Genomic DNA, 57,349 nt, shown 5'->3' on the forward strand with positions numbered 1-57,349 from the left:
CGGGAACGTCCCGCTTCGCGGGACGTTCCCGAAAACCAGGATCAACCCCTACAAGCCAACCCCACCAGGGTTGACGAAACAGATAGGGGCACCCCACCGGGCGTTCTGCTGGCGGGAGTTGAGCCGCGCGCCCGACCGCCCCCGCGGCGACCGGTCCGGTCGGCGCGGGGGCGGTGGTGTCCCCTGCCGGGCGCCACGGGTGGCGGACGCCCGGCAGGAGGTTCGGGGACGAGGCGGTGCCTCAGCAGGAGGGAGGAGCCGGTGCCTCAGTAGGAGAACTGCCGGATCTGCTGGTCGTAGGGCCCGTACGTCCAGCCGGTGCGGGTCGCCGGGTCCAGTTGCAGGGACGCCGCCTGGCCGCCGTACAGGAGCGGACCTCCGTGGCTCGTGACGGTGTACCCGTTCAGGACGGCGCTGGTCTTCTTGGCCGCCAGATCGACGATCTGCAACTGGCCCGTGGCGTTGTTGTCCGCCACGAATCCCGCCTGCGAGCCGAAGTACACGGTCCCTTCGGGCCGGGTGAACGAGACCACGGCGAGCTTGTTGGTCCCGTCGACCGCGAGTGCGCTCGGGGTGGCCTTGCGCAGCGTCACCGGGTCGCCCGAGCTGCCGTCCGCCTGGTTCACCGAGCTGATCACGCCGGTGGGTGCGATCTTGGTGCTGACCGCGGTGGCGGTGATGTCGTACAGCATGCCCGTCCCGTCCGCGGCCAGGCCGTGACCGCACCCGGGCAGCGACCCGCCGGCGGAGACCGTCCCGTGGTCCAGGTCCACCCGCGCGACCGTCACCCCGCCCAGGCACAGGAAGGGTGTGGCCTGCTTGGCGAGGAACACCTCGCCGCTGGACCGGTCGATCGTCATCAGGGAGTACGTGCCGGGCTGCACTCCGTCCGGGTCGGCCTTGAGGGGCTCTCCGGCGCTGCCGTCGGCCAGGTCGACACTCCGCACGATGTCGCTCTTGTCCGTGGCCGACCGCAGCAGCAGCGCGGCGCGGTCGTGGCCGGCGTCGACCTGCCCGGTGACGAACGTGTAGTCCGCCGTGGGCAGCGTGAACCGGCCGGCCAGGGAGTCGGTCGCCGTGTTCCAGGTCTCCACCTGCACGTCGCCGCCCGAGGTGATCCGGTGCACGAGCAGCACGCGGTGGGAGCCGGGGGCGCCGCCCAGTACCTCGTAGTCGGATCCGGTGCCCGGGTCCGAGGCGAGCACCGCCCCGTAGACGCCGGTCTTCGTCGAGTAGTGCCGTACCTCGGTGCCGCCGGCCGCCGTGCGCAGCGCCGCGATCGAGTCGTCGCCCGCGGCGGCGAAGCTCAGCACGGTGCTGCTGTCCGGGGCGAGCCCGTCGTCGACCTGGAGGGTCGAGACCGGTGACGCCTGGCCGACGACATGGCCCGAGCCGTCGAGGGCGAGGATCCGCACCCCGTAGGAGGCCGACGTGGCAAGTCCCAGGGTGAGGGCGTCGAGCCGCTCGGTGCCCTTCTTGCCGGTCAGGGCGGCCCGCGCGGTGGACGGGGTGTTCACGCCGTCGTCGTCGTAGGTCGTGCCGTTGGCGTTGGTGAACGTGTTGAGCGAGTTGTAGAGCGTCGGTCCGGGCGCCGAGAACTCCGCGACCGCCGACTTCGCCCCCGGGATGCCGGTGACGTCGTACGTCAGGCCGAACGAGGGTGTGCTGCGGGTCACTTCGGCGAAGTGGCCGGCGACACCGTCGGTGCCGGTCATGACGGGCGCGGCGGGCCGGTCGGCGGCGGAGCCGCCGGCGATGCGGATCGGGGCGAACTCCCCGTAGACCACCTTGGTCGGGTCACCGCCGTAGCCCGACTGTGCGATGCCGATGCCGTAGAGCCCGCCGCCCCCGGCGAAGGCGTCGGCGGGCACGGTGATCGTGCCCTGCTTCGCGGTCAGCGCCTGGTGCCAGCCCGCGGTGAAGATCTGTCCGAGGACGGGGTTCCAGTGGTCGACGGTGGACACCACCAGTTGCGGGTCGCCGGTCCGGGTGACGCCGGAGATGTCGTAGGAGACGGTGACGTCCTTGCCGGTCCCGGCCACGGCCGGGGCGGTCGGAGCGGTGGCCTCGACGTACGTACCGTCGCTGGGCCCCACGGTGATCGTGCGCCGGGCCTCGGCCCGTACCCTGCCGTCCGTCAGCACCCGGTAGGTGACCTTGAGGGTGCGGTCCGTGGTGGAGACCACCGGCAGGCCGGCCGCGTCGAGCAGTTGCTTCGGGGTGACCCGGATCGCGGGAGTACCGGAGCGGAAGACGGTGGCTCCGACGGTGAGGGCGTACTGCGTCTTCGCGTTCTTCGGCAAGCCGGTGACGTCGCCGGCGAAGGTGACGGGTCCGACCAGGCCCTCCCCGGTGCCGCCCGAGGCGCTGTCGCCGAGGTCGATGCGGTCCGGGTCGGTGGTCTCCAGGAACGAGCCGCCGAGGGCCCCTCGGGTGACGCGGTGCGCCATCGACAGGCGGACGAGGGAGGGTGACCCGGTGTCGCCGAGCGCGGCCTCGGCCGCGGCGGTGACGTCGATCTGCGGGCCGACGTGCAGCGGGCGGTCGATCTGGGGTGGCGTCGGCACGGCCCTGCCGGTCTTCTCCAGCAGCGAGCGCACCTGCGTGGGCGTCAGGTCGTGACCCGCGAGCCGCCCGGCCTGCAGGACGACCGCTGCGGCCGCGGCCACCTCCGGGGCGGACGCCGAGGTGCCGCCGTTGAGCACGGGGGTGACGGCCTGCGGACCCTGGCCCGTGGTGTGCTGGAAGGCGACGATGCCGTCGCTGGGCGCCGACAGGTCGACGCGGCTGCCGAAGCCGGACGAGAACGTGCCGGATCCGCTGATCCGGGTCTCGGCGACGGTGGCCCCGGCGGACTGGGCGGAGCCGGCGGGCGCGGCGAGGGTGTCGTCGAGGGTGGTGCCGCCCACGGCGATCGCACCGGAGTCCGGCACCACGGTGGGGGCGGTCGACTCGGCGTCGTCGTCGATGGACGTGGCGGCCGAGCCGTTCCCGGTGACCTCGGTGGGCGTGCTGCCGCCGTCGGGGCCGACGGAGGTCGGGGTGTAGAGGCGGGTGCCGTCGTTGGAAGAGATCGGCACGACGATGTGGTACTTGTGCACGATCGACGTGATGATCGACCGGATGTACGGGTCGTCCTCCAGGTAGCGGCCGGGGAAGCCGATCGAGTCGGTGCCGTAGCCGAGGCTGGCGGTGATGACGGAGGGCCGCGGTTTCTGCTGCGCGGCGGCGAGCAGGGCCACGGCGATCTGGTCCATCGTCGGCGTCTGCGGGACCACGAGCCGGTAATCCGCGCCGGGTGCGATGCCCAGCAGGTCGGTGTAGCCGCTGCCGGTACGGTCGGGTCGCTGCCGGTCGTGCGGCAGCGGCGCCATCACGCTGAAGTCCAGGAGGACTTCGTCGAGCACGGGGTCCTGCTGCTCGGTGGAGGCACTGTCGGACAGCGAGCCGTCCGCGGTCGCCACGTACGCCGGTATCAACGGCATGGACGGCAGGTCGAGATAGCGCCGGCCGTTCCGCAGCATCGTGGTGGGGCCGTACGACGCGACGTAGGAGTCACCGGCGTCGGCCATCGACTGGTCGGTCAGGTCGCCGACGGAGACGTTGGTGATCACCTCCCCCTGGCCGGGTATCTGCCCGTACTTCTTCTTCAGCAGCGAGAACGCCCCGGTCGCGTTGACGCCGCCCGCGTTGAGCATGGCCTGCGCGGAGTCGGTCAGGGCGTAGTTGGCGGGCACTCCGTCCGAGTCGGACGAGTCGGCCGGAGCGGACGGCGTGGCGGAGCCGGACGCCGCGGGCGAACCGGCGGGCGCAGCCTGGGAGGTGGCCGCCTTCGCGGCCTTGAGGTCGGCCGACGGCACCGGACGGGCGCCGGTGCTCATCGTGTTGACGTAGCGGTTGGGTTCGGCGTCGGCGACTCCCGGTGTCGCGGCGAGGCTGCGGGCGACGGCCGCGGAGTCCTTCTGCCGCGTCCTGACCACGTAGGTGTGCGGCAGGTCGGCGGCCGCCGCGCCGAGTTCCGCGCGGGCCGCGGCCGTCAGCTCGTTCGTGGTGGCGGTGCCGGCCGAGGGGAGCAGCGGGCGCAGGGACGTGGCGCCCGCCGCCTTGAGCCTGGCGTTGAGCTTCGAGTCGCTGGTCTGCGGGACACGGGCGGCGACGCGGCTGCCGGTGACCGGGCGCCCGGTCACGGAGGTGCCCGCGTCCAGGGTGAGCAGTACCTGGCCGGGTACGACGCCCTGCTTCTGGGCGGGCGGCTTCGTCAGGGTGCTGCCGCCGACGGCGGCCCTGCCCGACGCTGGTGGTGGTTCGTCGGTCCGCGGCGCGGACGGGACCGCGGACGGGACCGGGGACGCGGCGGTCGCCGGCACGGTGGACGCGCCGACGGTCAGGGCGGCTACGGCTGCGGCCACCGCGGCGAGACGCCGGCCGCTGGGACGGGCACGGGACATGACACCCCTTCGAAGGGAGACGAGTGCGTACAGATCAGGGGCGCCGTCGACCGGGCCCTGCCGAACCACGCCGCTTCCAAGAAAGGGAAGATGTCAATCGAAACAGCAGTGGCACAAGGTGACAGTGGTGGCTGACTTCCGCCAACTGGCGGGTGGCTGCCATGGACGGCGGTGGGAAGACGTGGCATTTAACGTGCTGGGACTGACAGATGAAACAGAGCGCGTCTACACCGTGCTGGTCGGCCTTCCGGGGTCCACGGCAGCGCAGTTGGCCGCTGCCTGCGAGCTGTCCGTCCCGGCCGCCGCGCGGCAGCTGGCCGGACTGGTCAGGGAGGGTCTGGCGACCCGGGCGACCGGCCGTCCGCCCCGGTTCGCCGCGGTGGCACCCGATGTCGCGGTGAACGGTCTGATCCGCCGGCGGGAGAAGCAGCTCGACGAAGCCCGGTCACAGGTGCACCGCTTGATGGAGCACCACCGCGAGGCGTCGCGCATCAGCCGCCCCGACCTCGGGGTGGAACTCCTCACCGACCGCACGGACATCAGCGACGCGGTGCAGCGGCTGACCACTCAGGCACAGCGGCAGGTACGCGCGTTCGACCGGCCTCCGTACGTCGACCGGCCTGGCAGCAACCTCGCCGACCAGCTCCAGCAGCAACGGCAGGGCATCTCCCACCGGGTGGTCTACGACCGGGCCGCGATCGCCTGGCCGGGCCGGCTCGCCGGGGACATCCTGGCCAGTGTCAGGGCCGGGGAACAGGCCCGCGTCCGCAGCGAGTTGCCGCTGAAGATGGTGATCTGCGACAGCCGGGCCGCGATCGTCCCGTTCAGTTCCGCGCCGGGGGGCCAGTCGGCCGCGTATCTGGTGCAGCGCTCCCCCATGCTGACCGCCCTGGAGAGGCTGTTCGAGGTGGAGTGGGAACGCGGTGTCCCGCTGCCCCTGGCGGACGGCGCCGCCGCCCCGGGGAGCTACGACGACGGCGCCGACGAACCCGACCAGGTGACCCGGTCGCTGCTGTCGCTGCTGGCGGCCGGTCTCACGGACGCCGCCATCGCCCGCGCCCAGGGCTGGAGCGAGCGCACCACCCAGCGGCGTATCCACCGCCTGATGAGCCAGTTGGGCGCGGACACCCGGTTCCAGGCAGGTCTGACCGCTGCCCGCCGCGGCTGGCTGTGACGCCCGGACGGGAGCGCCCGGCCCGCCGCGGCGGAAGCGGGTGCGGCCCGGACGGGTCGGGCCGACATGCACGGGAGCGGGTTCAGGTGTGCCGGCCCCAGTGCCCGCGGTGGACGACCTCGCCCGCGCCGCGGCGGCGTTCGCGGACCCGAGGCCCCTGCGCGGGGAGGTCGTCGGCGCGGTAGCCGACGGTGATCCCGCCGATGGGGTCGTACGCGTCGGGGATCCCGAACTCGGTGCGGAAGGGCCGCAGGTGCTCGGGCATGATGCCGAAGAAGCAGGCGCCGAGACCTTCGTCGACCGCCGTCAGCAGCATCAGGAGCGCGGCCATCCCGGTGTCGATGTGCCAGTACGGCGCGGGCCAGCGGGATTCGGCGCGGTCCTCCCAGCCCTTGTCCGGCTCGGCGTAGCGTTCGAGATAGGCCGCCTTGTGGGCGAGGGGCACGACCACCAGCGGTGCGTCCTGCATGGTCGGCGTCTGTTCCACGCGGGTGGGCACGAACGGCCAGAAACGGGCGCGGTCGGCGGGATCGGTCAGGGCGAGGAACGCCCAGCCCTGCGAGAAACCGGCCGACGGCGCTCGCAGCGCGGCGGCGAGGACCCGTTCGACGACCTCGGGGGCGAGCGGCTTGTCGGAATAGTGGCGGACCATACGCCGGCGTCGGATCACCTCGGAGAATTCCATGGGGGCAGATCCTGCCACGAACGCCCGGTGGGGCCACGGGGACTGCGGCGGCCTCCGTGCGGCCGGAGCGTACGTCCGTGCGCGTGACGCACCGGCTGCGCGTCGGGGCCTCGTCCCCTGGCCGGCTTCATCCGAGCAGGGCGAACATCACCGCCCGGCCCAGCGCCATCGCGGCATGGCAGGCGGGGGCCGGCACACCGACGGTGTCCGCGCCCGCCGGTCCGGACCCGCCCGCGGGCCCGGCAGGGGGCGGCCGGGCACGTGCCCGGTCGAAGGCGGCACGTGCCCGGTCGAAGGCGCGGGCCGGCCAGGCCGGACCGATCACCGCCAGGGCGACGGCGAGCAGCCCCGCCGCCGTCCTCGGTCCGTTCCCCGTCAGGCTCATGGCGGCGATCCCCGTGCCGCCGGACATGTCCGTCCCCGGCATGCCGCCGCCGGATCCCGAGTGGCCGGCCATCGCGCCGGAAAAGTCCATCGCCGCCGCCATCCAGGCCATGGCCCCCATCATCAGGGCGTGCGGGCAGGCGGCGAGTGCCGCGCGGTGCCGGGCGCGGTCACCGGAGCGGAACGGCGCGGCGGCCAGGAACCACAGCGCGCCCGCCGAGAAGAGCACGACCTGCGGCGCGGTCGACAGGTTCATGCCCCACGGCCAGGCCATCGGGCCGCAGCCCGCTCCACGGTCCGGGCGGGTCGGGAACCGGCCCGGCGGTCGTCACGGTCGGCCACGGTTCGCCGGTAAGAGCGGAGTCCGCCGCGGGGGTCGTCCCCCACGTCCCGGACGTTCTCACCGGCATCCGTCGGCCGAGCATGGGCCGGACGAGGTCAGTGGGCCGGACGAGGTCACTCGCCTCCCTGGTCCCGGCGCCGGGCGTCGAGGCGTTCACGTTGCGGCTTCACCACGTAGGCGGGGTCCTTCGCCGACGTCACGCCCGCCTCGAAGGTGCCGAAGCGTTGCAGGACACTGCCCGCCATCAGGGCGAGTCCGCCCACGGCGGCGGCCGCGCGGCTGCGGCGGGCCAGGGTGAGCGCGGCGACCGCTCCCGCCAGGGTCAGGCACTCGGAGGCTTTGCGCAGGCGGTGCGGCCGGCCGGTGGTGTACGCCTGGGTCACGAAGCCCGGGCGCCGGTCGATGAGCCGGGACGCGACGATCTCGGCCGCCGCGCCCACCGCGCCGAGCCGCCGAGCCGGGCCCGCCTCCGCCACCGGAGCGAGCACCATGCCGAGGCCGGCGGCGCTGGCCGCCGCCGAGCCGGTGAACACGAACGGCAGCTCGCGGTGGGCCTCGTGCCAGGCGGGCACCGCGGTCTGCGAGAGCAGCGCCGCCGTGTACGAGGCGACTCCGGGGGCGAACAGGGCCGCGGAGAGGCCGGCCGGGCGGGCGGCTCCGCGCAGCAGCCGGCCGGGCAGCGTGCCGCGCAGGCCGGCGGGCAGCAGCTCGGCCGTGGCCGCCAGCCCGCTGCCGGGGCCGTAGGCGACGAGGATCCAGGTGCCGACGGACATGGGCGAACTCGGCTTGGCGACCCTCAGCATGTGGTGGAACCGCTCGGGCCGGCCGAGGTCTGCCACCAGCAGGTACATGCTGACCACGAGCGCGGCGAAACCGCCCACGCGGCCGGCCCGCCTCAGTTCCGGGCGGTCCGTCAGGTCCGCGCCGGCCGCGAGCAGTGCGGCACCGGCCGACAGGCCGCCGGTGAAGAGGTACGCGGGGATCTTCCACTCCCACACCGTCGGCTTGAGCACCGGACGGCCGTAGTAGGAGCGGAACTCCGCCCGCGGCACCATGGACCGCTCCCGGCTCCCGTCGTCGTCCCGGGCCCGGCCGGTGCGATGCCGCCCGTCGGGCCGGATCGCGTCGTCCCCGCTCATCGCCGCCCCCCGCGCAGGAAGGCCGCGGCCGAGGCGGCCAGCAGCGCCGTCGCCGCCACCCCCACGTGCTTCCACATCGACATCAGGTCGCGGGTCGGCACGATCGGGTCCGGTGGCAGCCCGTACACCTCGGGATCGTCCAGCAGCAGGAAGAACGCGCCGTCGCCGCCGACGCCGTCGTCGGGGTCACGGCCGTAGAGCTGGGCCTCGGGCACCCCGGCCTCGTGCAGGGCGGCGAGCCGCCGGTCGGCGCGCTCGCGCAGTTCGTCGAGCGGGCCGAACTGGATGGAGTCGGTCGGGCACGCCTGGGCGCAGGCCGGTTCCAGGCCGCCGCGCAGCCGGTCGTAGCACAGCGTGCACTTCCAGGCCCGGCCGTCGTCCGGCCGCCGGTCGATGACACCGTAGGGGCAGCCGGACACGCAGTAGCCGCAGCCGTTGCAGATGTCGGGCTGTACCACCACGGAGCCGAACTCCGTGCGGAACAGGGCACCGGTGGGGCACACGTCGAGGCATCCCGCGTGGGTGCAGTGCTTGCACACGTCGGAGGACATCAGCCAGCGGAACTCGGTGCGGGTCTCCGCGCCCGTCCCGGTGCCGGGCAGGTCGAACGAGGGGAAGCCCAGGTCCACCGGGGCGGTGCCGAGGTCGGCGCCGCCGCGCTCGGTGTCCTCCAGGGCATCGGCCACGACCTCGGCCGTGCCCTCGGTGCTGGACGGGCCGACGGGCAGCTCGGCGAGGCCCGCGTCCTGCCGGCCGAGCGGGCGCTCCTGCTCGATGAAGGCGACGTGCCGCCACGAACTGGCGCCCAGCATGCCGGTGTTGTCGAAGGACATGCCCAGCAGGTCGATGCCGTCCTCCGGGACACCGTTCCACTCCTTGCAGGCCACCTCGCACGCCTTGCAGCCGATGCACACGGAGGTGTCCGTGAAGAAGCCCATCCGCGGCGGGTGGTCGGAGTGCCCGGCGTTCCCGGCGGGGTCCGCCAGCGGCCCGTAGAAGCTGTTCTGAGACGTCATGACGGCTCCTGCGGCAGATCGGGATCGTCTGGTTCGATGTGGGCGCGCTCGGCGCGGCCGCCGGCCGTCGCTATGCGGGTGCCGGTCTCCACGGTGATGCCGGCCCGCCGGCGGTAGTCCTGTACGTAATCGAGCAGGGCCGGCCCCCGCGGACGCCGGCCGGGCCGCACGTCGCAGGTCAGCACCTTGCTCTCCTGGATGAACACGTTCGGGTCGGCCACCACGCCGATCAGGTCGTTGACCACGTCACCCTTGGTGAGGCCCGCCGTGCCCCAGTGGTACGGCATCCAGACCTGGTGGACGACCCGGCCGTCGACGCGCAGCGGCGCCATGCGGTCGGTGATGACGACGCGCGCGTCGACGGCCGTCCGGCTGGTGACGACATGGGCCCAGTCGAGGTGGTGCAGACCGCGCTCCCGCGCCAGTTCGGGCGACACCTCGACGAACAGTTCGGGCTGGAGTTCCGCCAGGTACGGCAGTTGCCGGCTCATGGCGCCCGCCGTGTGGTGCTCGGTCAGCCGGGCCGCGGTGAACACATAGGGGAACACCTGGGCGTGCGCCTCCGGGGGCGCAGGGTTGGACGGGTTGTCAGGACGCCCGTAGACCTTGCGCACCGGGTTGCCCTGCTGGCCGTAGAGGAGGTTGCGCATGGGCGACTCGTGCGGCTCGTAGTGCGTGGGCAGCGGCCCGTCGGCGAGTCCGGCCGGGGCGTACAGCCATGCCTTGCCGTCGCGCATCATGATGAACGCGTCGCTGCCGCCCAGCGCGTCCGGGCCCGTCGCCCCGTCCGGCGGCCGGTAGTGCGGCGGTTTGGTCCGCTGGAAGTCCGGGGTGTCATTGCCGGTCCACTCGCCGGCCTCCTCGTCCCACCAGACCAGTTTCTTCCGCTCGCTCCAGGGCCGTCCGTCCGGGTCGGCGGAGGCGCGGTTGTACAGCACGCGGCGGTTGAGCGGCCAGGTCCAGCCCCACTCCGCGTCGTACGGTCCGGTCTCGAAGCGGGAGGTGCGGCGGCGGGCCTGGTTGGTCTCGCCGGCGTAGACCCCGCTGTAGATCCAGCAGCCGCAGGCCGTGCTGCCGTCGGCCTTGAGGTCGAGGTAGTTGTCGACGGTACGGCCGGTGCGCAGGTCGATGCCGTTGACGTGGCGCAGTACGTCCGCGGAGGAGGGCTCGTCGCCCTCTGTCTCGTAGTCCCAGGCCAGGTCGAGGACCGGGCGGTCGCGTTCGTCGGTGGAGCCGGCGAGCCGCTCCTTCAGCCGCACGCCGAGCTGGTGGAAGAACCACAGCTCGGACCTCTGGTCCCCGGCGGGCTGTACGGCCTGGTCCCGCCACTGGAGCATGCGCTGTGTCTGGGTGAAGGTGCCGGACTTCTCCACGTGCGACGCGGCGGGGAAGAAGAACACCTCCGTGCGGCAGCGCTCGGTGACGATCTCACCGGTCTCGATCTCCGGCCCGTCCTTCCAGAAGGTCGCACTCTCGATCATGGTGAGGTCGCGGACGACCAGCCAGTCGAGGTTGGCCATGCCGAGGCGTTGCAGCCGGCCGTGGGCGGAGCCGACCGCGGGGTTCTGGCCGAGCAGGAAGTAGCCGAAGACCTTCCCGTCGACCATGTCCATCACGGTGCGGTAGGTGCCGTGGTCGCCGTTGATCCGGGGCAGGTGGCCGAAGCAGTAGTCGTTCTCCGCCGTCGCGGCGTCGCCGAAGTACTCCTTGAGCAGGGAGACCATGTACGCCTCGGCGTCTCCCCAGAACCCCTTCTCGTGCGGCCCGCGGACGGTGTCCAGGTAAGCGGCCAGGTTCTCGTGCTCGACGGTCGGCATGGGCAGGTAGCCCGGCAGCAGGTTGAACAGCGTGGGAATGTCGGTGGAGCCCTGGATGCTGGCGTGGCCGCGCAGCGCGAAGATCCCGCCGCCCGGACGGCCGATGTTGCCCAGCAGGAGCTGGATGATCGACCCGGTCCGGATGTACTGGGCACCCACGGAGTGCTGGGTCCAGCCGACGCTGTACACCAGCGCGGTGGTCCGCTCCCGGCCGGAGTGCTCCGTCCAGGCCCGGCACACGTCCAGGAACAGTTCCTGCGGCACTCCGCAGATCCGCTCCACCATCTCCGGCGTGTAGCGCGAGAAGTGCCGCTTGAGTACCTGGTACACGCACCGCGGGTGCTCCAGGGTGGGGTCGGCCTCGATCTCGCCGCCGGCCGCCTCGACGAAGGGGCCCTTGGCTCCGTGCTGGTACGGCTCGGAGGTCTCCTTGGCCTGCCGGCCCGGCCGGTGCCGCGCGGCGACGCTCGCGTAGGACCAGCTCGACGCGTCGTACGCCGCGGTGTGCGGGTCGTAGCCGCTGAACAGCCCGTCCAGGTCCTCGGTGTCCTGGAACTGCTCGTTCACCAGGAAGGGCGCGTTGGTGTACGCCCGCACGTACTCACGGAAGTCCAGGTCATGGGTGAGGATGTGGTTGATCACGCCGCCCAGGAACGCGATGTCCGTCCCGGCCCTGATGGTGATGTGCTGGTCGGCGTGGGCGCTGGTGCGGGTGAAACGCGGGTCGATGTGGAAGACCCTGGCGCCGCGTGCCTTGGCCTCCATGACCCACTGGAACCCGACCGGATGGGCCTCGGCCATGTTCGAGCCCATGATGATGATGCAGTCGGAGTTGATCAGGTCCTGCTGGTAGTCCGTGGCACCGCCACGTCCGAACGAGGCTCCCAGACCGGGAACCGTGGCGGAGTGTCAAATGCGGGCCTGGTTCTCGATCTGCAACGCACCGAGGGCGGTGAACAACTTCTTGATGAGGTAGTTCTCCTCGTTGTCCAGCGTGGCCCCGCCGAGACCGGCGAAGCCCATGGTGCGCCGCAGCTTCCTGCCGTCCGCGTCGGTGTCCTGCCAGCCCTTGCGACGGGCGTCGAGCATCCGGCCGACGACCATGTCCAGGGCGGTCTCCAGATCGAGCCGCTGCCACTGGGTGCCGTAGGGCGGCCGGTAGAGGACGTGCTGCTCGCGCTGCGGACCCGTGACGAGTTGCTTGCTGGCGGAGCCTTTGGGGCACAGGCGGCCGCGGGAGATCGGGCTGTCGGGGTTGCCCTCGATCTGGACGACCTTCTCGTCCTTCACGTAGACGCGCTGGGCGCATCCCACGGCGCAGTACGGGCACACGGAGTGCACCATCCGGTCCGCGGTCTCGGTATGGCCGACGAGGCCGGCAGAGCGGGGCGACTCGGCCGCCTTGCCCCGGCCCAGCGGGTCCGCGCCGGTGAGCTGCCGGTACACCGGCCAGGAGTCGATCCACCGTTTCACACCCATGCGCCAGCTCCTTCGCACAAGGCTCTCCCCCACGACGCTACAAGCCGGGGAACCGACCGCAAGTCCGGGCCCGGGCCGGCACGGCACGTGGCCCTCTGCGCGGGTGGGTGCGGCGGCGGGTACGGCCGGGTCGGCCGACGGTTGGGTCGGCCGGCGGTTGGGCGGCCGAGTGGCCGGGACGGCGGCGGATACGGGTCCTTCGTCCCGACCGGTCGCGCGCGGCTCGGGTGAGCTCGGGACGGTCCATGGCTGGGCCGGTCCGACGGAGGCCGCGCGGCGCGGCCTCGGCGGCGGTCTGTCCGCCGCCGTGCGGGACGGCCGGGTGGTCCGCCGCCGTGCCGGAACGGCCGCCGTACGGACGGCGCAGGGCCGGTGCTCCCGGCCGGGGAACACCGGCCCCGCACCGTCAGGGCACCGGGGCGGCCGGCGCGTCGGCCTCCAGGAGCAGCCGTTCCAGGGTGGCCCGGGCCCGGGCCACCCTGGAACGGACCGTGCCGACAGGACAGTCGGCGAAGCAGGCCGCCTCCTCGTAGGACAGCCCCGCCACCTGGGTCAGCACGAACGCCGCACGGCGTTCGTCTGGCAGCGCCTCCAGCAGGTCGAGCAGCGCCACGCCGTCGTCGAAGCCCGGCAGACCGCAGGGCTGGCCGCGCTCGACGGCCGTCTGCCAGTCGTGGGTGTCGGCGATCCGTGGCCGGGCGGAGGCGCGGCGGATGCTGTCGGCCACCGCGCGGCGCGCGATGGACAGCAGCCAGGCGCGGGCCGAGGCACGGCCCTCGAAGCGGTGCAGGCTGCCGAAGGCCCGCGCGAAGGTGTCCTGGGTCAGGTCGTGGGCGGTCTGGGGGTCACCGCTGAGATAAGCGACGTAGCGCAGTACGTCGCCGTGCAGCGCGCGGACGAAGTGCTCGGCCGCGTCGGGGTCGCCGCCGCGGGCGGCCAGCGCCCAGGCGGTCGCCGAAGCGTCCGCCGAGGCGCGCTCCGCCCGCGGGGCGGGCAGGACGGAAAGGGTCACGTGAAGTCCTTCTCGGGTCATCCGGGACCCCGCCCGCGCGGGGCACGGGTCACCGGCGCTTGGGTGCGGCCGTACGCAACGGGTACGGCTCACCGAACTCGGGTGCGGCCGTACCGGGTGGTGGGTACGGCGATGCCCGGGACCCGTGCGAAGACAGCGGCTCGCCACGGCACGCGCCGAGGCGAGGACTCCACTGGGGGCCTGCGCGAGGATCGCGGCAGGTCACGAGGCGCGACGGGGCCCCGGTCGATCCGGCTGTCTCAGGCGACAGCGGCACCCGCGGGCGGCCCACGGGACGTGATGGTGCAGCTCAGGATGGTTCGCGCCGGAGCCGGGCCGTCGGCGGCACGGCGGTCGCACGGGGACGGGCGGCGCGGCGGCACGGGCAGGGCCAGCAGCATCCGCAGCGGTGCCGCGAGCCGGGCCGCCGCCGCTCGCAGTACACGGAACACGGCGCGTTCACCGTGCGCGAGCCACAGCCCGCACAGGAGCGCGGCCAGCAGGTGCGCGGCGATCATACCGAGCGAGGCGGCGCCTCCCATGCCGGACATACCGGCCATACCGTGCGCGTGCCGGACGCCGTCCGTTCCGGGCGCCAGGTGCCCCAGGTGCGCCAGGGAACCCATGGCCGGATGTGGCACGGAGCCCATGTCCATCGCGTTCATGGAGCCCATGCCCATGCCATGCATGGAGCCCATGTCCATGCCCGGCATGGAACCCGGGTCCGTGCCGGGCACGTCCATCGCGCCGGCGGCGTGCGACATGGCGGCCTGGTCCGGGGCCGGTCCGGGGGTGAGCGTCTGCGCCAGGGAGAACATCTCATGGAGCACCGCCTGCGCGGCCGTCACGACCGTGACGATGAGGGTGCGCCCGCGTTCACGGCCGGCCAGCAGCCAGCCGGCCGCGCCGGTCACCGTCGCGCCCACGGCCAGAGCCCACCAGGGGACGGGGGTCTGCGACATGGTCACGTGGCCGAGAGCGGCGAGCAGCACGCAGGCGGCGGCGAACACACCGGCCCGCCCCGTGCGGCACCCTCCTCGGTCAGTCATGGCGGGCCCATCCTCGCACCCGGCGTCCGGGGGCCGTGGGCGGGTACGTGCGGGCGCTCGCCCCACAACCCGGCTGAACCGACCGGACAGGAACGGCACGCCTCACATGAGGTGCGCGGGGGGACTCGGCGGACATCAGGAACGACTACCCGAACGCAACCGGTCCGGGGCGCCCCACGACAGCCGGGACCGCCGTCCGGCCGCCTTCGCACGCCGGCCCTCCCGGATCACCGCGCCGGGCAGGAGCAGGAAGCCGCACAGCGCGCGCCGGGGCAGGTCTCCGTGGAACCACCCCGGCGAGGCGGGGCGACCGGCGGAACTCGGCCATGCTCGACCTTCCTGGTCGCATCGAACCGTTCCGCTGGAACGGAGGTTGAAGGGACACCTCCTCAGGAGTCGGCGGGACAGGGCACCGAGTTCCGGCGCCTCGTCATGACGTACGTCACGCCGGGGGACGGATACCGCGCCCGCCTTGCACCCCCCCGGGGGGAACGGCGCAACGACGGGAGAGGTTGACAAGAGGAAAATGACCGGTCATCTTAAAGCGAGTGAGGCGCCGACCAACCGGCATCTACCGCCGATTTATACGACATATTGCTCTAAATCATTGAATAAGAGGAGACATACATGAGTGAGATCAAGTCCAGGTTCCGCATGGTCGACGGCCTGTCCATCAGGTACGCCGAGAGCGACGGGCCCCATGAGCGTGCGGCGCTGCTGCTGAGCCCGTGGCCGGAGAGCCTGTACTCCTATGACGCGACCTGGTCGAAACTGGCCGGGCACGCGCGCCTGGTCGCGGTGGACCTGCCCGGGTTCGGGCACTCCGAGCTCCGGCAGGACCTGCTGTCCCCCACGGCGATGGGTGACTTCATCGTGCGGATCGCCGATGCGCTGGGGCTGGCGCAACCGCACGTCGTGGGACCGGACATCGGCACGGCCGCGTCCCTGTTCGCCGCGGCCCGGCATCCGGAGCGATTCCGCAGCCTGGTCGTGGGCACGGGCGGCACGTCGGTCCCCCTGAAACTGGGGAGCCCCCTGGACGAGTGGGTGCACGACGAGGACCTGACCCCGTACCGGGCCATGGATCCGAAGGCCGCCGTGACGGCCGCGATCGGCACCATCCACGGTTACGCACTGCCGGAGGTCGTGCGCGAGGACTATCTCGCGTCCTACGTGGGCCAGCGGTTCGTCGACCAGATGGCCTACGTCCGCGCCTATCCCACCGAGTTGCCGGTCCTCGGTGCGTTGCTGCCCGCCATCGAGACGCCGGTCCAGATCATCGCCGGCCGCTACGACTCGGTGGTGCCGCTGGACAACGCCGAGTACCTGCACCAGCGCCTGCCCCACAGAAAGCTCGACGTCATCGACGCGGGCCACTTCGTCTGGGAGGAAGGCGCCGACGAGTACGCCGACGTCGTCACCCGGTGGTGGCAGGCCACCTCGTGATCGGCCTGCTCCGCGAGGCCCTCGAAGCCCACGGCGGTCTGGACCGCTGGCGGCGGCTCAGCTCCGTACGCGCGACGCTCGTCAGCGGCGGCGAGCTGTTCGCCGTCAAGGGGCTTCCGCAGGATCCGACGCCCCGCGAGATGACCGTGCGCCTGCACGAAGAGCACGCCTCGGTGGCCCCGTTCGGTGCCCCCGGCCGGCGGACCGACTTCACCCCCGGCCGTATCGCGGTCGAGAACGCCGACGGCGGCGTCGTCGCCGAGCGCATGGAGCCACGCGAAGCCTTCCACCACCACGTCCTGGAGACGCCGTGGGACCCCCTGGACCGGGCGTACTTCAACGGATACGCACTCTGGACGTACCTCACCACGCCCTTCCTGCTGGCGATGCCCGGTTTCGAGGTCGAGGAGATCGAGCCCTGGCGGGAAGGACATCAGGTGTGGCCCGGACTCCGCGCAGCCTTCCCCGCCGCGATCGCCAGTCACAGCACCCGCCAGGACTTCTACTTCGGCCCCGACCGGCTGCTGCGCCGCCACGACTACCATGTCGACATCGCCGGCGGTTTCGCCGCCGCACAGTACGTCCACGACATCGTCGAGGCCGACGGCATCCGGCTGCCGACCCGGCGCCGCGCCTACCGCCGCGACGACGACCTGCGGGCCATCCCGGACCCCATCATGGTGTCCATCGACCTCAGCGACATCCGGTTCGCCTGAACGAGCCGCCGGCCGGCCAGGACGAGCGGCTTCCCGACTCCCTACCCCGCCCCTCGCCCAGCGGACCCGCTTGACCTGCGAACGACGTACCGGCGACCGACTTGACAGGACAAAGACGACCGACCACATTGACGAGCAGGCTACGGAGGAGTGCGGTACATGCCCAGGCCCAGCATGCGCGAACATCTGATAGACGCCGCTTCTGACCGCTTCCACGAACACGGGTTCAACGGGACCGGCATCAAGGACATCACCGATGCCGCCGGCACGCCGAAGGGCTCTTTCTACAACCACTTCGACAGCAAGGAATCCATGGCCCTCGAAGTGATGCGCCGCTATGCCGACACCCGCGAGCTGGCGATGCTCGCCGACAAGTCGGTCCCGCCCGTCGAGCGCATGCGCGGGCACTTCACCTACCTGGCGAGTGACTTGGCACGGTTCGCATACGCCCGGGGCTGCATGTTCGGGAACTTCGGATCGGAACTGTCCACGCACAGCCCGGTGATGCGGGAGGAAGTGGGTGACCGGCTCGGGCGCTGGGAGTCGCTTCTCGCCTCGGTGCTGGACGAAGCCCGAGCGGCCGGGGCACTGGCGAGCGAGGTGGACAGCGCCGTGCTGGCCCGTTTCCTGGTGAGCGCCTGGGAAGGGGCGGCGATGCAGGCGAAGGTCGCTCGCAGCAGCGCACCGCTGGACGATTTCTTCGTCGTACTGGATTCGCTGACCGCCTGACCCGACCCCGGAATTCCGTCCCTGGCCCGCCTCTTCGCCAGAAGGCGGACGCGCGGTCCCGGGTACAGCGGCGGGCCGCGAGGCAGGTCCGGTCCGGGCCGCCCGGCACCCGGTACGGCGCCGGGACACCCGCGAGGGGCCTGACGGCCACCGTCGCCGAGCCGAGCGCAGCCGCCTGAACGCGGTGCCCGGGTGCCGCGGGAGGACGAGCGGGGTCCGAGGCGACGGGCACATCTCCCCCGGCACAAGTCTTGACACGACACCGGCGTCACCCCCACAGTGCAGTAATGCGCATTAGTAATGCGCATTACCGGAGCGGTGAGCGAGGGAGCGCAAGGCGTGGAGCAACCGAGGAAGCGGGCCAAGCCGGGACGGAACCCGGCACCCGCCGGCCGTACGTCACGGCCACGGCAGGCCGAGGTGGCCCGGCTCGCCGGGGTGTCCCAGGCGACGGTGTCGCTGGTCCTGTCGGAGCGCGCCGACGGCAAGGCGGCCACGATCTCCGAGGAGACCCGCAAACGTGTCCTCGACGCGGCGCGCAGCCTCGGTTACGTGCCCGACCCGGCGGCTCGCAGGCTCGCCGCGGCCCGCAACAACCTGCTCGGCGTCTTCAGCTTCACCGCGACGTTCCCGACGGACGTGCAGCACTCGTACTACCCGTTCCTGGTGGGCGTGGAGCAGGAGGCGGCCGCCCGGGGCTACGACCTGGTGCTGTTCACGGGATCCAGTCGCGGAGGCGCGGGCGCCGCGGGGCCGGACGCGCTGAGCCGGGTGCGGCTGGCCGACGGCTGCCTCTTCCTCGGACGGCACGTCCCGCGGGCCGAGCTGAAGCGGCTGGTCGCCGACGGGTTCCCGGTGGTGCACCTGGGCCGTCGCGAGGAGCTGGAGGGACTGGCCTGGGTCGGTGCCGACTACGTCAGCGCCAGCCGCGACGTCGTGGCGCACCTCGCCGCACTCGGGCACCGGCGGATCGTGCTGGTGCGCGAGGACGACGACGCCCCGGCCTCCACGGACCGGCAGCAGGGTTTCCTGTCCGGACTCGCGGCGGCGGGCATCGCGGACGGTCCGGACGCGGTGCTCCGCTGCGCCGATCCGGAACGCGAGATGACGGCGGAGCGGGTGCGCGCCCTTGTCGCCGACGGAGTGACCGCGTTCGTGGCCGAGGAGACGGACACCGGGGCGGCGTGGCGGGCGCTGAGCGCGGCCGTCCGGGAGGCCGGGCTCGCCTGCCCGGCCGACGTCTCGCTCGGGCTGCTCGGCAGCCCGCCCGCGGACCTCGCCGCCCAGCCCGTGCCGATGGGGTTCGACATCCCCCGGCAGCGGCTCGGCGCCGCGGCCGTACGGCTGCTGGCCGCGCTGGTCGCCGGCGACGAGGCCCAGGAGCCCCTGGTGCCCTGCGAGTTCCGCACCGGCGAGACGGCGGGCCCCGCATGAACACCGGACTCGGCGCCCGCTCCGCGCCGACCCCCCGAACGAGCAAGGCAGTTCACGTGATGAGTACGAGGAACAGTGTGATGGACGAACCGGACATCCTGATCGTCGGCGGCGGCCTCGGCGGGGTCGCCGCCGCGCTCGCCGCCTGCCGGGCGGGCCGGCGGGTCGTACTGACCGAGGAGACCGACTGGATCGGCGGCCAGCTCACGGCGCAGGCCGTGCCGCCGGACGAGCACCCCTGGGTGGAGCAGTTCGGCACGACGGCGACCTACCGGGCCCTGCGCGAGGGCATCCGGGCGTACTACCGCCAGTGGTACCCGCTGCGCTCCGAAGCGCTCGGCATGCCGGACCTCAACCCGGGTGCGGGACGGGTGAGCAAGCTGTGCCACGAACCGCGCGTAGCGCTCGCCGTGCTGGAGGGGTTGCTCGCCCCGCACCGGGCGTCCGGTCTGCTGACCGTCCTGACCGAGCACCGGGCCGTCTCCGCCGAGACGGACGGCGACGCCGTCCGCGCCGTCACGGTACGGGACCTGCGCGACGACACCCTGACCACCGTCTCCGCCCGGTACGTCATCGACGCCACCGAGACCGGTGAGCTGCTCGCGCTCGCCGGTGTGGAGCACGCGAACGGGGCCGAGGCGCAGGACGAGTTCGGGGAGCCGCACGCTCCGGCGACGGCACAGCCGGACAACCAGCAGGGCATCACGGTGTGCTTCGCGCTCTCGCACCACGAGGGCCAGGACCACACCGTCGACCGGCCCGAGGACTACGACTTCTGGCGGAGCTACCGGCCCGAATTCTGGCCGGGCCCGCTGCTCGGGTTCGAGGCGCCCGACCCGCGCACGCTCGAACCGGTCCCCCGCACCTTCGTCCCCAACCCGGACCTCGACCCGCTGGCGGTCAGCGCCGACCAGAGCGCGGACGCCGGCGACAAGGAACTGTGGGGGTTCAGGCGGATCCTGGCCCGCAGGCTGCACCGGCCGGGCGCCTTCGACTCGGACATCACCCTCGTCAACTGGCCGCTCAACGACTACTGGCTCAAGCCCTACATCGGCCAGGAGGCCGACGCGCTGCGCGAGGCACGGCAGTTGTCCCTCTCGGTTCTGTACTGGCTGCAGACGGAGGCGCCGCGCGCCGACGGCGGCACCGGTTTCCCGGGGCTGCGGATCCGTCCGGACGTCACCGGCACCGCGGACGGGCTCGCCAAAGCGGCCTACGTGCGCGAGTCGCGGCGGATCAAGGCGGTCACGACGGTCGTCGAACAGGACGTCGCCATCGACGTGGTCGGCCCGTACGGCACCACCCACTACCGCGACTCGGTCGGCGTCGGCGGCTACCGGATCGATCTGCACCCCTCCACGGGAGGCGACACGTACATCGACATCGGCTCGGTGCCGTTCGAGATCCCCCTCGGGGCGCTGGTGCCGCGCCGGGTACGCAACCTGCTGCCGGCCGGCAAGAACATCGGCACCACCCACATCACCAACGGCTGCTACCGGCTGCACCCCGTCGAGTGGAACGTCGGTGAGGTGGCGGGCGCGCTCGCCGCCCACTGTCTCGCCGAGGACATCGAGCCGCGGCAGGTGCAGGCCGAGGACAAACAGTTCGAGGAGTTCGGGCGGGTCCTGGACCGGGCGGGCGTGCAGCGGCACTGGCCCGACGTCCGCGGCTACTGACGCCGACCCCCGCTCCCCTCCCCCGCTCAGTCAGCAACGTACGCACGTCATACGCACGTCATACGCACGTCATACGCACGTCAAGCACAAGGAGGTGCCCTGACATGACCGCTGACCGTCGCATCCGCGTCGGCATCGATGTGGGCGGCACGTTCACCGACGCCGTGGCGGTCGACGCCGCGACGCTCACTCCGGTGGGCCAGGTGAAGGTGCCCACCAGCCATCACCATGAGAACGGTGTCGCGCACGGGATCGTCCAGGCGCTCGAACGGCTCCTGGCACAGGTCGACCGGACCCCGTCCGACGTCACCTTCCTGGCCCACGGCACGACACAGGCCACGAACGCCCTGCTGGAGGGCGATGTGGCGAAGGTCGGACTGATCGGGATCGGCAGCGGGCCGGGCGCGGTCGTCACCCGCCGTCTCGCCGCCTTCGGCAGGCTCGAACTCGCCCCGGGCAAGCGGCTTCCGCTGGCCTACGAGCATGTGGCCGATCCGTTCGACGCCGACGCGGTGCGCACGGCCGTGGACCGCGTGCGCGACCAGGGAGCCCAGGTCCTGGTCGCCACCGAGCCGTTCGGGGTGGACCGGCCGGAGGGCGAGCAGGCCGTCCTCGACGTGGCCCGCTCCTCGGGGCTGCCGCTCGCGGCGGCCCACGAGATCACCTCGCTGTACGGGCTGCACAAGCGGACCCGGACGGCGGTGGTGAACGCGGCGATCCTGCCCCGGATGCTCGCCACCGCCGATCTGGTCGACGCGTCCATCACCAAGGCCGGTGTGACGGCTCCGCTGATGGTGATGCGCTGTGACGGCGGCGTCATGTCGCTCGACGAGATGCGCCGCCGCCCGCTGCTGACGGTGCTCTCGGGCCCGGCCGCGGGGGTGGCGGGCGCGCTCATGCAGGAACGGATCAGCGAGGGCGTGTTCCTGGAGACGGGCGGCACGTCGACGGACATCAGCGTGGTGCGGCGCGGCAAGGTGGCGGTGCGGCACGCGACGATCCTCGGCAGAACGTCGTACCTGAACGCGCTGGACGTGCGGACGGTCGGTGTCGGCGGCGGGTCCATGGTGCGGATCTCGGGAAACCGGGTGGTCGGTGTCGGGCCGCGCAGCGCGCACATCGCGGGGCTGCCGTACGCCTGTTTCGCCTCGCTCGACGAGCTGCGTGACGCGCGGATCGCCACGGTGCGGCCGATGGACGGTGACCCCGACGACCATCTGGTCCTCGACGCGGCGGGCGGCCGTTTCGCCGTGACCATGACGTGCGCGGCGAACGCGCTCGGCCGGGTCCCGGAGGGCGACTTCGCGCGCTGCGACCAGGAGGTGGCACGGGCCGCGCTGGCACCGCTCGCCGCGGTGTTGGGCACGGACGTGGCGGGCGCGGCGCGGGCCGTGCTCGACGCGGGGACCGCACAGGTCAGGTCGGTGGTGGACGCGATGATCCGGGACTACCGGCTGGACCGGGAGACGGCTGTCCTGGTCGGCGGGGGCGGCGGTGCTGCGGCGGTGACCCCGCACCTGGCCGCGGACACCGGGCTCGAAGGGCGCATCGCCCGGCACAGCGAGGTGATCAGCCCGATCGGGGTGGCCCTCGCGCTCGTCCGGGAACAGGTCGAGCGGATCATTCCCGGCGCCTCCCAGGAGCAGATCCTCGCGGTGCGCGCCGAGGCCGAGCGCGCGGTCGTCGCGCAGGGCGCGGCCGCCGACGGCGTGGAGGTGGAGGTGACAGTCGACCCGCAGACCAACACGGTGCGCGCGGTCGCCACGGGCGCGACCGAGCTGCGCACCCAGGACCGGGCGCACCGCGCGGACGGCACGGAACGGCTGCGCGCGGCCGCCACCAGCCTGAAGGCCGCGCAGGAACAGGTGAAGGTGCTGGCGGACACGGACGCGTACACGGTGTACGGCACCGAGGTGCACCGCAGGTTCCGCGCGGACCGGCAGCCGGTGCGGGTGGTCGACGCGGACGGTGTGGTACGGCTCGGGGTGTCCGACGCACGGGTGGCGACCACGACGGTGGGCGGCGCCGGTGAGGCGCTGGCGTCGCTGGTGCGGGACGCCACCTCGTACGGCGACGGCGGGGTGCGGGCACCGGCCGTGCGGCTCCTGGTGGGCGGCCGGATCGCGGACCTGTCCGGCGTCCTCGAACCGGACGCCCTGCTGGCGCTCGCCCGCAGCGAGTTGCGTGCGCGCGCGGCGGAGGAACCGGTGGTCGCGGTCGTGGAGTCCCGCGCATGAGCGGCGGCCACGACCTGGACCTGGCGGTGCGGCTGCTCGCGGGCACCCCCACCCACGAGGGCCGTGATCCGCTGCTGCTGCGTCAATGGGCGCTGGCGGCCGAGGAGTTCGGGCGGCGCATGACCCCGGATCCGGTGCCGGTGCGGGTGGTCGAGCGGACCGGTGGGCTGGCCGCCGGGCTGCTGGCCCGGTACCGGTCGAGGCCGCCGGTGGTCGAGGTGTACGTCGACACGGTCGACCGCGCCGAACGGCTCGTCGCCGAGCGCGGCTGGCGGCACTGGTTCCCCGAAGGGTCGGTACGGGCCGCCGCCCTCGCCCACGAGCAGGCGCATGCCTGGCTCCACCACGCCGAGGTGCGGACCGAGTTCAAGCGGGCGCTCGGGCACACGGCGCTGCGGCTCGGGCGGCGCCGTCTGTACGCGCATGTCGTGGGCGCGGACGAACTCGCCGCGCACGCCTACGCCCGTGCCGCCTGTGGCCTGGGCCGCAGCCCTTTGCTGCTCACGGAGGCGCTGGCCGCCGCGTATTGCGAAAGAGAGAAATGATCGATGGGTGTCGTCATCCTGCTCGTCATGGCGGCCGGAGTCGCCGCCATGCTCAGCCGCAAACTGCCGACCGCGTTCGCGCTGGTACTGCTCGCCGTGGTGATCGCCTTCCTCGCGGGCGCACCCCTGACCGGCAAGAACAGCGTGCTGGACACGGTATTCCAGGAGGGCGCGCCGGCGCTCGCCGCCACGATGATCGCGATCCTGCTGGGTTCGTGGCTCGGCAAGCTCCTGGAGGAGACCGGCATCGCGGGCACCCTGGTCCGCAAGATCGTCGAGTTCGGCGGTGACCGGCCGGTGGTCGTGGCGCTGGGTGTGCTCGCGGTGTCCGCTCTGGTCGGCACCGTGTCCGGGTCGGCGCCCGCGGCGATGCTCGCCGGGCTGATCGGCATTCCGGCGATGATCGCGGTGGGCATCCCGAAGGTGACCGCCGCGGGCACCATCCTGATGGGCATCGCCGCGGGCATGCCGTTCGAACTGCCGGTGTGGCAGTTCTTCTCCACAGCGCTGGAGCTGCCGGTGGACACGGTGCGCGGCTTCATGCTGAAGCTGTTCCCGTTCGCGCTGGTGGCGGCGGTCGCCTACGTGCTGATCGAGTCGCGGCGGCGTGGCGTGGAGCACACCTGGTCGCTGAGGTCGGTGCAGGAGAAGCCGGCTTCGCGCAGCCGTCGGCAGCTGCTCGGCGACGCCCCGTGGTACGCGCTGCTGACCCCGGTGGTGCCGCTGGTCCTCGCCCTGGGCTTCGACCTCGCCATCATCCCCTCGCTGCTGGCGGGCGTGCTGTACGCGCTGGTGACGACGACCCGGCCGCGCGAGATGAACCGGCGTCTGCTGCGCACCCTGTACGGCGGCTTCGAGGTGGCGGCGCCGCCGATCACCCTCTTCGTGGCGATCGGCATCCTGCTCGCCGCGGTGAAGCTGCCCGGCGCGGTCGACGCGCTGCAACCGCTGGTCAAGGCGGTCAGCCCGCACAACGCCGCGCTGTTCGTGCTGGTCTTCACGGTCCTGGTGCCGCTGTGCCTGTACCGCGGCCCGCTGAACGTGTACGGCCTCGGCGCCGGCATCGCGGGCGTCCTCGTCGCCACCGGCATCTACCCGGCCGTTGCCGTCCTCGGCATGGCCACCTCGTACAACCAGGTCTTCGGCGTCGCCGACCCGACCAGTACCCAGACGGTGTGGAGCGCGCAGTACGCGGGCGTCTCACCGCAGCAGGTGATGGTCAGGACATTGCCCTATGTGTGGGCCGTGGCGTTCGGCGGCCTGTGTGTCACCGCCGCCACCTACCTCTGACACGACATCATCCGATTCCAGGAGCCGATCATGCACGAGCCGCAGTCCGGCCTCGACCGTCGTATGTTCCTGCGCACCACCGCCGTCACCGGCGCCGCACTCGCCCTCGGCGGTGTGCCGGCGCAGTCGGCGTCCGCCGCGCCCGGCGGGTTCCCCGACTACACCTACGTCCGTACGCTGCTGTCGCCCGCGCAGCTCAAGTACAACCCGACGGGCGAGATCATCTTCCCGACCGTGCGCGGCGTGTACGACAAGCTGGCGTCGCCGCTGGGCCGTTACTACCTGTACTACGCACCGCACGACGCGCCGGGCGGGATCTGTCTGGCGTACGGGGACTCGATGGAGGGCCCGTTCACGGAGTACCCGGCGAACCCGATCGTCTCCAACAAGTGGGATCCGCACTATTCGGTCAGCCATGTGTCGTCGCCGCATGTGCTGTGGAACGCGGACGCGAAGGAGTTCTGGCTGTACTTCCACGGCGAGAACACGACGACGCGGCTGGCCCGTTCTAAGGACGGTGTGCACTTCACGTACGACAAGGTGGTCCTGTCGACGTCGATGATGCCGTCGGGCACCACCGAGACCTCGTACGCCCGGGTCTTCCGACATGACCTGCCGGCCCGTGGCGCGCACTACGTGATGATGTTCATGCTGAACAACACGACCAACCACCGTGACATCTGCTGGGGTTGGTCGGCCGACGGCCGGAGCTGGACCTTCGACCAGACGCCGCTGGTGCGTCACTCGGACGTCGGCGCGGTGAACATCGGCGGTCCCCATCTGCTGACCCGGAACGGGTCCGCGTACGTCGTCTACAACAAGGACAAGGAGAGCGGCGGCGACCTCATGATCACCGAGGTGGGCGCGGACTTCTCGCTCCGCAGGCACCTGGGCGTCTTCTACGACTCGCGCTCCGGGGCGCCGGAGAACGGGCGGTCGGCGTCGCCGACGTTCGGTACGGACGGCGGGGTGCCGTACATGGTGTACGAGGCGGGCGAACGCCTCGCGGGCTCGATCGCGGTGGCCCGGGGATAACGCACACACCCGGCAACGACGCGGGGGTGGCCGCCAGGGGCTCCGGCGGCCGCCTCCGCGTCGTTCACCTGACGTACTGGGCGTCCCCGGTGCCCTGCTGTCCCACGCCACCTCGCCGGCCGTCACCCGGGCCTCGGACATCGACGAGCGGCGCCCGGACAGCCCTGGGCCCGTCCGCGCCCGGGACACCGAACTAGAGTGGGGCGGTGACCCCCTGTCGGAAGGCCCGCCGCCCATGATCAGTGAAGACGAGCGCGACACGGCCGTGCAGCGTGTGCAGGAGGCGTACGCCGACGGGCACATCTCACACGAGGAGATGGACGAACGCCTGCACCGGACGCTCGCCGCCACGACCCGCAGCGACCTGGCGTCGGCCCTGGACTCGCTGCCGGAACAGGAAGCGGAACGCACGTCCACGATCGCCGCCCACAGTGGACGTATCCACCGGCGCGGCGCATGGCGGGTGCCCCGGACGCTCAAGGTCGAGTCCGCGTACGGAAACGTGCGCCTGGACCTTTCCCGGGCGGTCTTCGAGCATCCGTTGGTCGACCTCGAATTGCAGCTCGGCACGGGCCGGGCCAGGATCACGGTCCCGCGTGACGCGGTCGTCGACGTCGAGGACCTGCGCACCGGGTGGAAGGACCTCCGCTACAAACCCCGGCAGCCCTCCGGACCCGGCGGGCCGAGGATACGGATCTCCGGAGCCATGGGGTTCGGCCGGCTGAAGATCCGCCACGCACGGCGTTGAGGCCCCGCCCGGACCGGCGTACGCGGGCCGGGCAGGGTCGGCGGGGCGCACGGCATCGCCCCGCACGGCCGCGGTCGAGCGTCCCGCCCATGGCACACGGCCGTCGCCGAGGGGCACACCGGACACGCGGCCGTGGTCGACGAGCGCACCCGGACACGCTGTGGATCTGACGTCCTCGGGTTCACCGCAGTACGAGGGAGCAGGGCCCGCGGGAGACGAGTTCGCCGATCACCGGCGCCCCCGGTACCTCCCCGGCGACCAGGAGCCCGCCGGAGGTCTGGGCGTCGGCCAGCAGCAGACACGTGTCGGTGTCCGCCGTACCGAAGTCCGTGAACGGCGCCACCCAGTCCAGGTTGCGCCGGGTACCGCCGCTGACGTACCCGTCCCGTACGGCCTCCCGTGCCCCGTCGAGGTAGGGCACGGCGGCGGTGTCGATCACCGCGGTCACCCGCGAGGCGCGGGCCAGCTTGTGCAAGTGGCCCAGCAGGCCGAATCCGGTGACGTCGGTGGCGCAGGTCGCGCCGGCCGCCAGGGCCGCGGCGCAGGCGTCCCGGTTGAGGGCCGTCATCGTGACGATCGCCTGCTCGAACCGCTCGCCGGTGGCCTTGTGGCGGTTGTTGAGCACGCCGAGGCCGAGGGGTTTGGTCAGCGACAGCGGCACGCCGGGACGGCCGGTGTCATTGCGCAGCAGCCGGTCCGGGTCGGCCAGCCCGGTGACGGCCATGCCGTACTTGGGTTCGGGATCGTCGACGCTGTGGCCGCCGCCCACGTGGCAGCCGGCCTCGGCCGCGACGTGCAGTCCACCGCGCAACACCTCACGGGCCAGCTCGAACGGCAGCACGTCGCGCGGCCAGGCCAGGAGATTGACGGCGACCACGGGCCGGCCGCCCATCGCGTACACGTCGGACAGGGCGTTGGCCGCGGCGATGCGTCCCCAGTCGTAGGGGTCGTCGACGACCGGGGTGAAGAAGTCGGCGGTGGACACCACGGCCTGCGCGGGGGTGTCGCCCCGCGCGGGCAGGGCGACGACGGCGGCGTCGTCGCCGGTGTCCAGCCCGACCAGGAGCGGCAGGTCGGCCGGGGCGGTCCGGGGTGCGGTGAGGCCGCCGAGCACGGCCTCCAGTTCACCGGGCGGGATCTTGCAGGCGCAGCCGCCGCCATGGGCGAACTGTGTGAGGCGTACGGGGGCTTGGCGCGTCGTGGTCATGTCGGTCTCCTGCGCGAGTAGCCTGGCGATGGATGGAGGCGTGTGGGTGCCTGGTGGCCCTCCCGGTCTTCAAAACCGAGGTGCCCGAGGATCTCGGGCAGGCGGGTTCGATTCCCGTCCGCCTCCGCTTTCGGTGCCGCCACGGCAGCGCCGCCGCTGGTCGTCCACGCGCTCCGTGTACCCCCGGGCGTCCAGGTGCTCCAGCAGCGGCACGGCGACCCGGCGGGTGGTCTCCAGGGCCTGCCGGGCCTCGCTCAGCGTGAACGGCTGGGGCAGCCGGGCGAGCACGGCCGCGGCCCGTTCGTCCGTTCCGGGCAGCAGCACGATGCCGTCGGCGACCCGCAGCAGCGCGCCCGCCGCGACCGCGGCGGCCACCGCCCTGCGGGTGAGGCCCAGTTCGGTGAGGCGGTCGGCCTCCGGCGCGCAAAACGGCGCCGCCGCGAGTTCCCGCGCCACGGCGTCGACGGCTGCCCGAAGCTCGGGCGGCAGTGTGGGCCGGAGGTCCTCGGAGCCGTACAGCCTGCCCTGGCGGCAGGTGAGCCGCGGGTCGCCGGGTACCTCGGCCAGAGCGTCCACCAGCGGCCGGTCGGGCAGGCCGAGCAGGTGCCGGGCCGCCTCCGTGGGCAGGCCCGGTTCCAGCGGGTGCCGTTGCGCATACCGGTCCACCTCGGCGGCCAGGCGTTCCCGCAGCCCGGCCCAGTGCGCCGGGTCGGCGAGCCAGTCACCGGCGACCGGTGGGAGCGGGGCGGGCACTCCCATGGCGAGCAGGTCCGAACGGCGGATCAGCCTGCGGCGCCGCAGCTCCGCCGGGCCGTCCGGACGGCCGGTCATGGCGGCCAGTTCCCGGGCCCGGTCCCGGCCCGCGCCCCGCCGGGTCAGCGGCGGCGGGCGGACGTCCAGGACGGTCACGCCGCTCGGTGCCCGGTGCCCGCCGGGTTCGCGGAGCACCGCACGGTCGCCGACGCGCAGCGGCAGTCCGCGGTCCAGGGTCAGCCGGGCGGTGTCCGCTCCGAGGGGGCGGACGGTGACCGGGACGGCCGCGGTGCCGATGTGCAGGGTGACCGTCCGGGGCAGGTCGTCGACCGGTTCGCCGGCCACCCGGACGTCGGCGGCGGTGGTGAGCAGCCAGCGCCCCGGCGCCAGCAGCACCTGTCCGCGCCGCAGCCGGCCGGCCGCGGGGCCGTGCACGTTGACCGCGACGCGCGCCACTCCGCTGACGGCGGAGTGTCCCTCCTGGAGGGTCTGCAGGCCGCGGACGCGGAGCGTGGCCGTGCCGTCGCCCGTCTCCAGGCGGTCGCCCACCCGGAGGGTGCCCGCGCCGAGCGTGCCGGTCACCACGGTGCCGTGCCCGCGCACCGTGAAGGCCCGGTCCAGCCACAGCCGCACGTCGGCGTCGGCGGGCGGGACCGGCAGTGCCGCGGCCAGCCGGGCCAGTTCCCCGCGCAGTTCCGTCAGCCCGGTCCCGGTCACCGAGCTGACCGCGACGGACGGTACGGCGCCCAGCGAGGTGGCCGCCATGCGCTCCAGGGCGGCCGCGCGGGCCGGTTCGGGGTCGGCGAGGTCGCTGCGGGTCACGGCGAGGACGGCGTGCCGGACCCCGAGCGCGTCGAGGATCGCCAGGTGTTCCTCGGACTGGGGCTGCCAGCCCTGGTCGGCGGCCACGACGAACAGCACCGCGGGCACCGGACCGGCCCCGGCGAGCATGGTCGGGACGAACTTCTCGTGACCGGGCACGTCCACGAAGGCGATCTGCTCCCCGCCCGTGCCGAGCCGGGTCCACACGAACCCGAGATCGAGGGTCAGGCCCCGGCGCCGCTCCTCCTCGAAGCGGTCGGGTTCCATCCCGGTCAGCGCCCGCACCAGGGCGGACTTCCCGTGGTCGACGTGGCCGGCGGTGGCCAGGACCCGCATGCCGCTACCCTCCCGCCGCCGACCGGACCGCCTCGGCCAGCCGTTCGTCGTCCGCGGGCGGCACCGCCCGCAGATCCAGCAGACAGCGCCCGGCCTCCAGGCGTCCGACGACGGGCACGCGCCCGGCGCGCAGCGCGGCGGCGAACGGCTCCGGCAGCGACAGTGCGGCGCTGGGCAGGCTCACTCCGGGCGCACCGCCGCCGCCGACCCGGGCGGCGCTCCCCACAGCCCGGACGTCGATGCCGTGCGCGCTCAGGGCGGCGGCGAGCCGGTCGGCGCGGGCCCGGAGCGCGGCGGGGTCCGTGGACAGTGCCTCGGCGGTCGGGGTGGGCGGTCCGGTGAGGGTGGCCTCCAGGGCGGCCAGCGTGAGCTTGTCCACGCGCAGGGCGCGGGCCAGCGGATGCCGGGACAGGGTACGGACGAGCTTCTCCTCGCCCAGGAGGAGCCCGCACTGCGGTCCGCCGAGCAGTTTGTCCCCGCTGGCGGTCACCAGCGCGGCACCCGCCCGCAACTGCGTCTCGGCGTCGGGTTCCTCGGGCAGCGCGGGATGGGGGGCGAGCAGCCCGGAGCCGATGTCGACGACCACCGGGACGCCGAGCCCGGCCAGTTCGCCGGCGTCGGCGCCGCGGGTGAAGCCGGTGATGCGGAAGTTGGAGGGGTGCACCTTCAGCACGAATCCGGTCCCGGGTCCGATCGCTTCGGCGTAGTCGGCGGCCGTCGTCCGGTTGGTCGTGCCGACCTCGCGCAGCCGGGCTCCGGTGGACACGAGGAGGTCGGGCAGCCGGAAGCCGTCCCCGATCTCCACCATTTCCCCCCGGCTGATGACGATCTCCTGGCCGGCGGCGAGCGCGGTGGCGGCCAGGACCAGGGCGGCGGCGCCGTTGTTGACGACGTGCGCGGCCTCGGCGGACGGCACCCGGTCGCACAGCGCGCGCAGTGCCGTACGTCCGCGCCGGGCCCGTACACCGGTGGCCAGGTCCAGTTCGACGTCGGTGGGGCCCGCGGCGTCCTGCACGGCCCGCCGGGCCGCCGCGGACAGCGCCGCCCGGCCGAGATTCGTGTGCAGCACGATCCCGGTGGCGTTGATCACCGCGTGCAGTCCGCCCGCCGTCCGGGGCAGGAGGGCGACGGCCTCGTCGCCGATCCGCTCGGGCGGGATGCGTCCGGTACGCGCACGCTCCTGCGCCTGACGGATCGCGGCCTTGACGACCGAGGCTCCCAGCCGGGCCGCCGCCTCGCTCAGCCGCGGCTCCCGCAGCAGGACGTCGGTGCGGGGAATCCGGCGCCGTACGTCCCTGTCCGGGCCGTCGTGCGCCCCTTCGGGTACGGGCGCGGCCGTTCCGGTCCGTCCCGCCCCCAGTTGCTCCGATGCGACCTGCGGCTCCACCCGGCCCTGCCTCTCCGCCCACCTTCGGATATCCGATATATCCGCGATATCCATCGTCTCCCCATGGCTCGGACAGGCCACTCGACACGCCGGGACGGGGCAGCCGCGGGACCGGACCTTCCCCACTGCTCCCGCATTGCAGGGCAAATGCCTTGAAAGTGAGTTTCGTCTCGACGGTCCGGGCTACGCGGCCGGCAGGCACCGCACGCCCGGTCCGCCCGTCTGCCCGGCAGTGACCGGACCGATACGTGAAGTGACGTCCGAGGCCCCGGTCACCGTGGAGCCGATGACCTTGCCGGAACGGGTCGCCAGGGCCGAACCGGGAGACGAACGGAACCGGCGAGGCCGACCTGGACCACTGAGAGGACCAGCCATGAGTCCCGAACCTTCCGCGCGCCCCGGCCCGACGGCCCCGCGCCCGCGGTCCGGCACGACCGGCCGCCGCATGCCACGCACCGGCACCGAGCCCGTCACCGCGCGGAGCGCGCTGCGGCTGCGGCTGCTGCTGAGCGGGATCTTCCTGCCGGTCTTCGTGGCGGCGGCGGCCCTCTTCGCTCTCTGGGCGGCCGACTCCGGCCCCGGTGACATCCCGGGCGGCGGTGTACTGGTGACGCTCGCCGCCGTCTTCGCGGCCCTCGTCCTGCTGGCCGCCCTGGACCTCCTGGTCGTGATCCGCCGGCTCCGCCGCGAGCGGGGCACGGGCTCCTGAAGAGATGTCCGGGCTCAGGCCCGTGCGTCGGGTCCCGCCATCGGGCGGACCGTGGTGCGACGTGCCCGGTGCGGACGTGTGGTCCTGCGACGGTGGTGCGAGGCCCCGCCGATCACAGTGGCGAGCAGCGCGCAGAACAGCAGCGCCAGTGCGAGGCCGGAGCAGAAGATGCCGACCGGGCCGAGGGTGGCGATGTGGTGGCCGAGCACCGACACGGCGTACTCCGGACCACCCGACAGGTTGCCGATGATGGCCAGGACGGTGAAGGCGCCCGTCGCCACGAGGAGCAGCAGTGCGAGGAACAGCATCCGATTCATCTCCTCAGGAGGTTGTCCGGTGCCGTGAATGGCGCCCCCCGAGTTCCCGCTGCACGCGGACACATGCAGGGAGCACGCACACGGATGCGGGCGGCGGGCACGGGCCGAGGGGCGGACTCCGGTTGCGAGAGTGCCGAGGAGTCGTTGGACTGTGTCGGTGATGCCGACGCCATCACCGACAACCGCACAGAGATCCACGATGCCGGGCCGCGTGCGGCGAAACTCCCGCGCGGCGGGGCTCGGTCGTCACCGTCGGCAGGAGCCCGCGCCGCGGGAGCCCCGGCGGACCGGGGACACAGCCCAGACGCCCCCTCAGGGATCGCGTCGCCGAGGCGGCCGCCGGGCCCAAGGACGTCCGCACGTCCCGGCCCGGCCCTGTCCGCCCGCTCGAACACCCGACAAAGACCCCGGTATCGGCCGGGGACCAGCACGAAGGAAACTCCATGACCAGCACCATCGCCCGCCGTACCGCCCTCGCGCTCGCCTCCGTGGCCGTCACGGGGACCGCGGTCCTCGCCTCCGGAGGTGTCGCCTCGGCGGCGACGGCGACGTCCGGCGGCAGTTCCGGGTCCACCGCCGATTCCGACCACTCCGGTGTGTCCCGGCAGCTGGCGGAGATCTGCCGGCAGGTGGACCGGAACGGCGGGGTCGCGATCGTCCGCCTGACCGACCGGCACGGACAGGTGGACGAGGCGCGCAGCCGCTGGATCGCGGACCAGATCACGTGGATCTGCTCGCACTTCTGATCCCGCCGGGCAGCAGGGTCGCGGCCGGGCCGGATTCCTCGACCGACACACCCGGGGTCGGATACATCCGGGGTCGGCACATCCGGGGTCGGTGACCTCCGGTGTCGGATCCCGTCCGCCGGGCCGGGCGCGCGAACGGTGTGATGGCGCGCCTGCCCGTCGTCCCGCCGTCCTCCTCCCCCAGCGTTGCCAGGACCGGTCGACCGGGCCGTCGCGGTCGATGAAGCGGCGGGAGCCCGCGCCGGGGCTCTCGGTCGCGAGGCGGACGATCGCGTCGGCGCCTTCGGTGACGGTCTGCGGGCCGCTGTGGCCGTTGAGATCGGTCGCCGTGCAGCCGGGGTCGGCCGCGTTGACGCTGATGTCGCCGAGCGCCTTGGCGTACTGGGTGGTGAGCATAGTCAGGGCCACCTTGGACGCGGTGTAGAAAGGCGCGATCACCGAGGACTCGATCCGCGTCGGGTCGTGGGTGACGGAGAGCGACCCCAATCCGCTGCTGACGTTGATGACGCGCGGGTCCGGCGACCGGCGCAGCAGCGGCAGGAAGGCGGCGGTCGTCCGGACCACGCCGAAGAGGTTGACGTCGAAGACGCCGAGGGCGTCCGCGCCGGTCAGGCCACTGGGATCGCCGTGCGGACCGTGCACGCCGGCGTTGTTGATCAGTACGTCGACGACGCCCTCGTGCGCGGCGACGTCCCTCGCCGCGGCGGCGACCGAGGCGTCGTCGTGACGTCGGTACGGACGAATCGCGCGCCCAGTGCGGCGGCTGCCGCGGCGCCCCGTTCCGCGTCGCGCGCTCCCATGATCACGGTGTGACCGAGTGCGACGAGGCGGCGGGCGGTCTCGTGGCCGAGTCCTGGTCCGGGTGCTCATCGCGGGCAACCCGGCATTCGCCCGGCTGTGGGCGAGCGGGACGGTCGCGACGCACCGCGAGGACCGCAAGACGGTCCGGCATCCCCGGGCCGGGCCGTGGAAGTGGACTGCGACGTGCTGGCCTACGGCGATTCCGAACTCAAGATCGTGGTCCTCACCGCCGCGCCCGGCAGCGCTGACGAAGGCCGGTTCCGGCTCGCCCTGGCCGCCGCCGAGGGCGACAGCGCATCCGTGCCTGCCCGCTGATCGCACGCCCGATGGCATGCCGGCCCCCGGGGGCGTGCGCCCCGGTCCGCGTCCGTCGGCCATGAGTTCATCCATCCGATGGAGCATCGTGGCACCCAGAAGACCAAGGGATGGCCAAAAAGCCGCTCCCTCCTGCCCATTGATCACGATTCGCTGACTTTGACGGTGCTTCATGCGCCGGACGGCCGGTCACCGCCGACCGGCACCGACGGGCCACCGGTCCACCCCCTTCCCCACACCGGGTCCGACCAGTGAAGACGGCCACATGCCGGGTGAATCCGAGCAAGCCCCGGCAGACCCTGCTCGCATTGAGTCGAAGTCGGTTAATCCAGGCGATGGAATAATCTGCATACCGTCGGTAGACTCCCGAACGCGATCAGCGGAACAAGCGGACGAGGTTGTCGATCCGACCGCACGTCGGCCAGGTGCCGGGCCGAGGAGGGATGATGTCGATCATGCCGAGGCAGGGTGTCGAGCCGGCTCCGCGCGGGCGGCAGATGACCGTGAGACGCGCAGACGTGTCACGGACACCAGCACATGCAGGGAGTGAAGCGCGGCTCCGCTGAGCCGACTTCCCCCTGATCTGCCCCCATCGTCTTGTCACATGGCAGTCAGAAACCATTGCCATGCTTCTTGGCATGTGCACGCCATCGAGGTAGCGGCGCCCGCACTTTGACGCGTCGGGCCGCGTCGTCGTCAACCCCATCAAGAGGTGACACATGCTCCGAAGACTCCGGCGACCCACAGTCTGGACATATGGCGTCGCATCACTTGTCGCCGCCACTTTGGCCGTTGTTCCCGCCCCCGAGGGCCACGCGGCCGTCAAGGCGGGGACCGGCGCCAAGAAGATCGCCGCGGCTGGTGCCACGACTCCCTTCGTGACGGTCGAGGCGGAATCCGGGACCCTCGGCGGCGGCGCCCGCGTCCGCTCCGTCAAGCCGGGCGACCCGGCCCCGACCGCCGCCACCCTGGAGACCGAGGCTTCGGGCTACGCTCTCGTCGAACTCAAGAACACCGGCGACGCGGTGACGCTGCGGAACAACACGGGCAAGGATGCCAACACCCTCGTGGTGCGCGCCTCGATACCGGACGCGCCGCAGGGCGGCGGCATCACGGCGTCCCTGAACCTGTACGTGAACGGCACGTTCCGCCAGGCGATCACGCTCAGCTCCCAGCAGGAGTGGAACTACCGCGACGCCACGACCAACCCCGACGACCCCAACGCGGGCGGGTCGCCCTACCACTTCTACAACGAGTTCCCCGTCTGGGTCACGGGAAGCCCCATCCCCGCGGGCAGCACGATCACGCTCAAGAAGGACTCCGCCAACACGGCCGCCGTCTACGACGTCGACTCCGTCGACCTGGAGAAGGTCGGGGCCGCGCGGACCCAGCCGGCCAATTCTCTCTCGGTCGTCAGCTACGGAGCGGATCCGGCCTTCGCGAAGGATTCGACCGTCGCCATCCAGAGCACGGTGGACGCCGCCCGGCAGCAGGGCAAGTCGGTGTGGATCCCACCGGGCAAGTACCTGACGAACAGCCTGGTGTCCAAGCCGCTGGACTTCACCGGTGTGACGGTGAACGGCGCCGGCATGTGGTACACCACCCTCTACCGGAAGGTGCCCATCCCGGCCACTTCCTGGCGTTCGCAGATCCTGGTGGGCTCGGGCACCACGCTGACCGACGTCCAGATCGACTCCAACGCCGCCTGGCGCGGCGTGGGTGGTGCCGGCGGCTCGGACTACGGCGTCAACGCCAGTGGCGCCGGTGGCTGGCTGATCGACCGTATCTGGACGCGTCACACCGATGCCAACTGGCTGTCGGGCAGCAACGGCATCGTCCGCAACAGCCGGTCCGCGGACAGCTACGGTGACGGGTTCAACATCAACAACGGCAATGCCAAGAACCCGGACAAGCTCGGCCTCAACATCACGGTGCAGAACAACTTCGCCCGCGGCACCGGTGACGATTCCTTCGCCACCTACTCGGACTCCGGGGCCGCCGGTACCAATGGTCAGGTGAGCGGTGCGAAGATCCTCAACAACACCGCGGTCGCACCCTGGTGGGCCAATGGCCTGCGCATCGCCGGCGGCAAGGACGTCGAGATGAAGAACAACCTGGTGAACAGCGTGTCGTCCAACAGCGCCCTGGACATCGGTGTGTTCGGCGACACGGGGCACCCCCTGGAGTCGGCCACGGTCAGCGGGAACGTCCTGCTCGGCGGTGGCGGCTGGAACGGAGTCCGGCACGGCGTGCGGATCAGTTCCCCGTCCAGCACCTCCCTGTACCCGGACGCATACACGAACGTCACCCTGACGGACAACGTCATGCGAGGCGCCCTGCGTGCGGGCCTCTACATCGACAAGTCGCACGTCAACGCGACGCTGAAGAACAACACGATCGACGGTCCGGCGAAGCAGGGCATCTGGATCGCCCCGGGAGTCACCGGCACCGGGACCTTCACCGGCAACACGGTGCAAAACCTCCTCCCGGGCCAGGTCGCAACCCAGAACGACTCACCGTCCACGTTCCGCATCACCAGCTGAGAGAGCCCCGGCCTGCCGGTGGTTCGGCTCGCGGTCGGGTCCGCCCCCTGGAACATCCGGGGGACGGACCCGACCGCGGTCCTGGTGCACGGGTCATTCTTCGAGCGTCAGGTACAGGCGAGTGCCCCGGGGCCGGTAACCGACGCGCTCGTACACCCGGCGGGACCCCTCGCCCGAGTACTCCAGCCAGACCGACCGCGCTCCTCGGGCGAACATGACATCGGTCAGCGCCGCGGTGACCGAACCGGCGATGCCGTGACCGCGGTGGGCGGGCCGGGTGCCCACACCCGTCAGCTCCGCGGTGCCGACCGCGGGCGCCGAACAGGAGGCCGCGCCCGCGCATCCGCCGCCGGGGGCCCGGACGAAGCGCACCGCCCCGCCGTTCTCCTCGGTGCGCCGCAGCCGGGCGACGCCTTCCGGCGACGCGGCGAAGTCACCCGTGAAGGCCTCGGACAGCGCGGCGTCGATCGCCGCGAAGTCCTCGTCCGTGGACGGGGTTTCCACGACAGGCAGGCCAGTCGGCCGGTCCTCCGGGGCCGGCAGTGTCAGGGTGGCCGGGGTGCAGACCAGGTACTCGTGCAGGGCTTCCGTGGTGAACCCCGCACGGCGCAGCGCCGGAGCCACGGCCGGTGCGGCATCCGGGGCGAATTCCAGCCGCGGTGTGCGGCCGCGCGCACGGAACGCCGCTATCAGTGCGGCGACGTCCCGGCCGGTCGGGCGGGTACCGGGCCGCGGGGTCGCGTAGTTGACGTACGGGCTGGTCGTGGCGGGATCGAACCCCGCGACGAAGCAGCCGGTCTCGACCGCCACGGGGCGGCGGAGCAGGTTGGCGACGGCAAAGCTCTGGACGTCGGTGTCCACGATGGTGACCTCACCTGTACGGCGGTGGAAGGAATGCGGCGGTGTCCTCGGACACCGGATCGTCGGACCGCCGCGTGCTGAGCGGACAGCTCAGTGCCGACGGCGGTCGCCGAAGCGCGCCGGGATCATTGGCGTCAGTCCTTCGTTCGCTGTGAGCGGGTACAGGCGGGAGGCCCGCTGAAGACTCTCAGACGGCGAGGAGCAGAGCAAGCGGTAATCGCCGTGCCGGGGAAGGGAGTTCGGCCGGTCCCCGCCGCACCTCACCGGGCGGTGTCCGGCAGCCGCGACGGGGGCGGGGCGGCCGAGTCCTCGTACCGCTCCCAGTCCTGTGGTGTGAGGCCGAGAAGCCGCTCGATGTGCTCGCCGTCCGGCAGCGGGCCGTGGTCCCCCGTCACTTTGAGCGCGGAGACCGCGGTGATGTGGCCCAGCCGGAGGGCGTACGTCGTCGACCCGCCACGCAGCAGGCCCGCCAGGAAACCCGCCGCGAACGCGTCGCCCGCGCCGACGGGCTCCACCACCCCGGTGCGCAGCGCCGGGACCGTGCACGTGCCGCTGCGGCTGACGGCTGTCGCGGCACGGGCGCCGTCCTTCACGACGAGGATCCGCGGACCGGGCAGCAGGCGACGCAGGTCCGGGAGGGTCAGCCCGGCGCCCCAGATGTCCTGTGCCTCGTCGAGACCCACGAAGACGATGTCCGCCCGGTCGGCGAGTGTGCGCAGCACGTCCGGGGCGGTGCCGTCCGGCCACAGGGCGGCACGGTGGTTGACGTCGAAGCTGACCGCGTAGGGCCGTGCGGCACCGGGACCGGCCAGTGCCCGGGTCACCAGGTCGCGGCAGGACGGGGAGAGGGCGGGGGTGATGCCGGTGAAGTGCAGGAGAGCGGCGCCGCGCACCGGTTCGCGGTCGAGCAGGCCGGGCCCCAGGGCCGAGGCCGCCGAACCGGACCGGTAGTAGCGGACACGTGTGCCGGTGGGGCCGGGGTCCTTGACGAGGAGCCCGGTGGGGCGGTCCGGGTCGGTGCGTACGTGGGTGACGTCCACCCCGGCCGCGGCCACCGCGGCGCGGACCTTGTCCCCCAGGGGATCGGCGCCGAGCGCCGACAGCCAGCTGACCGGGATGCCGTGGTCCGCGAGGTACATGGCCACGTTCGACTCCGCTCCCGCGACGGACAGGCGAAGCCGGTCGGCGTCCGCGAGCGGGCGGGGCGGGTCCGGGGACAGGGCCGCCATGGTCTCGCCGACGCAGACGACCCGCCCCGCGACCGGGCGCCAGGCCGTCATGCGCTCTCCCCCACGGTCCGCTCCGTCGGCCGCGCCGCGGCATCGAGCCGGAAGGAGGGGGTCGGTGTGCCCGGCACCTCGACCGGCACCGAGAACACCGCGCCGTCGTAGGGGCCGGGCGAGGCGAGTCCGGTGCGGGCCGTGGTGACGTGGAGGACGCCGTCCGCCAGGCACACCCCGGCGGGCTGGGCGGCCGGCAGCCGCAGCACCCGGTCGAGGGTGCCGTCCGGGAGATGGCGGCGCACGGTTCCGGTGCCCCAGACGGCGCACCACAGGGCGCCTTCGGCGTCGACCGCCATGCCGTCGGGGCTGCCTTCCTCAAGGGTGACGAAGACCTCGGGTGTGCCGAGCCGGGCGGTCGCGGCGTCGACGGGGTAGCGGCGGACGACCCCGCGGGCGCTGTCGGCCAGGTACATGCTGCGGCCGTCGGCGGTGAAGGCGGGCCCGTTGGGCACGGTGATGCCGTCGAGGACCCGGACGACCGTGCCGTCGTGGCCGACGCGGTACAGGGATCCGGCCCCCTCGTCCCCGTCGTACGCCATGCTGCCCGCCCAGAAGCGGCCCGCGGGGTCGGCCACGGCGTCGTTCATGCGCATGCGCGGCCCCGGGCGGTCCCCCGGCCGTGCCAGCCAGGTGGTGGAACCGTCGGGGCCGAGCAGGCAGATGCCGGTGCCGGCGGCGGCGATCCAGGTGCCGGGGCGGCCGGCGACGGGGGCCACCGCGCCCAGCGGGACGGGCAGTTCGGCGAGCAGCCGCAACGGGGCGGCCGGGTCCTCCGGGGCGGTGAGCAGGCGGCCGGTGAGGATGTCGACGAGCACGACGCGGCCGTCGGCCCAGCGGATGCCCTCGCCGAGTTCCAGGCGGTCGGGTCGGGCGGGGACGAGTTCCGGGGTCATCGGGTGGCCTCCTGCACGGCGGCCCGGAAGGCGCGGGCGCGCTCGCGCAGCGCGGTGCGGCTGCCGCCGTCGGCGGCGTCGCCGACCAGGGGTGAGCCGACTCCTACGGCGGTCGCCCCCGCGGCCAGGTAGGCGCGGGCGGAGGCGACGTCGACACCGCCGACCGGGACGAACGGCGTACGCGGGAACGGTCCGCGCAGCGCCTTCAGATACGCCACTCCCCCGGTCTCCGCGGCCGGGAACAGCTTGAGGGCGGCCGCGCCACGGGCCTGGGCGGCGATGATCTCGGTCGGGGTCAGCACGCCGGCCAGGACCGGCAGTCCGAGGCGGTGCGCCGCCTCGACGCCGTCGCCGAGGCCGGGGGTGACCGCGAAGGTGGCGCCCGCACGGTGCGCGGCCCGCGCGTCGGCGGCGGTCAGCACGGTGCCGGCGCCCAGGGGCCGGTCGGGTCCGAGTTCCTGCCGGGCGCGGGCGATGACGGTGAGCGCGTCGGCGCCGCTCAGCGATATCTCGATGAGGTCGATGCCCTCCTCGGCCAGGGCGAGTACGGTGCGCAGGGCGGCGTCCGGGTCGCCTCCGCGCACGATGGCGAGCAGGCGACGGGCGGCCAGGGCGGCCAGTAGGTCCACGAAGCGGGGTTCCTTCCACATCGGTGCGGTGGGGCGGGCGGTGGGGCCTGCCGGGCCGCTCAGGGACAGCGGCACTCCGCGCTCAGGGTGAGCCGCCAGCGGACCTCGCCCGACGCCGGGACGCGGGCGGCGTCCTCGGGGCCCGCCTCGTCGAGGTCGAAGACGCGGCCGAGCATGGGTTCGACGCCGATGCTGCGGTAGGGGCGGCCGTCGGGGTAACCGCCGAGGTTGCGCCACACGGCGGTGGACAGCGGCTGTCCCTCGGCCTCGACCGCGAAGGCGAGCCGGTCCGGGCCGTCGTGCACACAGCAGCGGCCGCCCGCCACGACGGCCCCGACGGCGGTGCCGTCGTCCGCCCCGAACCGGTCGAGGCGCAGCCCCAGGGGCGTGGGCCAGGCGCCCTCCACCCAGGGTGCGCCGGCCGGCCAGGGACGGCCCAGCAGGCGGGCCGCCTCCGGGAACAGACGCGTGCGCGCCCCGTCGGGTGCCTTCAGGGCGGCCCGCTCGGAGAGGTCGAGCAGCGCGTGCGCGGCCCACAGGAAGCGGTAGCCGGGCTCGGCCGTCAGCACGTAGTCGGCCTCGACACCGTCGGCGGTGGCGCGGAGCGTGCGCGCGAGGGCGAACCGGTCGCAGCGGACGCTGTCGGTGCCCGCGTCACGGGTCCACGGGCGGGACCAGGCGTCGCCGTGGTCGGGGGTGCCTCGGACGGTCGGTACGCACTCTTCGAGGCCGCCCGCGTCCACGAAGGCGTCGCCGGGTGCCACGCCGTGGCGTCCGGTGTGCTCACGCCGCCACAGCCATTCGCGTCCGCGGTGCCGCAGCGATGTCCAGCGGCCGCCGTGGGCGGGGTCGGTGACGACGTCCAGCGGCACGGTCACCACTCCGCGAAGGATCCGTCGGCGTGCCGCCACACCGGGTTGCGCCAGGTGTGACCCCGGCGGTCGGCGGCGCGTACGGCGGCCTCGTCGACGGTGATGCCGAGCCCGGGTGCGTCGCCGCGTCGGGCGTGTCCGGCGACGAAGCGGAACGGCTCCGGGTCGAGGAGGTAGGACAGCAGGTCGGCGTCCTTGTTGTAGTGGATGCCGCGGCTCTGTTCCTGGATCAGGAAGTTCGGCGTGGCGAAGGCGATCTGGAGGCTGGCGGCCAGGGCGATCGGGCCGAGCGGGCAGTGCGGGGCGAGCAGTGCGCCGTAGGTCTCGGCGAGCGAGGCGATGCGCTGCACCTCGGAGATGCCGCCGGCGTGCGACAGGTCGGGCTGGACGACCGCGATGCCGGCGGTCAGGGCGGGCAGGAACTCGCTGCGGGAGTAGAGGCGTTCACCGGTGGCGAGGGGTACGGGGCCGGCCGCGACCAGTCCGGGCAGCAGGTGGTTCTGCTCGGGGACGACGGGTTCCTCCACGAACAGCGGGTGCAGCGGGGCGAGTTCGGCCAGGACGCGGCGGGCGCTGGCGGCGGTGAACCGGCCGTGGAAGTCGACGGCCACGTCCCGGTCGGGGCCGAGGGCCTCGCGGGCGGCGGCCACCCGGTCGACGACGGCCGCGGTCTCCGCGGCGGTGGCCACGGGCGAGGTGGCTCCGGCGCCGTTCATCTTCACCGCGGTGAAGCCCGCCTCCACCTGGGCCGTGATCTGCTCGGTGAGCTGGGCGGGTTCGTCGCCGCCGACCCAGGCGTAGACCCGGACCCGGTCGCGTACGGGGCCGCCCAGCAGGGCGTGCACCGGCGCGCCGTAGGTCTTGCCCGCGATGTCCCACAGGGCCTGGTCGAGGCCGGCGACGGCGCTGGACAGGACGGGGCCGCCCCGGTAGAAGCCGCCTTTGGTGAGCACCTGCCAGTGGTCCTGGATGCGCAGCGGGTCCCGGCCCACGAGGTATTCGGCGAGGACGTCGACGGCGGTGCGCACGATCTCCGCGCGGCCCTCGACGACCGGTTCCCCCCAGCCGACCGTTCCGTCGTCGGTCTCCACGCGGCAGAACAGCCAGCGCGGCGGGACGAGGAAGGTTTCGATGCGAGCGATCTTCACTTGCCGCCGCTGCCTTTCGTGTCGTCGGGGCCGTCGATCCGGTCGAGGTCGCGGCCGGCCTGGGCGAGCAGCGCGCGCATGGCCGCCTCGGCGGCCTGCGGGTCGCCGTCGCGTACGGCGTCCAGGACCGCACGGTGGGCGGGGACGGGGTCCTCGCTGTGCGGGGAGCTGTGCACGATGCGGTCGCGGTGCGCGAGACCCGACTCCAGCACCATTTCCATACGTTCGAGCAGTTCGTTGTGGGTGGCGGCCAGCAGGGCGCGGTGGAAGGCGAGGTCGGCCTCGACGGCGTGCGCGGGGTCCGCGTCGTGCCGTCCCATGGCGTCCAGGGCGCCGTCCAGGGCCGCCAGGTCGGCGTCGCTGCGGCGCTGCGCGGCGAGCCGTACGGCGGCCGGTTCGACGATGGCGCGGACCTCGGCGAGGTTGCGCAGCAGCGACCGGTCGGTCCCGGTGGTGCGGCCGCCCTCGAACTGCCAGCGCAGTACGTCGGCGTCGAGCAGGTTCCAGTCCGCGCGGGCCCGGACGAAGGTGCCGCGCTTCTGGCGGGCGTCGACCATGCCCTTGGCGGCCAGCACCTTCAGCGACTCGCGCAACGCGGTGAGGCTGACGTCGAGTTCGCTCTGCAGCGCCACCAGGTCGAGGGTGGCTCCTTCGGGGATCTCGCCGCCCAGGATGCGGCGCGCGAGGGCCTCGACGGTCTGGCCGTGCACACCGCGGCGGGCGTAGGGCGTCATGTCGTACAGCCTTTCTGGTCGGACGGTGGTTCGGCGGCGGTCACGCGGATGCCTTCACGACACTCCAGCCGCCGTCCACCAGGAGACTCGCCCCGGTGATGTAGGAGGCTTCGCCGGCGCAGAGGAACGCGATCGCGGCGGCCACTTCTTCGGGGGTGCCGAAGCGGCGGACGGCGGTCTCGGCGACGCTGCGTTCCCGGTCGGCGGGCGGCACCCGGTCCCAGGCGGCGGTCATGATCGGTCCCGGCAGGACGGCGTTGACGCGTACCTCGGGGCCGTACTCGACGGCGAGTTGACCGCACAGGGACAGCAGGCCGCCCTTGGCGGCGGCGTAGGCGGGGTGGCCGGGGATGCCCTTGTGGGCGTGCACGGACGAGGTGAGCACCACGGCCCCGCCGCGGGAGCGCAGGTCCGGCAGTACGGCCTTGAAGCCGAGGAAGCTGCCGGTGAGGTTGACGTCGAGCTGCCGCTGCCAGGACTGGGGGGACATCTGGTGCGCCGGGGCGACGTCGACGGTGTAGGCGTTGCTGACCAGCGCGTCGACGGGGCCGTAGGTGTGGGCGGCGGTGACGATCCGCGACCAGTCGTCCTCGGCGGCGACGTCGGCGTGCACGTAGTGGGCCCGGCCGCCGTCGGCGGTGATCCGTTCGGCCAGGGCCGTGCCCGGTGCGTCCGCGATGTCGGCGAGCACCACGGCGGCTCCCTCCCGCGCGAGGCGTTCGGCGGTGGCCGCTCCGATGCCGGAGGCGGCTCCGGTCACTACGGCGGTGCGGCCGGTGAAGCGTGCACCGTACCGTCCTGCGGGCTGATCCATCGTGGTGTTCGGCTCCTTCGGTGGGATGTGTGGCGGCTGGGTCGCAGTGTGCCCTGCGAACATATGCGGGCCGGGGGCTATTGCCGGGTCAGTACCACCAACTGGGCATCGTGGTCGGCGTGCCACGCGAAGGGCAGTCCGTAGTGCAGCAGATGGGCGCCGCTGTAGACGGTGGCCGACTCGGCGTCCCGGTAGGTGCCGGCCGGGTCCAGTCCGCGCAGCCGCAGCCGGGCGGGCCGGCCCGGCAGCAGGGGTGCGCCGTTCAGCGGGCCGGTGCTGAACGCGGCGACGACGGTGCGGTGTCCGTCCTCCGCGTCGTACTGGATTCCGCAGGTGGCGTCGCGGGGGGTGCCGAGGAGGCGGGCCGCGCCGTGGTGGACGACGTCCCGCACGGCCTTGTAGCGCTCGATCCATCCGGCGGCCTCGGCCCGCTCCCGCGCGGACCAGGCGCGCAGGTCGGCGCCGATGCCGAGGACCCCGCACATGGCCATGACGAAGCGGAAGGCCAGGGAGCGCGGACGCGTGTCGAACACACCGGGCGCGTCGGTGACCCAGGAGCTCATCCGGTGGGGCGCGTGGGCGTGCAGGAAGCCGTACTGGACGGCGAGCCGGTCCAGGGGGGCGGTGTTGTCGCTGGGCCATACGACGTCGGTGCGGGCGAGGGTCAGGTGGTCGATGCGTCCGCCGCCGCCGGCGCAGCCCTCGACGGTGACGTCGGGGTGGGCGGTGCGCAGGTGGTCGAGGACCCGCAGATAGCCGTGGACGTGCTGGGCGTCGAGGTCGAGCCGGTCGGCGGGTCCGGCGTCCGGCCGGCCGCGCTCGGTGGGCGGCCGGTTCATGTCCCACTTCAGGTAGTCGACGGGGTACTCGGTGAGCAGCCGGTCGAAGGTGCCGATCACGAAGTCCTGGACGTCGCCGCGGCCCAGGTCCAGCAGGAGCTGGTTGCGCACCAGGCGGGCGGGGCGGCCGTCCACGCGGTAGATCCACTCGGGGTGTTCGGCGTGCAGGCGGCTGCCGGGGCTGACCGCTTCCGGCTCGATCCAGAGGCCGAAGTCCAGGCCGAGCGCGCGGACGTCCTCGACGAACCGGCCGAAGCCCTGGGGGAACGCCGCGGGGTCCGGGTACCAGTCGCCCAGTCCGCCGGTGTCGTCGGCGCGGCCGGTGAACCAGCCGTCGTCGACGACGAACAGTTCGGCGCCGATGTCCGCGGCGGCCTCGGCGAGTTCCAGTTGCTGTGCCGCGTCGACGGCGAAGCCGGTGGCCTCCCAGGAGTTGTAGAGGACCTTGCGGGTGCGGTGCAGCCGGTCACCGGCGAGGTGCCGTTCGTAGCGGTGCCAGACGCGGGACAGGCCGTCCAGTCCGTCCGGGCTGAACGCGCAGGCCAGGCGCGGGGTGGTGAGGGTGCGGCCGGGGGCCAGGAACACGGCGCCCTCGTGCGGTGCGCGGCCCGCACGCACCCGCAGGGCTCCGCCGGGTTCGGCCTCGGCGGTGATGTGCCAGTTCCCGGGCCACTCCAGGGCCACGCCGTACGCCGGGGCGGGTGCGTCCTGCGGTGCGGCCGCGTCCTGGACGGCCAGCCAGGGCGCGTAGGCGTGTCCGGGCACGCCCTGGCTGCTGCCCATGGTGAAGGTTCCGCGGGTCAGTTCCAGCTGGGTGTGCTGGAACTCCTGCGACCACTGCCCGGTCAGGCAGGTCAGCCGCGCGCCGGTGGTGACGGGGATGTTCACGGCGCCCGAATCCAGCCGCTCCAGGCGCAGTTCCGTATCGCCGGTGCAGGTCAGCTCGGTCCATCGGTGGATGATGTCGGTGCCGGGCACGGTGGCGTAGCACAGGACGGTGCGCAGGCCGGTGAGGTCGTCGGTGAAGGCCAGGCGCAGGCCGCCCGCGGTCTCCTCGGCGCCGGTGAAGCTCCACCACAGGCCGCGGTCGTGGCCGGGCCGGTAGGCCACGAGGTCGGCGCCGGTGAAGGGGCGCAGGCCGTACGGCAGGTACTCGGCGGGCGCGGCGTCGGCGGGTGTGATGAAGTGGGTGCGCCGCGACCACTCCAGCGCCGACGGCCCGCTCTCCACGCCGTGCGGGCCCCAGGCCGCCAGCTCGGCCCAGGGGCCGTCCGGGGAGAGGCGGACGGTGTAGCTGGTGTTGTCGGTGCGCAGGGTCCAGCGCTGGTGCGACGTCACTTGACTGCTCCGAGGTTGAGGCCGGCCACGAAGTGGCGCTGGAAGCGCAGGAAGACGGCCACGGTCGGTGCGGCGGCGATGACGGATCCGGCCGCGACGACGTTCCACATGGACACGAACTGTCCCTGGAGTCCGATGAGGGCCGCGGTGATCGGCATCTTGGTGTCGCTGCGCAGCACCGTGATCGCCCACAGCAGGTCGTTGAAGATCCAGGTGAAGGACAGCGCGCCGAGCGCGGCCAGCGCGGGCCGGGCGAGCGGGAGGATGATCCGCCAGAAGATCTGCCACGGGCCGGCGCCGTCGACGACGGCGGCCTGCTGGATCTCGACGGGGATGGCCCGCATGAAGCCGTACAGGACGAAGACGTAGAAGCCGACGCCGAAGCCGATCTGCACGCCGATGAGCGCGGGCAGGGTGTCGTGGATGCCGAGGAGTTCGCTCATCTTGGACACCGGGATGAGCAGGATCTGCGGGGGCAGCAGGTTGCCGCCGAGCATGACCAGGAGCAGGGTGCGGCGCAGGGGCATGGTGTAGCGGCTGAGGGCGAACGCGGCCATGGCGGCCAGCGCCAGGGTCACCAGTACGCAGGGGACGGTGACGAGCAGGCTGTTGATGAGGGCGCGCTGCTGGCCGCCGTCGACCCATGCCTGCCGGAAGGCGTCGAGGGTGAAGGAGTGCGGCAGGCTGCCCAGGCCGTGGGCGGCGATGTCGTCGAAGGAGCGCAGGCTGGTCACCAGGACCAGGACGATGGGCAGCAGCCACAGGACGGCCAGGGCGCCCGCGCCCAGGTGGAATCCGGCGGTGGCGGCCCGTTTGCGGCGCACGGCCGTGGTGGTGGCGGACATCAGTCGGCCTCCCGGAACGCGCGGACGAGGTAGGAGCAGATGACGCCGAACGCCAGCACGAAGATGACGACGGCCAGGGCGGAGCCGTAGCCCAGCCGCAGGGACTGGAAGGCGGTGGAGTACATGTAGGTGCTCAGCAGTTCGGACGAGTGGTAGGGGCCGCCGCGGGTGAGGGACCAGACGACGTCGAACGAGCGCAGCGAGTCGATGACGATCACGGACAGCACGACGGCGTTGACGCCGCGCAGTTGGGGGAGGGTCACGTGCCGGAACCGCTGCACGCGTCCGGCGCCGTCGACCTTGGCCGCCTCGTACAGGGCGGGGTCGATGCCCTTGAGGCCGGCGACGTACAGCACCATCACGTAGCCGATCTGCCGCCACAGCGCGGGCACGATCACCGCGTACAGGGCGGTGTCCTGGTCGGCGAGCCAGGCGTGGCGCAGGCTGCCGAGGCCGACGCCCTCCAGCACCTGGTTGAGGACGCCGTCGGGCTGGTAGATGGCCTGCCAGACGAGGGCGGTGGCGACCAGGGAGAAGACGACGGGCAGGAACAGGGCGGCGCGGTAGAGGCCGACGCCGCGGCGCTCCTGTTGCAGCAGCAGCGCGGCGCCCAGGCCGAGCAGCGCGGACAGCCCGCCGAACAGCACCAGCCACAGCACCGTGTCGATGGCCGCGGTGCGGAAGACCGTGTCGTGCGCCATCTCGCGGAAGTTGCCGAGGCCGACGAACTTGGCCGGCGACACGCCGTCCCACGAGGTGAGGGCGAGGTAGAAGCCCTGGAGCGCGGGCCAGAACACCCATACGGCCTCGGCGAGCAGCGGCACGAGGACGAACGCGAGCACCAGGGGCGGCGTCCGCCGGGCGGTCCTGCGCGGGCGCCTGCCGCGGGCCGGGGCGGTGGCCGGGGCCGTGCGGTCGGCCGCGGTCAGGACGGACATGTCAGGCGCTCCAGATCTTCTGGGCGTCGCGCTGCCAGTCGGTGAGGATGCTGCCGACGCTCTTGGGCTTGGCGAGGAACTTGCCCAGCGCGGTGTCCGCGGTGGGCTGGAGGGCGTCGCTGGAGTCGCGGTTGAAGAACTGGGTGATCTCGGCGGCCTGTTCGACGTGTGCGCGGCCCTTGCGGACGAGGGGGGTGCCGGCGTCCTTGGCGTCGGGGTGGCAGGGCAGGACGGTGCCCGAGGAGCCCTTGATGTAGATCTCCTGCGCCTCGGCGGTGGCGAGGTAGCGCAGGACGTCGGCCACCTGGTCGTGCCGTCCGGTGCGGGCGCTGGCGAAGTAGCCGTCGGTGGGGGCCTCCTCGGCGAGCGGCACCTTGGGGTCGATGACCGGGAAGCGGAAGAAGTCGATGTCGTCGAGGGCGTCCTTGGGTGCCGCGTCGGCGAAGAAGGTCCCGATGAGCATCATGCCGGTGCGGCCGTTGAGCAGGGCGGTCGTGGCGTCCTGGAAGGCGAGGGCGGTGCCGTCGGGGTCGAAGTACGGCAGTGCCTCCTGCCAGCGGTCGAAGACCTTGCGCACTTCCGGGTCGTCGAAGCGGCGTCGGCCGGCGAGCAGTTGGCGGTGGTAGTCGGCGCCGTTGACGCGGATGTTCAGGTAGTCGAACCAGGCGGAGGCGACCCATGCGGTGTTGCCGCCGGCGCCAAGACCGATCGGGGCGACGCCCCTGGACTTGAGCGTGTCGCACAGGGCGAGGAAGTCGTCCCAGCTCTTGGGCTCGCGCACACCCCATTTCGCGAAGTTCGACTTCCGGTAGAACATGCCCCACCAGTAGTAGGTGGCGGGTACGAAGACCTTCTTGCCGGAACTCGCGGTGCAGAGCGTGTTCTGGGCCTTGGAGTAGCGCTTGAGGTCGGGTGAGGAGGTCCAGACGTCGTCGAGGTCGAGCAGCAGGTTCTTCTTGGCGTAGGCGTCCGCCACCGAACCGGGGTACCAGGTGTAGACGTCGGGCGGGTTGGCGGAGGTGAGGTAGGTCGGCAGCTGGGTCCGGAAGGTCTCGGCGGCGACGGTGTTGAGGCTGACCTGCCCGGATCCCTTCTTGGTGTAGGCGGCGGCCAGGTCCTCCATCGCTGCCTTCGCCTGCGGGGCGGAGAGGTTGGACTGAAGGGTCACCGCCCCCTTGGCGGAGGACTTGGCGGTGGAGGTGGCGGTGACACAGCCGCTGAGCAGTGCCGCGGTCCCGGCAGCACCGAGTCCGGCGAGGAACCGCCGTCGGCTGGGCTGAAGGTTCGTCATGGAGGGCTCCCTGTGGATCCACGCGGCGGGGCGGCGGCGGCCGAGGCGTGGGCGGCCCCGCTCGCGGTGGATCCAGGTTCGCGTGGCACTCACACCACGTCAAGATTAATTACTAATTTATTTGAACTCGATGCGGTGCACGAAGCCGTCGACCCCGCGGTAGACGGCGTCGACCGTGCCGCCCTGCCCCTCGACCGCTCCGAGCGCGCCGTCGAAGGCCGCGCTCGGGAACTCCTCGCGCTTGGACCAGCCCTGCCAGGCACCGGAGACGTACCGCTGCTGCCAGAGGGCGTAGTCCCCGGCCCGCGCGTACAGCAGCACGGCGTCCCCCGCGGCGACGAGGGTCGGGCTGCCGCTGACCGTCCCGCCGAGCGACGTCCACGCCGACCACTGGCCCGACGCCGCGCGGGAGCGGGTCCACACGTCGTCCGCGGCGGTCCGCACGGCCACGTGGACGCGCCCCTCGGCATCGACGACCGCGGACGGCCTGCCGTACGTCGGCCGGTCGCCCGGCGACCCCAGCGAGGACCAGTCGGAGGACGGGCCGCGCTGCACGATCCGCCCGTCCGCCCCGCGCGCGAACAGCGTCCAGTGCGCCGGGTCGGTGAACGCCACCGTCGGCGCGTCGGTCACCCGGCCGCCCAGGCTCTCCCACCGGCCCCAGCGCCCGTCGGCGAGCGCCCGCCGGTACACCCGGGAGTCGGCGCCGCGTACGAAGACGTCGACGCGGCTGCCCGGGGAGGCGTAGGCGGCGGGCTGGCCCAGGATGCCTCCCGCCGCCGGGCCGCCGAGGTCGCGGACGGCAGGCCGGGCGGTGCTGTCGGCCGCGGCCGTGTGCTCCTGGAGCGTGCCGTGCGGGCCGCGCAGAAAGGTGCTCAGGGTGTCGCCGCCGCGCACCACGGCCGGACTCGCGGTGGTCCGTACGCCCAGTCCGGTGCCGGGCAGGGCGTCCTTGCCGGTGAGTTCGAGGAAGGCGGTGCCGTGTGCGGGCACCCGCACGGTGTAGGACCCGCCGTGCGTGCCGCGGTCGGCTCGGGCGCGCAGGTCACGGACGTTCACCGGGCCGCCGAGCGCCGCGTCGGCGAACCGGACCGTGCGCTCGGCCGGCTGGTCGGAGCGGTTGAGCAGGACGACCGCACGCCGGCCGTGGCCCGCCAGGACCTTGCTGTAGACGTCGCCGGTCGCGTCGGTGGCCACCCGCACGCCCTGGATGCCGAGCGGGTCCTGGTCGACAGCGATGATCTCCGGGTTGCGCAGGGTGTCGATCATCGATGCCGGGAGGGTGCGTGGGTCGGATCCGAGCACCAGCGGGGAGCCCATCTCGGCCCACATCACGAACTGGGTGGTGGACTCCTCCTCCGTCAGCTCCAGGTTCCCGTCGGCCATGCGGCGCGTCGGGATGAGGTAGTCCGGGTCGTTGTAGTGGCCGGGCCCCTGCGCCTCGGGGTGCCAGGCGTTGGCGTCCATGGTGCGCAGGACGTTGGGCCACTGACCCGGGCTCGGCGTTCCCCAGGCGATGTCGGTGCCGGTACGCCAGGAATCCGCGATCGTCGGCGCGTAGCCGTAGGTGTTGTGCGCGTCCTGTTCGGGTGTGTGCGGCAGACCCCAGTCGTCGGTCAGCGGGTTGCACAGGTTCAGCAGCATCCGGCGGCCCGACTTGGCGACCGCGTCGCTGAACTCCTTGAAGGCGGGCCCCGGATCGAGTTTCTCGCCGATGCCGCACAGGAAGTCGACCTTGATGGCGTCGACCTTCCACTCGGCGAACTGCCGCGCGTCCTGCTCGTAGTGGCCCCGGCTGCCCAGGCCGCAGCTCCCGCCGCCGTCGTAGGTGCCCGCGTCGGTGTAGATGCCCGCCCGCAGTCCGCGCTTGTGCAGGTAGGAGACGAGGGCGGGGATGCCGGACGGGAAGCGCTCCGGGTGGGCGGCCAACCGGCCCTGTGCGTCACGGGGGTTGTCGGCCTGCCAGCCGCCGTCCAGCCACACGATGTCGTAGCCGCTGTCCCGCAGACCGCTGCCGGCCAGCGTGTCGGCGACGGCACGCACCTCCTTCTCGGTGGGCGCGCCCAGTCCGTAATAGGTGTTCCAGCCCATGTAGGGCGTCGGCGCGAGACCGCTGTCGTAGTAGTCGGGCGCTCCCTGGTCCACGGTCGTGGGCGCGTCGGCCGGGTGGGCTCCGGCGGAGGGCGTCACGGTGGCGGCCAGGACCACCGCGATCCCCGCCGCGAGGGCGGCCCGGGGGATCCGGTGGTGTCGGGGTCGGTGTGCGGGCGGGTGGGAAGTCACATGCCTCTCCCAGGTCGGAAGCAGGAGGAAGAGACGCGGGCCGCACCGGGACAGGGGCCTGCGCGTCACGGCGAAGACTGTGGCCCGAGGCCGATACCCTGTCAATATTTATTACTAATTTAGGAGAACGAGTCGCGGGGCCGGTCGGATGTCTTGACACATGCCGTTCCGTGGCCGCAGTGTTCGGCGGGGCCGCCGGAGCCGGGTGCGTTCGCGGTCACCCCAGTGGATCCGGTGGTCGTCCCGGCGTCCTCCACCGGGTGAACTCGCGGCCCGCCGACCGGCGTCGGCGCCGCTCCGGACCGGGCGCGTGCCCCGGACCGGGCGTGCTCCGGGTCTGCGGGCCGCGTGGGCGTCAGCAGGCGGTGTGCTCTTGCCGTGGACCGGCACGCCTCGGCGTTTTCGCGTACGGGTGCTGTGTCGGGCCGCTGTCGCGTCGTGGAGCGAGGCTGCGCCGGAGACAGGGGCCCCGCATCGGTCCGGGAGTCAGGAGAGTCATACGGTCATGCGTCCAGACTGCGCCGTCGCCGTGCGGCGTGCACGCCGGCACGCCCCCGGGCGGCCGCGCCGGCGCTGCGTGCCGGTGGCGGCCCGCAGCCGGCGGACGTCCTCGCCACCGCGGGACGCCCTCGGGCCTGACCGGCTCCGGTGACCTGTGCGCCGGCGATCCGGCGGTCGATCCCGCGGCCGGGTGGGTACGGCTCCCACGGGCGGAGCCGCAGGGTTCTTCACGGGAGGATTGCGACCATGGGTTTGTCGACGTCGTTCACTGAACTGTTCGGTGTGGAGCATCCGATCGCCCTGGCCCCGATGGGCGGGTCGGCCGGCGGCGCGCTGACGGCGGCCGTCTCGCGCGGCGGCGGTCTCGGGCTGCTGGGCAGCGGGAACGGGGACCGGGAATGGCTGGCCCGTGAACTGCCCGTCCTGGCCGATGAGGGCGCCGGGAAGCCCTGGGGCATCGGCTTTCAGACCTGGGCGATCGACGCCGACACGATTGCCCGGGCGCTGGAGCACGAACCGGCGGCGGTGATGCTGTCCTTCGGCGACCCCGGTCCGTTCGCGAAGCGCGTCCGGGACGCGGGCCCGGCGCTGATCATTCAGGTCACCGACCTGGAGGAGGCCCGGCGGGCGGTGGACCTGGGCGCCGATGTGATCGTGGCGCAGGGCACCGAGGCAGGCGGGCACGGCGCCCGGCGCGGGCGGTCCACGCTGCCGTTCGTGCCCGTCGTGGCGGACCTCGCGGCGCCGGTGCCGGTGCTGGCGGCCGGCGGGATCGCCGACGGCCGCGGGGTGGCGGCGGCCCTGGCGCTCGGGGCTGCCGGAGCGCTGCTCGGCACCCGCTTCCAGGCCACGGCCGAAGCCCTGGTCGACCCCACCACCGCCCGGGCGATCGTGGAGGGCCACGGGGAGGACACCGAACGCAACAGGGTGCTGGACATCGCCCGCGGTTCACGCTGGCCGGCCCGGTACACCGCGCGTACCCTCGGCCACCCTTTCCTCGACGCGTGGCGGGGCCGGGAGGACGAACTCGCGGCGGACCCGCATGCCCGGCACGCCTATCGGGACGCCGTGGCAGGAGGCCGGATCCCGGGCTTGCCGCGGTGGGCCGGCGAGGGCGTCGACCTCATCGACGACCTGCCGTCCGCGGCCGATCTGGTCGGCACCCTGGCCGCCGGGGCCGAGGAGGCGCTGGCCCGGGCCGGCCGGCGCTGACCGCTGTCGTCCGAGGTCCGCGCCGGTGATGACGGCGGAAGGGCGTGGCATTCGTGGCGTTCTTGAGCGGGGCGGGAGCGCCCGCGCGCCCCGTGTCCTCACTTGCGGAAGCGGTGACGCAGGAGTGCGAGGGCGGGGCCCGCGGCGAGCAGGACGGCCAGTGCCGCGTAGCCGAACGTGAGGGTGGCGAGCGCGGCGATGCCCGCGACGAGCAACGGACCGCCCGCGTCGCCGAGTTCACGGCCGAGTTCGGCGGCGCCCATGGTCCGGCCGAGGCGTTCCGGAGGCGTCGAGGAGGCCAGGGCGGCGAAGCCGAGCGGGGTGATCAGACCGGTGCCGGCCCCGATCAGCACGGCGCCCGCCAGTACGCCGGTCAGTCCGGGCAGCGTGGCGCAGGCCGACCCGGCAGCGGTGAGCAGCAGGCCCGCGACGAGGCCGACCCGGGTGGTGAGCCGCCCTTCGTCCAGCGCGCGGCCGGCCTTCGGCTGGACGATCGCGGCACAGGCGGCGAGCACGGAGACGACGGCGCCGGTGGTGACCGCGCCCAGCCCGGCGGCCCGGCCGGAGACCGGTAGGAAGCCCACGCCGACCGAGAGCGCGGCGGTCGCGGCGGCCAGCGCGGCGGTCGGGACGAGGAAGGCCGGCTCGGCGAGGCGGCGGGCCAGGTCGAGCACGGTCTGCCGGGTCTTGGGCAGCGGCGGTACGGCGGGCACGCTCGCCGTGGTCCACAGGGCGACGGCCGCGCCGAGCACGGCGAGGACGACGAACACGAGCCGCAGACCCCCTGCCTGGACGAGCAGGCCGCCGAGCAACGGGCCCAGGGTGTATCCGACGGACTTGTAGAAGCCGTAGCCGCCGAACGCGCGGCCATGCCTGGCGGCGGGGTTGAGCCGGGCGACCAGTGCGGACGCGGAGGGCGAGAAGGCCGCGGCCGCGGCGCCCTGGCCCAGGCGCGCGGCCCACAGCCAGCCGGGGCTGTCCGCCACGGCGTAGACGGCGGAGGCCCCGGCGAACGCCACGAGCCCGCCGAGCAGCACCGGGCGAGCGCCGATCCGGTCGGCGAGGCTGCCGAAGACCGGTTTGAGGACGACTTCGGCGCCGTCGTACAGGGCGAGCAGTCCACCCAGGACCAGCAGTGAGGTGACCGTGTCCGACGAGAAGGCACCCAGGTTCGCGGCGATGCCGTGGGCTCCGAACGCCGTGGTGAACCCGGCCGCGTAGAGCGGCCGCATCCGGCGGGCCGGTGCCGAGGGGACCGCCGCGATCCGGGTCACCGGTCCTGCTCGGGTGCCAGGTGCAGCGCGCGGAACACGCGTTCCGCGTAGTCCTCGCAGGCGGCGGCGCATTCCTTCAGCCGTTTCGAGGCGGCGGCCGCTTCGGGTGCGCCGAACACGTCACGGGCCATCAGATCGCGGTGCCAGCGCCGCAGCCGCTCCAGTGACTGCTCCTCCTCTTCCAGTTCGGCGAGGGTGAACTTGGCGATACGGATCTCCTTCGCCAGTTCCTCCTCGAACTTGCCGCAGTCGGCGAGGAACTCGCTCCAGTCCTCGGAGCGGGCCGCGGTGAACATCGCCCGGAACCGGGACGCGTCCTGCGGTGACCGTCCTGCGGCGTTGAGGGTCAGCGCCTGGCCGCCGGCCTGTTCGCTCAGCGTGAGCGCGCGGGCGATGCCGGCGGCGAAGACCGGCACGTCCGGTACCGCCCACACGCCCTGACCGAGTGACAACGCGCCGATCCTGCGCAGTTCACGCCAGACCGCCACGCGGTGCCGGGAGGGTTCCGCAGGCACTTTGATCACGAGAACGAGCCATCGACCCGCCGGGTCCATATCCGCCACACGGGTGAATGTAGCACCTGTTACATCAAGATACGTAGCATGTCTGTCGGGCGAGCTTGCCGCGCCGGCCGGACGGGGAGCCGCAGGTGCCGGGGCGCAAGCCGCACACGCCGGACAGGAAGCCGCGATCGCCGGCCAGGGAGCGGCGCCAACCCCTGACGGCCCCTCAGGCCACCCCTGACGCGGGTGTCTTGCGAAGGACCGGGCGAGGGTCAGGCGGCGGCGACCCCGTGCCGGGCCGCCCAGCACGCCGCACACTGGAGGCGACGGGTGTCATAACTGCTGGATCCCCCCATGCCCACCACGCGCTGCAGCGACGCCGCGACCCACTTGACGTGGTCCCCGCACGCGGCAGCGCCGCAGTCCACGCAGACCGCCACCGCAGGCTCTCGCAGACCCTCCTGAACACAGTCGAAGCAGTACACGGAACACTCACCTTCCCACTGGAATCTCAGTGCAATGCATATTGAGCCTACCTTAGATACAAGAGGGATCCAAGATGGGCGCTCGTGGTCCTCGCGGTTCCCGCTTTCCGTGGGTACCGCGGCGCACTCGGACGGATCGACTCACCCAGTGCTCCGGCGAGGACATCGGCCCCGGCGCCGTCCGGCCTCGGACGCGGTGATCACTCCTGGCGTTACCATCCAACACCGTGAGTGACGAACGCGGAGGAGAAGTCCCACCGGGCCCGACGCATCCGGCCGAGCCGGAGCTGGTTCTGCGGCTCGCCGTGGTCCTGCTGGTGGCGGCCTCCGGGGCGGTGGAGACCATCTCCTTCACCGCCTTGGACCATGTCTTCGCCGGGGTCATGACGAGCAATCTCGCCCTGCTCGGCATGGCGGCCGGCCGGGGGCAGGACACGGGTGTGACCGCGGCGGTGCTGGCGCTCGTGGGGTTCGGCGTGGGCGCCGCGGTGGTCGCCTGGCCCACGAGGCAGTCGACGGGGGCGGTCACGCACTGGTCGGCGCGGGTGATGCTCTGCCTGGTCGGGGAGGCGATTCTGCTGGCCGCGATCGCGGCAGCCTGGGCCGTGGTCGGCGGCGCGCCGGCCGGCACGACGCGGCACGTCCTGCAGTTCGGTGCCGCGCTGGCCATAGGGGTCCAGGCGGCGGCGATGGTGGCGGCCGGCCGGGCGGCGGCCCCCACCACGTACCTGACCGGCACCCTGGCCACGTACATCGTCAAGGGGCTGGGCACGACCCGTTCGCGGCGGTGGGTACCGGCCCGGCTCGGGGCCCTCGTCGCGGGCGCGGCCGCGTGCATGGCGCTCCTGCGGGCGGCACCGGTCTGGGCGGCCGTACTGCCCCTCGCGCTGGTCGTGTGCGCCATTGTGATGGCCTGTCTGCCACTGATCCGGCTGCGTCCCGGGGGCGTTCGGCCGGCCGCGTGACCGCCCAGGGGCGTGTCCGCTCGCCGTTCTGGGTTCGTGGGCGGCACCGCCACCGGTTCGGGCAGGGCCCCCTCGCACGCAGGCACGGGCGCGACGCGGTTCAGGCGGCTCCAACGGCGAGCGCGCGTTCGGCGGCTTCGCGCAGGACGTGGACGCTCTCGTCCAGGGCCTCGCGCTCCTGCGACGTCATGGTGGGCTCGTGCATCTGCTGGACCCCGCCCGCGCCGAGAACGCTCGACAGGGAGAGGGTGACCCGGTGCGCGGCGGAGTACGCGGCGACCGGCAGCACCGCGCGCTCGTCGCGCAGGACCGCCTCGACGAGCCGGGCGGAGACGGCTCCGATCCCGTACTGGCTCGCACCGGTACCCTCGATGATGGTGATGTTGGCGTAACGGATGTCCCGTTCGATCTCCCGGCGCAGGTCGTCGACGGACCGGCCGTCCTGGGCCAGCAGGCCGGTGACGGGAATGCCGCCGACGGTCGCCGAGGACCACAGCAGCACCTCGGAAGTGCCGTGTTCACCCACCACCAGGGCCTGCACGTCACGGGGCCGGACCCGGAGACGGTCGGCGAGCTGCACGCGGAACCGCAGGCTGTCGATGAGGGTGCCGGTCGAGAACACCCGGTCGTGCCCGGCGAGATACCGGGTGAGGTCGGCCAGCGGATCGGGCGGGTCGGTGACCACCATGATCACCGCCTGGGGCACGACCGCGACCACCTGGGGGACGATGTCGGCGAAGATCCTGGCGTTGGTCTCCAGCAGCCGCAGGCGGCCCTTGGGGTCGGAGCGGTCGGTGGCACCGCCCGCCTTCTCGTTGACACCGGCGGCGATCACGACGAGCGCGGCGTCGGCCAGGTCGTCGTAGCCTCCGGCGCGCACGTCGACCGTCGGTGACAGGGGGGCGGCGTAGCGCAGGTCGGTGGCGACGCCGTCGGCGCGGGGTTTGTTCCGGTCGAGCAGCACGATCTCCCGGCAGGTTCCGCCGCGTTCGACGAGGGAGAGGGCCGTGGCCGAGCCGACCGCGCCCACACCCGCTATGGCGACCTTCATGTCTGTTCCTCCACCGTCCGCCGGATCAGGCGGTCTCCACCTGCACGGGCACGACGGCTTCGCTGGTGTACGCGAGGAACGTCAGCGTCTCCTGGAAGTACAGGCGGACACTCGTGTCGTCGTGCGACAGGTAGCCGACGGACACGCCCTGTCCGATGCGCAGTTCGAAGTCCCCGCCCCGCCTGGACACCAGGAAGGCACCGTCGATGGCCGGTGCCCACACGATGTCGCCGTCCAGCACCCGGGCGATGT

45 protein-coding genes, 1 tRNA gene and 3 pseudogenes (1 of these 49 cut by a window edge) are annotated in these 57,349 nt (G+C 73.0%); 19 read left to right on the plus strand and 30 right to left on the minus strand.

The window, feature by feature from the left end; genetic code table 11:
* Nucleotides 1-266: 266 nt before the first annotated feature.
* Nucleotides 267-4,448: a hypothetical protein gene (locus tag ACFY2B_RS33240; protein ID WP_390766791.1), complete on the minus strand. Its 4,182-nt coding sequence runs from the start codon at nucleotides 4,446-4,448 to the stop codon at nucleotides 267-269.
* Nucleotides 4,449-4,629: 181 nt separating this feature from the next.
* Between ACFY2B_RS33240 and ACFY2B_RS33245 the strand changes: the two genes are divergently transcribed.
* Nucleotides 4,630-5,622 (plus strand): helix-turn-helix domain-containing protein, encoded by a 993-nt coding sequence (locus tag ACFY2B_RS33245; RefSeq protein ID WP_390766792.1) that lies wholly within the window; start codon nucleotides 4,630-4,632, stop codon nucleotides 5,620-5,622.
* Between the two features lie 82 nt (nucleotides 5,623-5,704).
* Here ACFY2B_RS33245 and ACFY2B_RS33250 read toward each other — a convergent pair whose 3' ends face one another.
* The 7 genes from ACFY2B_RS33250 to ACFY2B_RS33280 all read right to left on the minus strand — a co-directional run bounded on the left by ACFY2B_RS33250 (nucleotide 5,705) and on the right by ACFY2B_RS33280 (nucleotide 14,546).
* The gene (locus ACFY2B_RS33250) at nucleotides 5,705-6,307 is read right to left on the minus strand and encodes a nitroreductase family protein (protein WP_390766793.1); all 603 of its coding nucleotides are present in this window, start codon (nucleotides 6,305-6,307) and stop codon (nucleotides 5,705-5,707) included.
* A 127-nt stretch (nucleotides 6,308-6,434) separates the two neighbouring features.
* Nucleotides 6,435-6,965, minus strand: coding sequence for a DUF5134 domain-containing protein (locus ACFY2B_RS33255; RefSeq protein WP_390766794.1), 531 nt, complete (start codon nucleotides 6,963-6,965; stop codon nucleotides 6,435-6,437).
* Between the two features lie 182 nt (nucleotides 6,966-7,147).
* The gene (gene nrfD / locus ACFY2B_RS33260) at nucleotides 7,148-8,173 is read right to left on the minus strand and encodes an NrfD/PsrC family molybdoenzyme membrane anchor subunit (protein WP_390766795.1); all 1,026 of its coding nucleotides are present in this window, start codon (nucleotides 8,171-8,173) and stop codon (nucleotides 7,148-7,150) included.
* On the minus strand, nucleotides 8,170-9,189 hold the full coding sequence (locus ACFY2B_RS33265) for a 4Fe-4S dicluster domain-containing protein (RefSeq protein WP_390766796.1): 1,020 nt from the start codon (nucleotides 9,187-9,189) through the stop codon (nucleotides 8,170-8,172). Before ACFY2B_RS33265 ends, nrfD begins: the two co-directional genes overlap by 4 nt.
* On the minus strand, nucleotides 9,186-12,485 hold the full coding sequence (gene fdh / locus ACFY2B_RS33270; protein ID WP_390766797.1) for a formate dehydrogenase: 3,300 nt from the start codon (nucleotides 12,483-12,485) through the stop codon (nucleotides 9,186-9,188). The genes ACFY2B_RS33265 and fdh overlap by 4 nt, the downstream gene beginning before the upstream one ends.
* Nucleotides 12,486-12,891: 406 nt before the next feature.
* Nucleotides 12,892-13,518: a sigma-70 family RNA polymerase sigma factor gene (locus ACFY2B_RS33275; protein ID WP_390766798.1), complete on the minus strand. Its 627-nt coding sequence runs from the start codon at nucleotides 13,516-13,518 to the stop codon at nucleotides 12,892-12,894.
* Nucleotides 13,519-13,757: 239 nt separating this feature from the next.
* On the minus strand, nucleotides 13,758-14,546 hold the full coding sequence (locus tag ACFY2B_RS33280; RefSeq protein WP_390766799.1) for a hypothetical protein: 789 nt from the start codon (nucleotides 14,544-14,546) through the stop codon (nucleotides 13,758-13,760).
* A 627-nt stretch (nucleotides 14,547-15,173) separates the two neighbouring features.
* On the opposite strand from ACFY2B_RS33280, the gene ACFY2B_RS33285 reads away from it, so the two are divergent.
* From ACFY2B_RS33285 to ACFY2B_RS33330, 10 genes are all read left to right on the plus strand, one after another.
* The gene (locus ACFY2B_RS33285; RefSeq protein WP_390766800.1) at nucleotides 15,174-15,992 is read left to right on the plus strand and encodes an alpha/beta fold hydrolase; all 819 of its coding nucleotides are present in this window, start codon (nucleotides 15,174-15,176) and stop codon (nucleotides 15,990-15,992) included.
* The gene (locus ACFY2B_RS33290; RefSeq protein ID WP_390766801.1) at nucleotides 15,974-16,708 is read left to right on the plus strand and encodes a hypothetical protein; all 735 of its coding nucleotides are present in this window, start codon (nucleotides 15,974-15,976) and stop codon (nucleotides 16,706-16,708) included. Before ACFY2B_RS33285 ends, ACFY2B_RS33290 begins: the two co-directional genes overlap by 19 nt.
* A gap of 159 nt (nucleotides 16,709-16,867) precedes the next feature.
* A complete protein-coding gene (locus tag ACFY2B_RS33295; RefSeq protein ID WP_390766802.1) occupies nucleotides 16,868-17,437 on the plus strand; it encodes a TetR family transcriptional regulator C-terminal domain-containing protein in 570 nt (189 codons plus the stop codon).
* 339 nt (nucleotides 17,438-17,776) lie between these two features.
* Nucleotides 17,777-18,871 (plus strand): LacI family DNA-binding transcriptional regulator, encoded by a 1,095-nt coding sequence (locus tag ACFY2B_RS33300; protein ID WP_390766803.1) that lies wholly within the window; start codon nucleotides 17,777-17,779, stop codon nucleotides 18,869-18,871.
* A 77-nt stretch (nucleotides 18,872-18,948) separates the two neighbouring features.
* Nucleotides 18,949-20,547 (plus strand): FAD-dependent oxidoreductase, encoded by a 1,599-nt coding sequence (locus ACFY2B_RS33305; RefSeq protein ID WP_390766878.1) that lies wholly within the window; start codon nucleotides 18,949-18,951, stop codon nucleotides 20,545-20,547.
* A gap of 104 nt (nucleotides 20,548-20,651) precedes the next feature.
* On the plus strand, nucleotides 20,652-22,784 hold the full coding sequence (locus ACFY2B_RS33310) for a hydantoinase/oxoprolinase family protein (protein ID WP_390766804.1): 2,133 nt from the start codon (nucleotides 20,652-20,654) through the stop codon (nucleotides 22,782-22,784).
* Nucleotides 22,781-23,329 (plus strand): hypothetical protein, encoded by a 549-nt coding sequence (locus tag ACFY2B_RS33315; protein WP_390766805.1) that lies wholly within the window; start codon nucleotides 22,781-22,783, stop codon nucleotides 23,327-23,329. Before ACFY2B_RS33310 ends, ACFY2B_RS33315 begins: the two co-directional genes overlap by 4 nt.
* 3 nt (nucleotides 23,330-23,332) lie before the next feature.
* Nucleotides 23,333-24,619 carry a TRAP transporter large permease subunit gene (locus ACFY2B_RS33320; protein WP_390766806.1) on the plus strand — a complete coding sequence of 429 codons (1,287 nt, stop codon included), beginning with the start codon at nucleotides 23,333-23,335 and terminating at the stop codon, nucleotides 24,617-24,619.
* A 30-nt stretch (nucleotides 24,620-24,649) separates the two neighbouring features.
* Nucleotides 24,650-25,654 carry a twin-arginine translocation signal domain-containing protein gene (locus ACFY2B_RS33325; protein WP_390766807.1) on the plus strand — a complete coding sequence of 335 codons (1,005 nt, stop codon included), beginning with the start codon at nucleotides 24,650-24,652 and terminating at the stop codon, nucleotides 25,652-25,654.
* 235 nt (nucleotides 25,655-25,889) lie between these two features.
* Nucleotides 25,890-26,402 carry a DUF1707 domain-containing protein gene (locus ACFY2B_RS33330; RefSeq protein ID WP_390766808.1) on the plus strand — a complete coding sequence of 171 codons (513 nt, stop codon included), beginning with the start codon at nucleotides 25,890-25,892 and terminating at the stop codon, nucleotides 26,400-26,402.
* Between the two features lie 181 nt (nucleotides 26,403-26,583).
* Here the strand turns inward: ACFY2B_RS33330 and selD are convergent, their stop codons facing one another.
* Entirely contained in the window at nucleotides 26,584-27,609 is a 1,026-nt protein-coding gene (gene selD, locus ACFY2B_RS33335) for a selenide, water dikinase SelD (RefSeq protein WP_390766809.1), read from the minus strand.
* 34 nt (nucleotides 27,610-27,643) lie between these two features.
* On the opposite strand from selD, the gene ACFY2B_RS33340 reads away from it, so the two are divergent.
* Nucleotides 27,644-27,737: transfer RNA gene (locus ACFY2B_RS33340), tRNA-Sec, on the plus strand.
* Between the two features lie 34 nt (nucleotides 27,738-27,771).
* On the opposite strand, the pseudogene ACFY2B_RS33345 reads toward ACFY2B_RS33340, so the two are convergent.
* Nucleotides 27,772-29,520 (minus strand): annotated as a pseudogene (locus tag ACFY2B_RS33345) (SelB C-terminal domain-containing protein); the annotation flags it as partial.
* A 4-nt stretch (nucleotides 29,521-29,524) separates the two neighbouring features.
* Nucleotides 29,525-30,880, minus strand: a complete 1,356-nt coding sequence (gene selA, locus ACFY2B_RS33350) for an L-seryl-tRNA(Sec) selenium transferase (protein ID WP_390766879.1) — start codon at nucleotides 30,878-30,880, stop codon at nucleotides 29,525-29,527.
* Between the two features lie 400 nt (nucleotides 30,881-31,280).
* Between selA and ACFY2B_RS33355 the strand changes: the two genes are divergently transcribed.
* Nucleotides 31,281-31,616, plus strand: a complete 336-nt coding sequence (locus ACFY2B_RS33355) for a DUF6343 family protein (protein WP_390766810.1) — start codon at nucleotides 31,281-31,283, stop codon at nucleotides 31,614-31,616.
* A 14-nt stretch (nucleotides 31,617-31,630) separates the two neighbouring features.
* Here ACFY2B_RS33355 and ACFY2B_RS33360 read toward each other — a convergent pair whose 3' ends face one another.
* On the minus strand, nucleotides 31,631-31,924 hold the full coding sequence (locus ACFY2B_RS33360; protein WP_390766811.1) for a hypothetical protein: 294 nt from the start codon (nucleotides 31,922-31,924) through the stop codon (nucleotides 31,631-31,633).
* A 452-nt stretch (nucleotides 31,925-32,376) separates the two neighbouring features.
* Between ACFY2B_RS33360 and ACFY2B_RS33365 the strand changes: the two genes are divergently transcribed.
* Nucleotides 32,377-32,679, plus strand: coding sequence for a hypothetical protein (locus ACFY2B_RS33365; RefSeq protein ID WP_390766812.1), 303 nt, complete (start codon nucleotides 32,377-32,379; stop codon nucleotides 32,677-32,679).
* A gap of 201 nt (nucleotides 32,680-32,880) precedes the next feature.
* On the opposite strand, the pseudogene ACFY2B_RS33370 reads toward ACFY2B_RS33365, so the two are convergent.
* Nucleotides 32,881-33,533, minus strand: a pseudogene (locus ACFY2B_RS33370) (SDR family NAD(P)-dependent oxidoreductase); the annotation flags it as partial.
* Between the two features lie 8 nt (nucleotides 33,534-33,541).
* On the opposite strand from ACFY2B_RS33370, the pseudogene ACFY2B_RS33375 reads away from it, so the two are divergent.
* The 3 genes and pseudogenes from ACFY2B_RS33375 to ACFY2B_RS33385 form a co-directional block, all read left to right on the plus strand.
* Nucleotides 33,542-33,601 (plus strand): annotated as a pseudogene (locus tag ACFY2B_RS33375) (hypothetical protein); the annotation flags it as partial.
* Between the two features lie 44 nt (nucleotides 33,602-33,645).
* Nucleotides 33,646-33,795 (plus strand): hypothetical protein, encoded by a 150-nt coding sequence (locus ACFY2B_RS33380; RefSeq protein ID WP_390766887.1) that lies wholly within the window; start codon nucleotides 33,646-33,648, stop codon nucleotides 33,793-33,795.
* 785 nt (nucleotides 33,796-34,580) lie between these two features.
* A complete protein-coding gene (locus tag ACFY2B_RS33385; protein WP_390766813.1) occupies nucleotides 34,581-36,338 on the plus strand; it encodes a glycosyl hydrolase family 28-related protein in 1,758 nt (585 codons plus the stop codon).
* Between the two features lie 93 nt (nucleotides 36,339-36,431).
* Here the strand turns inward: ACFY2B_RS33385 and ACFY2B_RS33390 are convergent, their stop codons facing one another.
* The 13 genes from ACFY2B_RS33390 to ACFY2B_RS33450 form a co-directional block, all read right to left on the minus strand.
* Nucleotides 36,432-37,199, minus strand: coding sequence for a GNAT family N-acetyltransferase (locus ACFY2B_RS33390; RefSeq protein ID WP_390766814.1), 768 nt, complete (start codon nucleotides 37,197-37,199; stop codon nucleotides 36,432-36,434).
* A 260-nt stretch (nucleotides 37,200-37,459) separates the two neighbouring features.
* Nucleotides 37,460-38,479 (minus strand): sugar kinase, encoded by a 1,020-nt coding sequence (locus ACFY2B_RS33395; RefSeq protein ID WP_390766815.1) that lies wholly within the window; start codon nucleotides 38,477-38,479, stop codon nucleotides 37,460-37,462.
* Nucleotides 38,476-39,375: an SMP-30/gluconolactonase/LRE family protein gene (locus ACFY2B_RS33400; protein WP_390766816.1), complete on the minus strand. Its 900-nt coding sequence runs from the start codon at nucleotides 39,373-39,375 to the stop codon at nucleotides 38,476-38,478. The genes ACFY2B_RS33395 and ACFY2B_RS33400 overlap by 4 nt, the downstream gene beginning before the upstream one ends.
* Nucleotides 39,372-40,004 (minus strand): bifunctional 4-hydroxy-2-oxoglutarate aldolase/2-dehydro-3-deoxy-phosphogluconate aldolase, encoded by a 633-nt coding sequence (locus tag ACFY2B_RS33405; RefSeq protein WP_390766817.1) that lies wholly within the window; start codon nucleotides 40,002-40,004, stop codon nucleotides 39,372-39,374. Before ACFY2B_RS33405 ends, ACFY2B_RS33400 begins: the two co-directional genes overlap by 4 nt.
* Nucleotides 40,005-40,063: 59 nt before the next feature.
* Nucleotides 40,064-40,882: a hypothetical protein gene (locus ACFY2B_RS33410; RefSeq protein WP_390766880.1), complete on the minus strand. Its 819-nt coding sequence runs from the start codon at nucleotides 40,880-40,882 to the stop codon at nucleotides 40,064-40,066.
* Nucleotides 40,879-42,024: a galactonate dehydratase gene (gene dgoD / locus ACFY2B_RS33415; RefSeq protein WP_390766818.1), complete on the minus strand. Its 1,146-nt coding sequence runs from the start codon at nucleotides 42,022-42,024 to the stop codon at nucleotides 40,879-40,881. Before dgoD ends, ACFY2B_RS33410 begins: the two co-directional genes overlap by 4 nt.
* Entirely contained in the window at nucleotides 42,021-42,758 is a 738-nt protein-coding gene (locus ACFY2B_RS33420; protein ID WP_390766819.1) for a FadR/GntR family transcriptional regulator, read from the minus strand. Before ACFY2B_RS33420 ends, dgoD begins: the two co-directional genes overlap by 4 nt.
* A gap of 40 nt (nucleotides 42,759-42,798) precedes the next feature.
* The gene (locus ACFY2B_RS33425; protein ID WP_390766820.1) at nucleotides 42,799-43,572 is read right to left on the minus strand and encodes an SDR family NAD(P)-dependent oxidoreductase; all 774 of its coding nucleotides are present in this window, start codon (nucleotides 43,570-43,572) and stop codon (nucleotides 42,799-42,801) included.
* A 77-nt stretch (nucleotides 43,573-43,649) separates the two neighbouring features.
* Complete coding sequence (locus ACFY2B_RS33430; RefSeq protein ID WP_390766821.1) at nucleotides 43,650-45,749, minus strand: alpha-galactosidase; 2,100 nt, start codon at nucleotides 45,747-45,749, stop codon at nucleotides 43,650-43,652.
* Complete coding sequence (locus tag ACFY2B_RS33435) at nucleotides 45,746-46,594, minus strand: carbohydrate ABC transporter permease (protein ID WP_376533446.1); 849 nt, start codon at nucleotides 46,592-46,594, stop codon at nucleotides 45,746-45,748. The genes ACFY2B_RS33430 and ACFY2B_RS33435 overlap by 4 nt, the downstream gene beginning before the upstream one ends.
* A complete protein-coding gene (locus ACFY2B_RS33440; protein ID WP_390766822.1) occupies nucleotides 46,594-47,532 on the minus strand; it encodes a carbohydrate ABC transporter permease in 939 nt (312 codons plus the stop codon). Before ACFY2B_RS33440 ends, ACFY2B_RS33435 begins: the two co-directional genes overlap by 1 nt.
* A gap of 1 nt (nucleotide 47,533) precedes the next feature.
* On the minus strand, nucleotides 47,534-48,823 hold the full coding sequence (locus ACFY2B_RS33445; protein ID WP_390766823.1) for an ABC transporter substrate-binding protein: 1,290 nt from the start codon (nucleotides 48,821-48,823) through the stop codon (nucleotides 47,534-47,536).
* A 117-nt stretch (nucleotides 48,824-48,940) separates the two neighbouring features.
* Nucleotides 48,941-51,106: a glycoside hydrolase family 27 protein gene (locus ACFY2B_RS33450; RefSeq protein WP_390766824.1), complete on the minus strand. Its 2,166-nt coding sequence runs from the start codon at nucleotides 51,104-51,106 to the stop codon at nucleotides 48,941-48,943.
* Between the two features lie 747 nt (nucleotides 51,107-51,853).
* Between ACFY2B_RS33450 and ACFY2B_RS33455 the strand changes: the two genes are divergently transcribed.
* Nucleotides 51,854-52,819, plus strand: coding sequence for an NAD(P)H-dependent flavin oxidoreductase (locus ACFY2B_RS33455; protein ID WP_390766825.1), 966 nt, complete (start codon nucleotides 51,854-51,856; stop codon nucleotides 52,817-52,819).
* A gap of 98 nt (nucleotides 52,820-52,917) precedes the next feature.
* Here the strand turns inward: ACFY2B_RS33455 and ACFY2B_RS33460 are convergent, their stop codons facing one another.
* Both ACFY2B_RS33460 and ACFY2B_RS33465 read right to left on the minus strand, forming a co-directional pair.
* Entirely contained in the window at nucleotides 52,918-54,051 is a 1,134-nt protein-coding gene (locus tag ACFY2B_RS33460) for an MFS transporter (protein ID WP_390766881.1), read from the minus strand.
* 38 nt (nucleotides 54,052-54,089) lie between these two features.
* Nucleotides 54,090-54,647, minus strand: a complete 558-nt coding sequence (locus tag ACFY2B_RS33465) for a Chromate resistance protein ChrB (protein ID WP_390766882.1) — start codon at nucleotides 54,645-54,647, stop codon at nucleotides 54,090-54,092.
* Nucleotides 54,648-55,308: 661 nt separating this feature from the next.
* Between ACFY2B_RS33465 and ACFY2B_RS33470 the strand changes: the two genes are divergently transcribed.
* A complete protein-coding gene (locus ACFY2B_RS33470; RefSeq protein WP_390766826.1) occupies nucleotides 55,309-56,046 on the plus strand; it encodes a DUF1275 family protein in 738 nt (245 codons plus the stop codon).
* A gap of 100 nt (nucleotides 56,047-56,146) precedes the next feature.
* Here ACFY2B_RS33470 and ACFY2B_RS33475 read toward each other — a convergent pair whose 3' ends face one another.
* Both ACFY2B_RS33475 and ACFY2B_RS33480 read right to left on the minus strand, forming a co-directional pair.
* Nucleotides 56,147-57,097 (minus strand): hypothetical protein, encoded by a 951-nt coding sequence (locus tag ACFY2B_RS33475; protein ID WP_390766827.1) that lies wholly within the window; start codon nucleotides 57,095-57,097, stop codon nucleotides 56,147-56,149.
* A 25-nt stretch (nucleotides 57,098-57,122) separates the two neighbouring features.
* Nucleotides 57,123-57,349 carry the 3' end of a family 1 encapsulin nanocompartment shell protein gene (locus ACFY2B_RS33480; RefSeq protein WP_390766828.1) on the minus strand. 580 nt of this gene lie beyond the right edge of the window, so the window shows 227 of its 807 coding nt (coding positions 581-807); its start codon lies off the right edge, out of view — the gene reads right to left on this strand; its stop codon occupies nucleotides 57,123-57,125.

Origin of the sequence: Streptomyces sp. NPDC001270 (assembly GCF_042896695.1) — a bacterium.
Taxonomy (GTDB): domain Bacteria; phylum Actinomycetota; class Actinomycetes; order Streptomycetales; family Streptomycetaceae; genus Streptomyces.

Bases quoted from the DNA above. Each gene is read 5' to 3' on its own strand.
- ACFY2B_RS33460 (WP_390766881.1), bottom strand. From the start codon at position 54,051: ATGCGGCCGCTCTACGCGGCCGGGTTCACCACGGCGTTCGGAGCCCAC.
- ACFY2B_RS33325 (WP_390766807.1), top strand. From the start codon at position 24,650: ATGCACGAGCCGCAGTCCGGCCTCGACCGTCGTATGTTCCTGCGCACC.
- ACFY2B_RS33360 (WP_390766811.1), bottom strand. From the start codon at position 31,924: ATGCTGTTCCTCGCACTGCTGCTCCTCGTGGCGACGGGCGCCTTCACC.
- ACFY2B_RS33355 (WP_390766810.1), top strand. From the start codon at position 31,281: ATGAGTCCCGAACCTTCCGCGCGCCCCGGCCCGACGGCCCCGCGCCCG.
- ACFY2B_RS33425 (WP_390766820.1), bottom strand. From the start codon at position 43,572: ATGGATCAGCCCGCAGGACGGTACGGTGCACGCTTCACCGGCCGCACC.
- ACFY2B_RS33440 (WP_390766822.1), bottom strand. From the start codon at position 47,532: ATGTCCGTCCTGACCGCGGCCGACCGCACGGCCCCGGCCACCGCCCCG.
- ACFY2B_RS33395 (WP_390766815.1), bottom strand. From the start codon at position 38,479: ATGACGGCCTGGCGCCCGGTCGCGGGGCGGGTCGTCTGCGTCGGCGAG.
- ACFY2B_RS33265 (WP_390766796.1), bottom strand. From the start codon at position 9,189: ATGACGTCTCAGAACAGCTTCTACGGGCCGCTGGCGGACCCCGCCGGG.
- ACFY2B_RS33275 (WP_390766798.1), bottom strand. From the start codon at position 13,518: ATGACCCGAGAAGGACTTCACGTGACCCTTTCCGTCCTGCCCGCCCCG.
- ACFY2B_RS33465 (WP_390766882.1), bottom strand. From the start codon at position 54,647: ATGGACCCGGCGGGTCGATGGCTCGTTCTCGTGATCAAAGTGCCTGCG.
- ACFY2B_RS33435 (WP_376533446.1), bottom strand. From the start codon at position 46,594: ATGTCCGCCACCACCACGGCCGTGCGCCGCAAACGGGCCGCCACCGCC.
- ACFY2B_RS33400 (WP_390766816.1), bottom strand. From the start codon at position 39,375: ATGACCCCGGAACTCGTCCCCGCCCGACCCGACCGCCTGGAACTCGGC.
- ACFY2B_RS33445 (WP_390766823.1), bottom strand. From the start codon at position 48,823: ATGACGAACCTTCAGCCCAGCCGACGGCGGTTCCTCGCCGGACTCGGT.
- ACFY2B_RS33280 (WP_390766799.1), bottom strand. From the start codon at position 14,546: ATGACTGACCGAGGAGGGTGCCGCACGGGGCGGGCCGGTGTGTTCGCC.
- ACFY2B_RS33365 (WP_390766812.1), top strand. From the start codon at position 32,377: ATGACCAGCACCATCGCCCGCCGTACCGCCCTCGCGCTCGCCTCCGTG.
- ACFY2B_RS33455 (WP_390766825.1), top strand. From the start codon at position 51,854: ATGGGTTTGTCGACGTCGTTCACTGAACTGTTCGGTGTGGAGCATCCG.
- ACFY2B_RS33295 (WP_390766802.1), top strand. From the start codon at position 16,868: ATGCCCAGGCCCAGCATGCGCGAACATCTGATAGACGCCGCTTCTGAC.
- ACFY2B_RS33330 (WP_390766808.1), top strand. From the start codon at position 25,890: ATGATCAGTGAAGACGAGCGCGACACGGCCGTGCAGCGTGTGCAGGAG.
- ACFY2B_RS33320 (WP_390766806.1), top strand. From the start codon at position 23,333: ATGGGTGTCGTCATCCTGCTCGTCATGGCGGCCGGAGTCGCCGCCATG.
- ACFY2B_RS33420 (WP_390766819.1), bottom strand. From the start codon at position 42,758: ATGACGCCCTACGCCCGCCGCGGTGTGCACGGCCAGACCGTCGAGGCC.
- ACFY2B_RS33310 (WP_390766804.1), top strand. From the start codon at position 20,652: ATGACCGCTGACCGTCGCATCCGCGTCGGCATCGATGTGGGCGGCACG.
- ACFY2B_RS33255 (WP_390766794.1), bottom strand. From the start codon at position 6,965: ATGGCCTGGCCGTGGGGCATGAACCTGTCGACCGCGCCGCAGGTCGTG.
- ACFY2B_RS33475 (WP_390766827.1), bottom strand. From the start codon at position 57,097: ATGAAGGTCGCCATAGCGGGTGTGGGCGCGGTCGGCTCGGCCACGGCC.
- ACFY2B_RS33285 (WP_390766800.1), top strand. From the start codon at position 15,174: ATGAGTGAGATCAAGTCCAGGTTCCGCATGGTCGACGGCCTGTCCATC.
- ACFY2B_RS33250 (WP_390766793.1), bottom strand. From the start codon at position 6,307: ATGGAATTCTCCGAGGTGATCCGACGCCGGCGTATGGTCCGCCACTAT.
- ACFY2B_RS33240 (WP_390766791.1), bottom strand. From the start codon at position 4,448: ATGTCCCGTGCCCGTCCCAGCGGCCGGCGTCTCGCCGCGGTGGCCGCA.
- nrfD (WP_390766795.1), bottom strand. From the start codon at position 8,173: ATGAGCGGGGACGACGCGATCCGGCCCGACGGGCGGCATCGCACCGGC.
- ACFY2B_RS33315 (WP_390766805.1), top strand. From the start codon at position 22,781: ATGAGCGGCGGCCACGACCTGGACCTGGCGGTGCGGCTGCTCGCGGGC.
- selD (WP_390766809.1), bottom strand. From the start codon at position 27,609: ATGACCACGACGCGCCAAGCCCCCGTACGCCTCACACAGTTCGCCCAT.